53 protein-coding genes and 1 pseudogene (1 of these 54 running past the window's edge) are annotated in these 57,671 nt (G+C 38.1%); 26 read left to right on the forward strand and 28 right to left on the reverse strand.

The annotated features are described in order from the left end of the window. Window positions 1-261 precede the first annotated feature (261 nt). The 6 genes from AC07WY_RS20950 to tauA all read right to left on the reverse strand — a co-directional run bounded on the left by AC07WY_RS20950 (window position 262) and on the right by tauA (window position 8,634). Window positions 262-2,385 (reverse strand): AAA family ATPase, encoded by a 2,124-nt coding sequence (locus AC07WY_RS20950; RefSeq protein WP_494737038.1) that lies wholly within the window; start codon window positions 2,383-2,385, stop codon window positions 262-264. 534 nt (window positions 2,386-2,919) lie between these two features. Beyond that, on the reverse strand, window positions 2,920-4,821 hold the full coding sequence (locus tag AC07WY_RS20955) for a 5'-nucleotidase C-terminal domain-containing protein (RefSeq protein ID WP_494737039.1): 1,902 nt from the start codon (window positions 4,819-4,821) through the stop codon (window positions 2,920-2,922). A 178-nt stretch (window positions 4,822-4,999) separates the two neighbouring features. After that, window positions 5,000-5,863 (reverse strand): taurine dioxygenase, encoded by an 864-nt coding sequence (gene tauD, locus AC07WY_RS20960; protein ID WP_494737040.1) that lies wholly within the window; start codon window positions 5,861-5,863, stop codon window positions 5,000-5,002. A gap of 96 nt (window positions 5,864-5,959) precedes the next feature. Then, window positions 5,960-6,802, reverse strand: coding sequence for a taurine ABC transporter permease TauC (gene tauC / locus AC07WY_RS20965; protein ID WP_004818127.1), 843 nt, complete (start codon window positions 6,800-6,802; stop codon window positions 5,960-5,962). Beyond that, a complete protein-coding gene (gene tauB / locus AC07WY_RS20970) occupies window positions 6,802-7,626 on the reverse strand; it encodes a taurine ABC transporter ATP-binding subunit (RefSeq protein WP_494737041.1) in 825 nt (274 codons plus the stop codon). The genes tauC and tauB overlap by 1 nt, the downstream gene beginning before the upstream one ends. A gap of 18 nt (window positions 7,627-7,644) precedes the next feature. Next, window positions 7,645-8,634 carry a taurine ABC transporter substrate-binding protein gene (gene tauA / locus AC07WY_RS20975; RefSeq protein ID WP_494737042.1) on the reverse strand — a complete coding sequence of 330 codons (990 nt, stop codon included), beginning with the start codon at window positions 8,632-8,634 and terminating at the stop codon, window positions 7,645-7,647. Window positions 8,635-8,996: 362 nt separating this feature from the next. Between tauA and AC07WY_RS20980 the strand changes: the two genes are divergently transcribed. Continuing rightward, the gene (locus tag AC07WY_RS20980) at window positions 8,997-10,004 is read left to right on the forward strand and encodes a putative solute-binding protein (RefSeq protein ID WP_262087403.1); all 1,008 of its coding nucleotides are present in this window, start codon (window positions 8,997-8,999) and stop codon (window positions 10,002-10,004) included. Between the two features lie 76 nt (window positions 10,005-10,080). On the opposite strand, the gene AC07WY_RS20985 is transcribed toward AC07WY_RS20980, so the two are convergent. Next, the gene (locus AC07WY_RS20985; RefSeq protein WP_494737043.1) at window positions 10,081-10,347 is read right to left on the reverse strand and encodes a hypothetical protein; all 267 of its coding nucleotides are present in this window, start codon (window positions 10,345-10,347) and stop codon (window positions 10,081-10,083) included. An 826-nt stretch (window positions 10,348-11,173) separates the two neighbouring features. On the opposite strand from AC07WY_RS20985, the gene grpE reads away from it, so the two are divergent. From grpE to AC07WY_RS21015, 6 genes are all read left to right on the forward strand, one after another. Then, the gene (gene grpE, locus AC07WY_RS20990) at window positions 11,174-11,713 is read left to right on the forward strand and encodes a nucleotide exchange factor GrpE (RefSeq protein ID WP_419356334.1); all 540 of its coding nucleotides are present in this window, start codon (window positions 11,174-11,176) and stop codon (window positions 11,711-11,713) included. A 166-nt stretch (window positions 11,714-11,879) separates the two neighbouring features. Beyond that, window positions 11,880-13,823, forward strand: coding sequence for a molecular chaperone DnaK (dnaK, locus tag AC07WY_RS20995; RefSeq protein WP_004719012.1), 1,944 nt, complete (start codon window positions 11,880-11,882; stop codon window positions 13,821-13,823). Window positions 13,824-13,912: 89 nt separating this feature from the next. After that, entirely contained in the window at window positions 13,913-14,275 is a 363-nt protein-coding gene (locus tag AC07WY_RS21000) for a MerR family transcriptional regulator (protein WP_262087407.1), read from the forward strand. 49 nt (window positions 14,276-14,324) lie between these two features. Then, window positions 14,325-14,621, forward strand: coding sequence for a putative quinol monooxygenase (locus tag AC07WY_RS21005; RefSeq protein ID WP_494737044.1), 297 nt, complete (start codon window positions 14,325-14,327; stop codon window positions 14,619-14,621). Window positions 14,622-14,729: 108 nt separating this feature from the next. Then, window positions 14,730-15,146, forward strand: a complete 417-nt coding sequence (locus tag AC07WY_RS21010) for a hypothetical protein (protein ID WP_494737045.1) — start codon at window positions 14,730-14,732, stop codon at window positions 15,144-15,146. A gap of 2 nt (window positions 15,147-15,148) precedes the next feature. Then, window positions 15,149-15,664, forward strand: coding sequence for a hypothetical protein (locus AC07WY_RS21015; RefSeq protein ID WP_262087412.1), 516 nt, complete (start codon window positions 15,149-15,151; stop codon window positions 15,662-15,664). Window positions 15,665-15,673: 9 nt separating this feature from the next. Here AC07WY_RS21015 and AC07WY_RS21020 read toward each other — a convergent pair whose 3' ends face one another. After that, the gene (locus AC07WY_RS21020; RefSeq protein WP_262087413.1) at window positions 15,674-16,273 is read right to left on the reverse strand and encodes a hypothetical protein; all 600 of its coding nucleotides are present in this window, start codon (window positions 16,271-16,273) and stop codon (window positions 15,674-15,676) included. A 153-nt stretch (window positions 16,274-16,426) separates the two neighbouring features. On the opposite strand from AC07WY_RS21020, the gene AC07WY_RS21025 reads away from it, so the two are divergent. Continuing rightward, the gene (locus tag AC07WY_RS21025) at window positions 16,427-17,347 is read left to right on the forward strand and encodes a matrixin family metalloprotease (RefSeq protein WP_494737046.1); all 921 of its coding nucleotides are present in this window, start codon (window positions 16,427-16,429) and stop codon (window positions 17,345-17,347) included. 111 nt (window positions 17,348-17,458) lie between these two features. Continuing rightward, window positions 17,459-17,842 carry a hypothetical protein gene (locus tag AC07WY_RS21030; RefSeq protein ID WP_154130490.1) on the forward strand — a complete coding sequence of 128 codons (384 nt, stop codon included), beginning with the start codon at window positions 17,459-17,461 and terminating at the stop codon, window positions 17,840-17,842. A 107-nt stretch (window positions 17,843-17,949) separates the two neighbouring features. On the opposite strand, the gene AC07WY_RS21035 is transcribed toward AC07WY_RS21030, so the two are convergent. From AC07WY_RS21035 to AC07WY_RS21055, 5 genes are all read right to left on the reverse strand, one after another. Beyond that, the gene (locus AC07WY_RS21035; protein ID WP_494737047.1) at window positions 17,950-20,028 is read right to left on the reverse strand and encodes a TerD family protein; all 2,079 of its coding nucleotides are present in this window, start codon (window positions 20,026-20,028) and stop codon (window positions 17,950-17,952) included. Window positions 20,029-20,121: 93 nt separating this feature from the next. Continuing rightward, window positions 20,122-21,411 (reverse strand): lytic murein transglycosylase, encoded by a 1,290-nt coding sequence (locus AC07WY_RS21040; protein ID WP_262087417.1) that lies wholly within the window; start codon window positions 21,409-21,411, stop codon window positions 20,122-20,124. Between the two features lie 696 nt (window positions 21,412-22,107). After that, window positions 22,108-23,229, reverse strand: coding sequence for a 5-(carboxyamino)imidazole ribonucleotide synthase (locus AC07WY_RS21045; RefSeq protein ID WP_262087418.1), 1,122 nt, complete (start codon window positions 23,227-23,229; stop codon window positions 22,108-22,110). Between the two features lie 16 nt (window positions 23,230-23,245). Beyond that, window positions 23,246-23,758: a 5-(carboxyamino)imidazole ribonucleotide mutase gene (gene purE / locus AC07WY_RS21050; protein ID WP_004718991.1), complete on the reverse strand. Its 513-nt coding sequence runs from the start codon at window positions 23,756-23,758 to the stop codon at window positions 23,246-23,248. Between the two features lie 282 nt (window positions 23,759-24,040). Then, the gene (locus AC07WY_RS21055; protein ID WP_004818150.1) at window positions 24,041-24,379 is read right to left on the reverse strand and encodes a DMT family protein; all 339 of its coding nucleotides are present in this window, start codon (window positions 24,377-24,379) and stop codon (window positions 24,041-24,043) included. 100 nt (window positions 24,380-24,479) lie between these two features. Here AC07WY_RS21055 and AC07WY_RS21060 point away from each other — a divergent pair, with 100 nt between their 5' ends. Further along, window positions 24,480-25,046, forward strand: coding sequence for a hypothetical protein (locus AC07WY_RS21060; protein ID WP_262087419.1), 567 nt, complete (start codon window positions 24,480-24,482; stop codon window positions 25,044-25,046). A 136-nt stretch (window positions 25,047-25,182) separates the two neighbouring features. Beyond that, window positions 25,183-26,550, forward strand: coding sequence for a UDP-N-acetylmuramate:L-alanyl-gamma-D-glutamyl-meso-diaminopimelate ligase (gene mpl / locus AC07WY_RS21065; RefSeq protein WP_262087421.1), 1,368 nt, complete (start codon window positions 25,183-25,185; stop codon window positions 26,548-26,550). A gap of 44 nt (window positions 26,551-26,594) precedes the next feature. Here mpl and AC07WY_RS21070 read toward each other — a convergent pair whose 3' ends face one another. The 3 genes from AC07WY_RS21070 to AC07WY_RS21080 all read right to left on the reverse strand — a co-directional run bounded on the left by AC07WY_RS21070 (window position 26,595) and on the right by AC07WY_RS21080 (window position 27,661). Next, window positions 26,595-26,972, reverse strand: a complete 378-nt coding sequence (locus tag AC07WY_RS21070) for a hypothetical protein (RefSeq protein WP_004818156.1) — start codon at window positions 26,970-26,972, stop codon at window positions 26,595-26,597. Between the two features lie 63 nt (window positions 26,973-27,035). Continuing rightward, window positions 27,036-27,320, reverse strand: coding sequence for a GNAT family N-acetyltransferase (locus AC07WY_RS21075; RefSeq protein ID WP_262087422.1), 285 nt, complete (start codon window positions 27,318-27,320; stop codon window positions 27,036-27,038). Between the two features lie 53 nt (window positions 27,321-27,373). Further along, entirely contained in the window at window positions 27,374-27,661 is a 288-nt protein-coding gene (locus tag AC07WY_RS21080) for a GNAT family N-acetyltransferase (protein WP_004818159.1), read from the reverse strand. Window positions 27,662-27,833: 172 nt separating this feature from the next. Between AC07WY_RS21080 and AC07WY_RS21085 the strand changes: the two genes are divergently transcribed. The 4 genes from AC07WY_RS21085 (at window position 27,834) to AC07WY_RS21100 (ending at window position 31,644) form a co-directional block, all read left to right on the forward strand. After that, a complete protein-coding gene (locus tag AC07WY_RS21085; RefSeq protein ID WP_494737048.1) occupies window positions 27,834-29,051 on the forward strand; it encodes a sugar transporter in 1,218 nt (405 codons plus the stop codon). A 448-nt stretch (window positions 29,052-29,499) separates the two neighbouring features. Next, a complete protein-coding gene (locus tag AC07WY_RS21090) occupies window positions 29,500-29,655 on the forward strand; it encodes a hypothetical protein (protein WP_262084729.1) in 156 nt (51 codons plus the stop codon). 191 nt (window positions 29,656-29,846) lie between these two features. Next, window positions 29,847-30,386 (forward strand): cysteine hydrolase family protein, encoded by a 540-nt coding sequence (locus AC07WY_RS21095; protein ID WP_262084731.1) that lies wholly within the window; start codon window positions 29,847-29,849, stop codon window positions 30,384-30,386. 292 nt (window positions 30,387-30,678) lie between these two features. Beyond that, the gene (locus tag AC07WY_RS21100; protein ID WP_004718969.1) at window positions 30,679-31,644 is read left to right on the forward strand and encodes a TerC family protein; all 966 of its coding nucleotides are present in this window, start codon (window positions 30,679-30,681) and stop codon (window positions 31,642-31,644) included. A 186-nt stretch (window positions 31,645-31,830) separates the two neighbouring features. Here the strand turns inward: AC07WY_RS21100 and AC07WY_RS21105 are convergent. Then, window positions 31,831-32,397: pseudogene (locus AC07WY_RS21105) on the reverse strand (nucleotidyltransferase family protein). A gap of 243 nt (window positions 32,398-32,640) precedes the next feature. On the opposite strand from AC07WY_RS21105, the gene guaD reads away from it, so the two are divergent. The 3 genes from guaD to AC07WY_RS21120 all read left to right on the forward strand — a co-directional run bounded on the left by guaD (window position 32,641) and on the right by AC07WY_RS21120 (window position 35,181). Beyond that, complete coding sequence (gene guaD, locus AC07WY_RS21110) at window positions 32,641-33,972, forward strand: guanine deaminase (RefSeq protein ID WP_262084733.1); 1,332 nt, start codon at window positions 32,641-32,643, stop codon at window positions 33,970-33,972. Window positions 33,973-34,204: 232 nt separating this feature from the next. Beyond that, window positions 34,205-34,732, forward strand: coding sequence for a hypoxanthine phosphoribosyltransferase (hpt, locus tag AC07WY_RS21115; protein WP_004718958.1), 528 nt, complete (start codon window positions 34,205-34,207; stop codon window positions 34,730-34,732). A 197-nt stretch (window positions 34,733-34,929) separates the two neighbouring features. Next, a complete protein-coding gene (locus AC07WY_RS21120; RefSeq protein WP_004718955.1) occupies window positions 34,930-35,181 on the forward strand; it encodes a GlsB/YeaQ/YmgE family stress response membrane protein in 252 nt (83 codons plus the stop codon). A 69-nt stretch (window positions 35,182-35,250) separates the two neighbouring features. On the opposite strand, the gene AC07WY_RS21125 is transcribed toward AC07WY_RS21120, so the two are convergent. Both AC07WY_RS21125 and dmeF read right to left on the reverse strand, forming a co-directional pair. Further along, a complete protein-coding gene (locus tag AC07WY_RS21125; protein WP_494737049.1) occupies window positions 35,251-35,952 on the reverse strand; it encodes a DsbC family protein in 702 nt (233 codons plus the stop codon). Window positions 35,953-36,108: 156 nt separating this feature from the next. Next, window positions 36,109-37,101, reverse strand: a complete 993-nt coding sequence (gene dmeF / locus AC07WY_RS21130; RefSeq protein WP_494737050.1) for a CDF family Co(II)/Ni(II) efflux transporter DmeF — start codon at window positions 37,099-37,101, stop codon at window positions 36,109-36,111. A gap of 87 nt (window positions 37,102-37,188) precedes the next feature. On the opposite strand from dmeF, the gene AC07WY_RS21135 reads away from it, so the two are divergent. After that, window positions 37,189-37,455, forward strand: coding sequence for a metal/formaldehyde-sensitive transcriptional repressor (locus AC07WY_RS21135; protein ID WP_004818177.1), 267 nt, complete (start codon window positions 37,189-37,191; stop codon window positions 37,453-37,455). A 161-nt stretch (window positions 37,456-37,616) separates the two neighbouring features. Further along, complete coding sequence (locus tag AC07WY_RS21140; protein ID WP_419336940.1) at window positions 37,617-38,798, forward strand: MFS transporter; 1,182 nt, start codon at window positions 37,617-37,619, stop codon at window positions 38,796-38,798. 32 nt (window positions 38,799-38,830) lie between these two features. Here the strand turns inward: AC07WY_RS21140 and AC07WY_RS21145 are convergent, their stop codons facing one another. From AC07WY_RS21145 to rpmH, 6 genes are all read right to left on the reverse strand, one after another. Beyond that, window positions 38,831-39,193 (reverse strand): NirD/YgiW/YdeI family stress tolerance protein, encoded by a 363-nt coding sequence (locus AC07WY_RS21145; protein WP_494737051.1) that lies wholly within the window; start codon window positions 39,191-39,193, stop codon window positions 38,831-38,833. Between the two features lie 139 nt (window positions 39,194-39,332). After that, entirely contained in the window at window positions 39,333-40,697 is a 1,365-nt protein-coding gene (gene mnmE / locus AC07WY_RS21150) for a tRNA uridine-5-carboxymethylaminomethyl(34) synthesis GTPase MnmE (protein WP_333666568.1), read from the reverse strand. A gap of 89 nt (window positions 40,698-40,786) precedes the next feature. Beyond that, window positions 40,787-42,526, reverse strand: coding sequence for a membrane protein insertase YidC (yidC, locus tag AC07WY_RS21155; protein WP_004718941.1), 1,740 nt, complete (start codon window positions 42,524-42,526; stop codon window positions 40,787-40,789). A gap of 5 nt (window positions 42,527-42,531) precedes the next feature. Continuing rightward, window positions 42,532-42,852 carry a membrane protein insertion efficiency factor YidD gene (gene yidD, locus AC07WY_RS21160; protein WP_004718939.1) on the reverse strand — a complete coding sequence of 107 codons (321 nt, stop codon included), beginning with the start codon at window positions 42,850-42,852 and terminating at the stop codon, window positions 42,532-42,534. Window positions 42,853-42,861: 9 nt separating this feature from the next. Continuing rightward, the gene (gene rnpA, locus AC07WY_RS21165; protein ID WP_004718937.1) at window positions 42,862-43,254 is read right to left on the reverse strand and encodes a ribonuclease P protein component; all 393 of its coding nucleotides are present in this window, start codon (window positions 43,252-43,254) and stop codon (window positions 42,862-42,864) included. Window positions 43,255-43,287: 33 nt separating this feature from the next. Continuing rightward, window positions 43,288-43,422 (reverse strand): 50S ribosomal protein L34, encoded by a 135-nt coding sequence (gene rpmH / locus AC07WY_RS21170; RefSeq protein WP_000831329.1) that lies wholly within the window; start codon window positions 43,420-43,422, stop codon window positions 43,288-43,290. Window positions 43,423-44,094: 672 nt separating this feature from the next. Here rpmH and dnaA point away from each other — a divergent pair. The 4 genes from dnaA (at window position 44,095) to gyrB (ending at window position 50,373) form a co-directional block, all read left to right on the forward strand. Next, entirely contained in the window at window positions 44,095-45,486 is a 1,392-nt protein-coding gene (dnaA, locus tag AC07WY_RS21175) for a chromosomal replication initiator protein DnaA (protein WP_096732407.1), read from the forward strand. A gap of 110 nt (window positions 45,487-45,596) precedes the next feature. Then, a complete protein-coding gene (gene dnaN / locus AC07WY_RS21180; protein WP_004718933.1) occupies window positions 45,597-46,745 on the forward strand; it encodes a DNA polymerase III subunit beta in 1,149 nt (382 codons plus the stop codon). A gap of 24 nt (window positions 46,746-46,769) precedes the next feature. Then, entirely contained in the window at window positions 46,770-47,852 is a 1,083-nt protein-coding gene (recF, locus tag AC07WY_RS21185) for a DNA replication/repair protein RecF (protein WP_004718931.1), read from the forward strand. A 52-nt stretch (window positions 47,853-47,904) separates the two neighbouring features. Then, window positions 47,905-50,373, forward strand: coding sequence for a DNA topoisomerase (ATP-hydrolyzing) subunit B (gyrB, locus tag AC07WY_RS21190; protein ID WP_494737052.1), 2,469 nt, complete (start codon window positions 47,905-47,907; stop codon window positions 50,371-50,373). 170 nt (window positions 50,374-50,543) lie between these two features. Here gyrB and AC07WY_RS21195 read toward each other — a convergent pair whose 3' ends face one another. Beyond that, entirely contained in the window at window positions 50,544-51,551 is a 1,008-nt protein-coding gene (locus AC07WY_RS21195; RefSeq protein ID WP_004718925.1) for a putative solute-binding protein, read from the reverse strand. 1,022 nt (window positions 51,552-52,573) lie between these two features. Beyond that, window positions 52,574-54,508, reverse strand: coding sequence for an ATP-binding cassette domain-containing protein (locus AC07WY_RS21200; protein WP_262084738.1), 1,935 nt, complete (start codon window positions 54,506-54,508; stop codon window positions 52,574-52,576). Between the two features lie 467 nt (window positions 54,509-54,975). Here AC07WY_RS21200 and AC07WY_RS21205 point away from each other — a divergent pair, with 467 nt between their 5' ends. Next, window positions 54,976-55,980: a putative solute-binding protein gene (locus AC07WY_RS21205; protein WP_004718922.1), complete on the forward strand. Its 1,005-nt coding sequence runs from the start codon at window positions 54,976-54,978 to the stop codon at window positions 55,978-55,980. A 63-nt stretch (window positions 55,981-56,043) separates the two neighbouring features. Here AC07WY_RS21205 and tyrS read toward each other — a convergent pair whose 3' ends face one another. After that, window positions 56,044-57,258: a tyrosine--tRNA ligase gene (gene tyrS, locus AC07WY_RS21210; protein WP_166782880.1), complete on the reverse strand. Its 1,215-nt coding sequence runs from the start codon at window positions 57,256-57,258 to the stop codon at window positions 56,044-56,046. Window positions 57,259-57,340: 82 nt separating this feature from the next. On the opposite strand from tyrS, the gene AC07WY_RS21215 reads away from it, so the two are divergent. Next, on the forward strand, window positions 57,341-57,671 hold the 5' end (the start) of the coding sequence (locus tag AC07WY_RS21215; RefSeq protein ID WP_035370790.1) for an anhydro-N-acetylmuramic acid kinase. Its footprint extends 797 nt past the window's final position; only the first 331 of its 1,128 coding nucleotides appear in the window; it begins with the start codon at window positions 57,341-57,343; its stop codon lies beyond the right edge, outside the window.

Consider the following 57,671-nt stretch of genomic DNA (forward strand, 5'->3'; position numbering starts at 1 on the left):
AGAAGTTTTATTTAACATCACCGCCGATGGATGTGCATTCTACAGCATTCACAATCCAACACAACCCCTTTTTTTAAACTTTTTTATCGGATGTGCGTTTTTTCCTCAAAATCAGTGTTTTTTTATGCTTTTTATCTATTTTTTAAGCATTTTTCATTATTTTTTTCATATTAAAGTTATTTTTATGCTTTGTTTTCCACTCTCGAATCACAAAATCTAAGCATTATTCAACTGAATTAGGATTCAAAAAGAAAAACCGCATCAATTTGATGCGGTAAATCCTATACTTTGTGCACTTTTATATTTTGCAGTCATTTCATCTGTTAAATGCTGCAGAATAGAATCCACATTTTCAAAAGAATGAAAACAGGACTGTCGTACAATCACCGCAAAGTCTCCAGCACTTAAACGATCTAAAGATTGCAGTTTTACTTTTATATCAGCTTCATGAACATCAAGTTTGAGTTGTGTACAGACATTTTCCAATAAAGCCAAACGCTGTGCATAATTTAAAAAATCAAAATGCATTTTAAAATCGAAACGGCGTAACGCAGCTTGATCAAGTTCATCAAAGCGATTGGTTGTCGCCACCACGATGCCATTAAAGCTTTCCATTTGAACCAAAAACTCATTTACCTGTGAAACTTCCCAAGAGCGGGTTGCTTGGCGGCGATCTTGTAATAAACCATCTACTTCATCCAACAATAAAATTGCCTGTAAGTCTTCGGCTTCATGAAACGCTTTAGCAAGGTTCTGTTCTGTTTCACCAACCCAAGCAGAAATTAAGTCTGAACCACGCTTAATCAGTAAAGGTCGATTGATGGTTTCAGATAACCATCGTGCAAATGCAGTTTTACCTGTTCCAGATGCTCCGTATAAACATAAACGGCCAAAACCATGTTGCTGGATACCTGATGCGATCTCTGCAAGATTCGCCTTACAATTGATATAGTTCAGATCATAGAACTTGGGCAACGCATTACTATCTTGCAATTTAATGCCTTGATGACCCTGTGCTTTTAAGGTATTGGACACCAATTTGGTCATGCTTTCCTGTACCACTAAATGCGCATTGTGCATTTGAGCCGCTTTGGCAACACGATAACTACGGCGTAAAATTGCTGGAGATAATTGCTCAACATTGGCCAAGGCTTCCTGATACAAAGGATTAAGTTCTTGACCACAATGTTGTTCGATAAAGCTTCTGCGTTGCTTTTTAGGTGGCACTTTAATTTCAAGCACCATATCAAAACGGCGTATAAACGCAGGATCGAGCTGATCAGAATTAGACACCCAAATCGTTGGTGTACGATTTTGCTCTAAAATACGATTGACCCAAGCCTTACGACTTTGCGCAGTGCTTTTCATCCCCACGCCATTTTCGGTGTCATTAAACACATCCTCAACTTCATCAAACATCAATAAAGCAGATTGACTGTCGAAAATGCACTGTGCTGCACGATACGCACATAAACGCCCTGTGGCTGAAATTGCATCACCATCTTCATCTTCACAGGAGATTTCAAAAAGTTGCACCGCCATTTCATCTGCAAGGGTCTTACACAGTTGTGTCTTTCCTGTGCCTGAACTGCCATAAAGGAAGATATTTACCCCCTGTTGCTTACTCATTTTGACTTGCTTTAAGTAAGCTAGGAGTAAAGTCAATTCAGTGTGTAAATGAGGATAATCCTGTAAGGTTAATTCAGCAGGCTGACTTTTATTAATGGTTCCAACAAACAGATCCATCACATCATTGGTTTTCACCAATAACTTATCGGCCAATTGATTTGACACCAGATTCAATTTCCCACGTAAATAATTACGATAGTGTTGTTGAACACTGGTTAAGCCACTGCGATGTAAACGCCCTTGTACAGACAAAGCCTGCCGAATTGCTTCATAAGGCAAATCTAAAACCACAGCCAAAGCACGTATGGTTTTAGACGCAGTCAATTCACCGATGGTATCCGCAATATCATCTAAAAGTTGTTCACTGTTTAACATCACAATAAAGCCTAAAATCGTGCTTTCAACAGCATTTAAATCCAGTAATTGCTGTATTAACTTTAGGTTATATTGCAATTCAGCATTGAACTGAAAATTATCTAATAAATTTTGCTGTTGGCTATTTTTATGCAAATGGTTGAGTTCCAGATAAGCAGCTTGCTCATCGAACTTATCTGCAAGTAATGCTTCAGAAAAACCTAACTTTTTTGCAATCCATTGATGACTAAAGCAATGATCAGAAATAAATTCTTTTGCACCACCTAACTCGACCAAAAATCGAAAAGCCCAAAGTTTTACAATCGGAGAAATTTCAGCAAAATCCGCTACGTCAACCTGATGCATATTTTGTGCAAAAGGTTGATTAATATATTCGTTCATATATTCACTTTTTTCTTTTCATGACTAAGGCTGAACTTTTTTCAATTTGCATTTTCTGCAAGCAAAGTCATCCCTCAGAACATGTATATTCTTTAAAATAAGGTTTATTTTCGTTTAATTTAAACGATTAAAAATGTATAGGGTCTATTTAAAGCCCAAAATGAGAAATACGTTAAACAACATGATTTTTCTCCCGAATATTGAATTTAACAGCTGATTCAAATCACATTTTAAGCACCCTGCTTAAAACGATGGGTTCAATCAAGATATTATGGTTATCCTGCAACCAGTCAGTGGTTGTAAACAATCTTGTCAAAAGGCAACGTTACAAGATCAAATTGAGGCAAATGAAAAGAAAATTGGGTTTGTCATTGTGATTATTTAAGCCATCGTGGCTAAATTTTGGCTCATTTTAAAGTTAAGCATAGATTTTTGCAATTATTTATTCATCACCAATATAGGATTTTGTCAGTTTTCATCAACGACCCAACGAAAAAATCCCGCCGAAGCGGGATTTTGATTGTCTGTTTCAGTTTATTTTGCTTTATCGATAAATAGCTGGGTACTGTATTCAGCCGTTGCTAATTTATTAATTTTCTTTTGACCTGTCTGACCAGCCAAACCTTGGGCATATTTGAGGAAAGCCTCAGCATAGTCTAAGCCAACATTCACACGGCGCTCACCAGTAATGGTTTTCAAGGTGGTGTAGTAGTCACCACCATTGGCAAGAAAATCAATCGTGATCGCTTTGTAAGTCTTATTGAGATCAAGATTTTCATATTGCCCAGATGCATTACGTACTTGTATTTGGTTAAGACGCTGGCCTTTGTCTTTGGTAAAGTCAACATTCCAACGCATACCACCGGTATATGGGTAACTACCCGTATTATTCTGGGTAATCACACCATCTATTGCATCCTCTAAGGTGGCTTTAACTTCAGCACCCGTCAGATCTAAACGCAACAATGTATTCTTGAACGGTAAGACATTGTAAATTTTACCAACTGTCACATCCCCTAAAGCAACATCTTCACGGACACCACCACCATTTTGGAATGAGATATCAGCGCCAAAGAAGGTCTTTCCTTGTTGTAAAAACGCTTCAGCAATGATTTGTTGAATATCTCCACCATGTTGATCGACATGGGTATTCTTATTACAGATATCGCCAAGTGTTGAACGATTTATATCACGTTGTGTACCAGGGACTCGACGTGAACAGAGATTATCTGTGGCTTGACCTACGATTTCCTGAGCAAATTTTTTCTTTTGTTCCTGATACGGTTTTAAAACATCCAAGGTCTTTTGTAGTGGCGTTACAACAGTAAATGGAACTTGATCGGTTTTAAATTGCGTCAGTATTGCTTGTTTTTCAGTTTCGGTGACTGCTTTTGCGTCTTTGGCGGTACGGGTAAAGTTATTGCCAATAAGTACATGTGGTGTCCCACTACAGCTTTCGACATTCCCGTTTTTGTCAAACTTCACATTTAAATCACCCACGATATAACTGTACTGCCAAGCTTGTGCAACGCAGACCAATTGACCATCTTTGTTTCTCAGCTGTGTTGGATAAGCACCTTCTGGTGTCATGCCATATTTTTTAAGACTGTCAGGGCCCAATAATGTATGTGAATCACCCCCAATAATCACATCAACATCGGTAAGTGATTTTGCCAACTGTTGGTCTAAGTCATATCCCACATGGGTTTGAAGAATAATATTTTTAATGCCTTGCGCTTTATATTGATTTATTTCTTTTTGCGCTGTTTCAATTTCATCTGCAAACAATGTATCAGCATTCGGTTGCGAAGAGTTTTTGGTTTTCTTGGCAACCGTTAAACCAATGATTGCAAATTTCACCCCATCTTTTTCAAACACTTGTGACTTCAAAATGCGATTGGTTTTATACAACGGCGAAGATGCCCCAAAACTGACATTGGCCGTTAAAATTTGGGTTTTGTCTTTACAAGAACTTTGATCTAAGAAACCAATAAATTTCTTTAATCCATCATCTTTAGAATCAAACTCATGGTTACCCGGCGTAAATGTATCAAAACAAACGGTGTTCATTGCATCTGCGTCTGCTTTCCCATCCGTTAAGTTATAGTACAAATCGCCAGTGATCGCGTCACCTGCATGTATTTTTAAAGCATTTTTCTTTTCTACTGCAAGTTGGTTAATTAAGCTGGCAACACGTGCAAATCCACCGCTTGCAACACTAAACTCTTCATCCCCTGTCCCCACATTGCTTTTAAATTTAATGCTTTCTTCATCTAAATGTGAATGATGGTCATTAATATGCAAGATATTCAGTTCTAAAGCTTTTGCCTCAACTGGTTTTTCAGTATTTGAATGATCATTATCATCATTACAAGCAACCAACAGCGTAGACAGCACACTTAGCAAAATGATTTGCTTTTTATTATTAATCAACATGATATTTCCAACAAGCAATAAATATTTGTTGCCTAGTATGTTGATCATTTGTTTAATTTTGATGAATAATTAAACATTATTGCTCAGCAATAAAGTTTCAAAAAGTTGTATTCAAATTCAGTTGTTTCAAAAATAAAAAACCAATCAAATTTGATTGGTTTTTATAACAAGTTAAACCTTAATCTGCTTGATAAAAAGGTTTATCACCCATCAAAGTGGCTCGATTCATAACACGGTGCTGAGGACGGTAATCATCAACAGCATAGTGGAAGGTACAACGATTATCCCAAAATGCCACATCATTGGCCTGCCACGACCAACGCACTACAAACTCTGGTTTCTGAATATGTTCAAACAACATTTTCAAGACAGCATCGCTTTCTTTGGCTTCGAGTTCATTAATTCGTGTGGTAAAACCCTCACTCACAAATAAAGCTTTACGACCTGTGACAGGATGAGTGCGAATCACAGGGTGGCTAATCGGAGGATGTTTTTTCTTAGCCTGTTCTAGCTTTTCTAATTCGGCAGGATCACCACCAAAGCGATCTACTGGAAATGAACGTGCAATATCATGTGTTGCAGTTAAACCAGACAACATCGCTTGCATCGGTTTGGATAATGCTTCAAACGCCGCTGTTCCACTTGACCAAAGTGTATCTCCACCCCATGCAGGGACTTTTTTTGCACTTAAAATTGCGCCCATTGCTGGTGCTTCAAGAAAAGTCACATCGGTATGCCACAGTGCATTATCCCGTAAATCATTTAATTCCGTATCTAAAACCATGATTTCGGGTTGTTCTGGAATATTGGGGTAAATTGGGTGGATGTGTAACTGACCAAATTGACGTGCCAAAGCCGCATGTTGCTGCGCAGTCATCGGCTGATTTCTAAAAAAGATCACCTGATGTTTCAATAAAGCTGCTTCAATCAAAGCCTTTTGTTCAGGTGTTAAAGGCTGATTGAAACTCACACCTTCAATCAGCGCACCAATCGTTGGATTTAATGGGGTAACTTTAAAAATATTTGAAACAACAGCGTTCATTTCTTCCTCGATCATCTCACGATATATTAAAATGCATCATTAAAACGTTAAAACTAAATATAGCGTCACGCTATCGAACAGTGTAGCGAAAATAACTTACTGAGATTGCTTATCCCAAGGGACCAATTTTCTTTGCAAACGACGTAAACCAATTTCCAGAATAAAGGCAATCACAGCGATAATTAAAATCCCGACAATCACCACATCTGTAGCCAAAAGCTGTGAAGATGATTGCACCATAAAGCCCAAACCTTCAGAAGCACCAACCAACTCTGCTGCCACCAAAGTCGACCATCCCACCCCAAGACCAATACGGATACCAGTTAAAATGCTCGGTAAAGAGCTTGGTAAAACCACATGTTTAATAATTTGCATTGGGCTTGCACCCAAAGACTGTGCAGCACGAATTTTGGCTTGGTCGACTGAGCGGACACCAGTTGCTGTTGCGATAACAATCGGTGCAAAAATTGCCAGATAAATCAGTAGCACCTTGGACAATTCACCAATACCACACCAAATTACAATCAAGGGTAAATACGCCAGTGGTGGAATCGGACGATAAAACTCAATGATGGGATCTAAAATACCCCGCACAATTTTATTGCGACCAATCGCAATCCCCACTGGAATCGCAGTGATAACCGCAGCAATCAACGCCGTGCCGATACGACCCAAACTTGCGCCAATATGACTCCACAAGCTAATACTCATATAGCCATTGCTGAACAAATCATTGAAACGCTGCAACACGGCGGTTGGTGATGGTAAGAATAAAGCATCAATCCAGCCTAAAGTAGTGACCAGCCACCAAATTGCAATCAAAGTAATGATCGTGATACTACTGATCAAAGTAATATTGACTTCACGTGGAACCTTCACCGCCACAGTCTGAGATTCAACTGTACGAGGGATCAATTTAGGGTCTAATTGTGCTGTCATTACTCCACCTTTTCCAGTTGAGCTTGGTCGCTCTGAGCAACATGGTATTGATCCTGATTATTTTGAATGAATACACAACTCAACACATGCTCTCGCATTTCAATAAACTTGGGATCTGATTTAATACTTCGTGCTGGCTCGCCATTGGCATAGCGTTTAGCAAAATCCAACTCCAGCTTTTCCACAATTCGCCCAGGATTTGGTGCAAGAATAATCAGATCTGTTGCCAGAAAAACAGCTTCTTCAATGTCATGGGTAATTAAGAAAGTAGGTTTGGACGTGCTCTTCCAAACATCTAATAATAAGCACTGCATTTGTTCACGAATAAACGCATCTAAAGCACCAAAAGGCTCATCCATCAATAATATTTTAGGGTCAGAAGCCAAAGCACGCGCTAAACCAACCCGTTGACGTTGCCCGCCTGAAAGTTCCCAGATATGGCGTTGGCCAAAGCCTTCTAAATTCACCAATTTAAGCAATGCTTGTGCACGGTTTTGACGTGTTTTTTTATCAACCCCTGCAAGCTCTAAACCAAAAGCAATATTGTCTTCTACATTTTGCCAAGGCAATAAAACATCATCTTGGAACACTACACCACGGTCTCGGCTAGGTGCAATGATTGCTTCACCATCCAGTTTTAAAGTGCCTGCTTGTGGCTGAGTAAATCCAGCAATCAGATTTAATAAGGTTGTTTTACCACTGCCTGAAGCACCTAATGCAACCATCAGTTGCTCAGAGCCCAGCTGAAATGACACATCTTTCAGTACCGGTTGTTCAGCACCCGGATACTGTGCTTGTACATGTTTTACAGTCAATACAGCCATGATGAATACTTCCGATCTCTATTTCGATTTTTGAATAAAATGCGTGTTAATAAACTGTTGATAATTTGGAGAAACCTTTCTCACCAGACCTTGTGCTTTTAAAAAGTTCACTGAGTTGACAATATTTTGTGTGGTCCGCCCACCAAGGTATTGAGTGCTTAATTGCGCCTGACGATCTGGATAGGCGGCACCAGCAAGAAGCGCTGGCACATCTTGAGCATCTACGCCGGTAATTTTGGCAATTTTTTGCACTTCAGCTGAGTTGGCCGTCCAACGACTTTTATTCTGGTTATAAGATTGGTAATAGTTCAGTGTCACGGTAGAAAACTTTGTTAAGACCTCAGGATGCTTCTGCGCAAAATCTTTACGTGCCACCCAAACTTCAAATGTAGGTGAACCCCACTGCCCAACCTGCCCTGCATCCGTCATAACCTTGCCAGTTTTCTTAATATTGGCAAGTGCGGGTGACCAGACAAAAGCTGCATCTATATCCCCTCTGCGCCATGCTGCATTAATTTCAGCTGGTTTTAGGTTCAACAACCGTATTTGATTGGTTTTAATATTCCAATGCTGCAAAGCCCCCAATAAACTGTAATGGGAAGTCGAAGCAAATGGGGTTGCCACTTTTTTCCCAATCAAGTCCTGAGGACTATTAATTCCTGAGCCATTTCTCACCACCAAGGCTTCCGCACTTTTCAGATCAGTAGAAATTAAAAACACCTCTATGGGTAAATTATTGGCAACAGCTGCCCCTAACGGACTTGAACCAATCAGTGCAATATCTACAGAACCAGAAGCCAATGCAGTTAAAACCTCTGCACCACTATTAAATAAGCGCCAATCCAGTTTTTCCCCAATCACTTTGTCATACACACCATCAGCCTGTGCAACTTTGGCAGGTTCTATGTTGGTTTGATAACCAATGACGATAGGGCGAGCATTTGCCAAACCACTATAGCTATATAAGCTTATAGCTGAGCAAAGCAAAATCAGTTGCTGAAATTTCATGATCAATGTATGGACTAGAATAAATAAAAAGAGATGGGAATCAGGTTCATGGTACGGTTTTTTTGTATATTATTAAAAATACGTTTTTTAGATTTACTTATACGTTTTATTGATTAACAAAACTTGAAATCTATTTTATTTTTCTAGATCGATCAAAATTAATAAGATTTTAATGGAGCCACTAAACCCACAGCAATAAACAAAACAACATCACAATAATATTTTATTAAGATAAATAAATCACATTAACTAAGTTATTCAATGGTTTATTCATCGGAAATAGAGTAAAAACTCTATTTTTATTCAAATAAAATTACTATATTTAGTATAAATAAAACGCGTTTTAAGTATAAGGATATAACATGAAAAAGGAATTTCTTGCCCTTACTACAATCGTATTATTAGGAATATCAAGCACCTCTCAAGCTAAACAAGAAATCTGTGTTTTTGATTTATTAGGGAAAGCTGGTGAATCCTATAAAATGATGGAAGAGTGGGCACTCGCTGCAAAAACATGGAATACCGATGTCCAGCTGATTGCTTACCAAAATGAAGAGCTTGCTGATAAAGATTTTAAAAATGGTAAATGTGATGCTGCCTATATCACCACAATGCGTGCACGCCAATACAATAAATTCGCAGGATCGATTGATGCGTTGGGTGGTGTTCCCACCAATGCCATTGCGCTCAAAGCGATTACCTTTGTCTTGGATAAGCGTAATGTAAAACGCTTAAAAACCACGATAGACAATGAAGAAATAGAAATTGGTGGGATCGGTCAAATCGGCCCTGCCTATATCTTTGTAAATGATCGAGCCATCAATACCATTGAAAAAGGTAAAGGCAAGAAATTCGCAGTATTGGCGTATGACAAAGCGCAAATTGCAATGGTTGAACGTGTCGGGGCAATTCCTGTTCCGTCCGATATTTCCAATTTTATTAAGAAGTTTAATACCGGTGAAGTACCGATGGTGGGTGCACCAGCCTATGCCTTTAAACCCTTAGAAATGGAAAAAGGGCTTGGCTCTAAAGGTGCATTAATCAATTTCCCAGTGCTCAATGTCACTGCTGATCTGGTGTTTAGATCTCAGAAATTCCCAGCTACTTTTGGCAATGACTCTAGAACCTGGTTTATTAAGCAGCTTCCGCGTCAATTCAGTATGGTCAAACGTTTAGAAGAAGGCATCCCAGCCAAATATCGTTTGAATTTAAGTAAAGCAGATACTGAAAAATATCAAAAACTGTTAAGAGATGGGCGTATGGATTTAACCCGTCAAGGTATTTACGATCCAACCATGATGTCAGTGCTTAAACGAGCGCGTTGTACTGTAGATCGAACCAACTTTGAATGTTCATTGGCAGGTGAATAAGGTCTCATCAAAAGTTATTGATAAAAAATCAGGCAATGGAGGCATCCATAAATTGCCTGATTTTTTATTTTAAAATTTACTGAGCTGAAGGTTGTTCAACTAAACTTGGGTCATTGGTTGCTTGAGCAGGTTGTGATTGCTGAATCGTCGCATCGCCCTCAACAGCAGTACCTTGTTGAGTCGGATCTACCGTCGAAGTTTGTGCTGATTGCTGTTGATCTGCAGAACCCATTGGTGCTGATTGGGTTGTTTCAGGTGCTTGGGTTGTTTCACTTGATGTACATGCCGTACTCATGACCGCAACACCAGCCAATAGCATAAAAATAAGACCTGATTTTTTCATCATAAATTCCTTTATCACTCTATCAAAAAACGGCAACACAGGACTGCGTTGTCGTGCTGACTATGATTGCTATTTTTTCTGCAAACTTCGTTGAAGCTTGGTTAGACTTTTAAGGTGTTGCCGTATAAGTTATGCAAAGTTTATTAAATCAATGATTTATATTGACCGATTTTATTTTTGATTATACTTGTTTCATTTCGCTGGGTTTTTTGATGGGATTCAATGTGGTTAGGCAAAAGTCAGCCTGATAAAAGATATACTTTTACCATAAAAGTTTCGCATTACTTACATTGTTAATGACTTTTTACAAGACAAAAAAAAGCTTACCCAAGAAGATTGGATAAGCGATGAAAACGTTGTTCAAACTAAAAAAAGAAACTACAGCCATAGAATCTATGAAGCATGATAATTAAATTATTGCTTTTTCGCAAAGCCTTATTTTCAATAAGTTTAATCGGTTTTACATGTGAGTTAAGCATTTTAATCTGTTCATTCAATTTTAATTTTTGAATTTACTCATCATTTTTGGGCAATAACCGCATCAATTCGCCATAAATTTAAATTTTTAATCTAAAAAAATAATCATTGATTTGATGATTATTCCAACAAAAATATCTTTATATTTTTGGATTTCTCTCTTAGATCAGCTTTTTTCACTGAATTTCATTAAATAATGTCTAAAACTGCTTGAATTTTAGCGGCTCGCCCACATTTCTTATTCATTAATGAATTAAACGATCATGGCAGTTCAAAAATGAACACAGTGCAAAACTGCTGCCGATAAGGACTGTACATGTTTAAGAACCCATTTAAACGGAGTAAATCAATGGCAACTGAGCAGAATCAAGAAGCCCAAGATATTCAAAACGAGCAAGCCAAACAGCAAACTCAGGCTGAAAATGAACAGGTTGAAGTTACCGTTGAAGCTTTACAGGCTCAAATCAGTCATCTTGAAGAGAGCTTAAAACTCGAAAAAGCACGTACTGCAAATGCAGTTTATGAAGCACAAAAAAGTGTAGAACGTATTCAACGTGATGCTGAAAAGCATAAAGACATCGTGTTAGAAAAGTTTGCGAAAGAATTATTAAATTCTGTCGACAACCTTGAGCGTGCGATTCTCGCAGGTGGTGATGAAGAAACACCTGTACTCGAAGGCGTAAAACTCACCTTGAAATCACTTCTCACCACTTTAGAAAAATTTGGTGTTGTTGAAGCAGATACAACCAATGGTTTTAACGCGGACTTACATCAAGCTGTCGGGATCGACCCAAATGCACAAGCCAACCAAATTGGCACAGTTTTGCAAAAAGGCTACACCTTAAATGGTCGACTACTTCGCCCTGCAATGGTGATGGTTGGTCAATAAGCGTAATAAATAGGAGCTTTTTAAAAATATTTTCATGAATTTTCACAAATCATGACTTGAAAATTTTTGAATGGCTCTCATATCGGATAACAAGAAAATCCCTTTTAACTCCCCTTTGCAAAAAGAGGAAACCAGGGATTCAAAAGAATTTAGAGGAATTTGATTTATGGCTAAAATTATTGGTATTGACTTAGGTACGACGAATTCATGTGTTGCTGTACTTGAAGGCGATAAAGTTAAAGTAATTGAAAATGCTGAAGGTACACGTACAACACCTTCTATCGTTGCATATAAAGATGGCGAAATTCTTGTGGGTCAATCTGCTAAACGTCAAGCAGTGACTAACCCTAAGAATACATTATTCGCAATCAAGCGTTTAATTGGTCGTAAGTATCAAGACCAAGCAGTACAAAAAGATATCGGTATTGCACCATTCAAAATCATCAAAGCTGATAATGGTGATGCTTGGGTTGAAGTAAACGACAAAAAACTTGCACCGCAACAGATCTCTGCAGAAATTTTGAAAAAAATGAAAAAAACTGCGGAAGATTATTTAGGTGAAACAGTAACAGAAGCTGTTATTACAGTTCCTGCTTACTTCAATGATGCGCAACGTCAAGCAACAAAAGATGCTGGTCGTATTGCTGGTCTAGAAGTTAAACGTATCATTAACGAACCAACTGCTGCTGCACTTGCGTTCGGTATGGACAAAAAAGAAGGCGACCGTAAAGTTGCTGTATATGACTTAGGTGGTGGTACATTTGACGTATCAATCATTGAAATCGCTGACTTAGATGGCGACCAACAAATCGAAGTATTGTCAACCAATGGTGATACATTCCTTGGTGGTGAAGACTTTGATAATGCATTGATCGACTATTTGGTTGAAGAGTTCAAGAAAGAGCAAAACTTCAACTTGAAACAAGATCCACTTGCATTACAACGTTTAAAAGAAGCAGCTGAAAAAGCTAAAATTGAGCTTTCTTCATCTAATTCGACTGAAATTAACTTGCCATACATCACTGCGGATGCAACTGGTCCTAAACACTTAGTGATGAATGTAACACGTGCCAAACTAGAAGGTTTAGTTGCTGATTTAGTTGCGCGTACAATTGAGCCTTGCCGTATCGCACTTAAAGATGCAGGTCTTTCGACTTCTGACATCTCTGACGTGATCTTGGTTGGTGGTCAATCACGTATGCCAATGGTTCAACAGAAAGTACAAGAGTTCTTCGGTAAAGAACCTCGTAAAGATGTGAACCCGGATGAAGCTGTTGCGATTGGTGCGGCAATTCAAGGTGCGGTATTGTCTGGTGACAAAACTGACGTACTTTTACTTGACGTAACACCATTAACACTTGGTATCGAAACCATGGGTGGCGTATTAACTGCAATTATTGAGAAAAACACCACGATTCCTGCGAAGAAATCTCAAGTGTTCTCTACAGCAGCAGATAACCAACCAGCGGTAGATATTTCAGTTTACCAAGGTGAACGTAAAATGGCTCAACAAAACAAATTGTTGGGTAACTTCCAATTAGGCGACATTCCACCTGCGCCACGTGGTGTGCCACAAATTGAAGTATCGTTCGACATCAATGCTGATGGTATCTTAAAAGTATCAGCAAAAGACAAGAGCACTGGTAAAGAACAATCGATCCAGATCAAAGCAAACTCTGGTTTGTCTGATGCTGAAATCGAAGCAATGATCAAAGATGCTGAAGCAAATGCTGAAGAAGATCGTAAGTTTGAAGAGCTTGCAAAAGCACGTAACGAAGCTGATGCTTTAGTTGCTTCTGCAAACAAAGCTGTGAAAGATCTTGGCGAACAAGTCACTGCTGATGAAAAAACTGCAATTGAAGCTGCAGTTTCTGAGTTAGAAGTGACTGCAAAAGAAAATGATGTTGATGCGATTAAAGCAAAAACTGAAGCTTTACAAAACATCATTATGCCGATCACTCAACGTGCTTATGAAGCAGCTCAAGGTCAAGGCGGCGCTGAAGGCTTCGATCCTAACCAATTCGGTGGTGATGCAGGTCAACAACAGCAAAAAGCTGATGATGGCGTTGTAGATGCTGAATTCACTGAAGTTAAAGATGACAAAAAATAATTTGTCACTTTAATCTTAGAAAACCGCTCAAGAGATTGAGCGGTTTTTTTATATGATCTATTTTTATCCGTAAAGCTATGGAGTCACTTTTGTTTATCTCTGATATCTCTAAAAAAACTGGACTCTCTATCCATACCCTTCGTTATTATGAACAAATAGGCTTACTGAAAAATATCCATCGAAATCAATCCGGACGACGTGTATATACCAAACTTGATCTGGAATGGCTTGAATGGGTAAAACGCTTAAAATCAACAGGCATGCCTTTAGAAAAAATGCAAGATTTTGCCCAATTTCGACTACAAGGAGAGCAAACCTTAAAACAAAGACAAGATCTTCTTATTGCGCATTCCGTTCAATTAAAACAAGAAATTCAAAGACTCAAGCAAGAACAAAGTATTGTTGACTATAAAATTGAAATATATGCACAAAAAATGCTTGAGCTAGAGTGAACTCGAGCAGTTAATATTTTTGACTCACGATTTGAATTAGGAGTAGACAATGTTAAGTTCAGGTTTTTACATCACCGCAGAATTAAAAATTAAAGATAAAAACAAAATCTTAGAAACCCGTGAAGCCTTACAAGCATTATGTAAGCTCACTCTTCAACAAGAACCGGGATGTAGCTTATTTCAACTGCATCAATGCCAACAACAGCCAACCCGTTTACTACTTTGGGAGCGCTTCGACTCGGAACAGGCTTATCATGCCCATTTTAAACAGTCCTATACACAGCACTATCTTTCCAAAGATTTAACCGAAGTGGTGCAACATTTCGTCAGTGATATTGTGCTATAAAAAATCTCGAAAAATCACTCCAGTCATCGAGTGGTTTTTCTTATTGATCAATTGCCAATCTTCACTAAATCTTTTATCTTAATTATCACAATAATAATGAGTCAAATGATGAAAAACTCTCCTGCTGTATCCAATACAGTGTATTACAGCTTGATCATAGCGCAATTTATATTGCCTATCATTGCAGCAGTCATCGATATATACAGTACTGAACCTGAGTTAGAACTTTTGGATAAAACACTCTACCAAGACCCGCAAGCTTGGGAATTGGGAGTGATGTCGATTGTAGGCTTAATCATCCTCATCATCACATTTGGTTTATGTTTAAAAAAAGAATGGGCAAGAAAAGCTTATCTCTATACATTTTTCCCAATATTTCTGATTTATTTTATGCCCTTTATGCACTGGATTTACATGACCAGTTATGCAGCGATATTTAACGATCTGGCCTTTGTTTGTTCTGGAATTTTATTGATGATTTTAGTGACTCCATCACTATATCGACCTATTTTTGAACACGATTAATCATGTATAAAACGCTTGCCATCAGCATTGGCTTATATCTCTTTTTAGAGATTCTATGTCATGGTTTTGCATTTTTTGCAGGGAAAATAGTGAGTAAAGCGGATAAACAAAAGCTCAATCATCCTTTGCACCTTGAATTTACACGGCAAACTTTTTATCGCACCATGTTACTGGTCAGCATTGTATTGATGAGCCATTTTTATACTGAAATTGCCTATTTTGAGCAGAATGCTTGGATTCGTTTGACATTGAGTATCAGCATTATTTTACTCATTCTATTTATACTCTGGTGGCTAAATGCTTTTATTCTGCGCCAAGTAGTTTTAAAGCAACAACAACAATCTGTCACTCCGGTATTTAAACAGAAAATTAGCTATATCATGCTGCATCCTTTACAATTCAAAGCTTTATATATCAGCCCTGACTATTTAAAAAGATCTGTTTGGATGAATCGATTACTCAGCGTTTTTGCTTTTATTCTCTTATTTATTGATATCCAAGTCCTGTTTAACGCTTAAATAAACTGATTATGTGAATGAACCTTCCATCGCGATGCCCAAACTCAGCGCGATGATGGTAAATAATCCTTTCATCAACAAAAGTAATCCTGCTAATATGCAAATGATCATGATGATTCTTTGCTTTTTGCTCAGGCTTTCACGTATCTGTAAATTGTATAGACTGTCAGCTTGTTTTTGAATGGATAAATGATCGGTGATCGCCTGAGAAATTTTATCTTCGATAGGATTTAATGACGAACCGTCGAGTACCTCTAAACAATAGTGTCCAACATCCAACTCACAATAAAACATTAGCATTGAAGCACGAGAAAAACCATTTTTACTTGCTCTTGCAATACTTGGTGATAGCTTCACAATCTGCTGAAGATCTGTATTGGTGATTTGAGGATGAATCAATAGCATAGGTGAAAGTTTAAATAATGGACCCTCTTGCCAAATTGCATAGCCGCCCTTTTTGCTGATTTTAAAATTTTTAATTTTTTGATTTAAGGCTAAGTCCAGCACTAAACGTGATCGAAATATAAGAAATAGGCTGTAGAAAGCCCTTATCAAACAAGCGATACCAAGGATTAGAGAAATCCAGCCTAAAATCAGCGTTCCATTCATATTACTGCTTTCCACCTATAAGCTGACTGCTAAAAACATCATCAATTGAAATCAATATTTGTATTGATCACGCAAGCTTTACTTGCTTAAGCATTTGCGATTCTTATATTTTCAGATAAATTATCCACTACAACAATTATTTTTAAATCAATCATGCGTTTTTGGATTCTACTCTGTGTAATTGCCTTTACTGCTTATTTTGCGATACAGCGCATGATGTATCCGCAATTGAATCATAATTCTGCCATTGATCGTATCACGCATCCTTTAGATACCCGTTTACGTTATCGTATTGGCGAGGTAGATCCACGTTTTCATGTCAGTAAACAGCAAGTACAAAATTTGGCACAACAAGCCACCGATATTTGGCATCAAGGGACCATGAAAAGTCTCTTTGTTTATGATGATCATGCCAAACTAACGATTAACTTAATTTATGACGAACGCCAAGCGGAATCTATCGCCAGAAGCCAAGAGTTGCGTATTTTGCAAAATACCCAACAATATACACAAGGTGAAAAGCAAAAAATTCAGCAACTTCACGCTGAATTAGATCGCACCAATGATGAGCTTGATCTGCAAAAAACCAATTATCAACATAAAGTTGACCAGTATAATCAGCTGATCAATACCCTTAATCAATCCCATCAAAATTTAGATGCCACAGCAAGATTGCAGTTAGATCAGCAGAAAAATCAACTGATCATCGAGCAGAATCAACTCAAACAACAGTTAGATATTTATAATCAAAAAGTCTATGAATTAAACCGTCAAGTTGGACAGCTCAACGCTGTCAATCAACAATACAATCAATCTGTGGATCACTTTAATAGCCGTTTCCAACCACGCCAATTTGATAAAGGCGTATTCGATGGTAAAACCATTAATATCTATGAATTTGCTTCGGATGCAGACTTGCGTGTCACGATTGCACATGAACTTGGGCATGCTTTGGGCTTAGCACACAATAATGATCCTAAAGCACTCATGTACCCAATGATGAAAGAACAAGATTTGAAAAATTTTAGATTAACCACAGCGGATTTAGCCATGCTAAACTCAAGACAACGATAAGCAAAATTTAGCGATGATTATCAATTTTAAATCCATAATTTATTTATGTATTTAAATCAGTTTTATGCGAAATCATGTTATTGTGAATCCCTGAAGCAATAAATTGAGGAGATGACTGTGAGCTATTATCATATTATTTTAGAAGTAAATGATCATATCAGCACGATTGAGCAAACTCGTGATATTGAAATCTTTGATATTACTGAACTTCAACCTTATCTCCATTCAATTCTGCTGCCTTATTTCAACGAACAAATCATTGAGCTAGAAGACGACAATGTCGAGTTTAAAGATGTTTTACACCTTGAAATTAAACAGACCTTATTGCCGATTCAGCATTTAATTGAAGAAGAACAAAAACAGTTACCTAGCGATACCGATGTAACCATTACAGCCTATGAAATCTTTAATGATCGTGATCATACGCAGGATGTTACCGCCGTCATTTTAGATGTCCTAGAAGCGGTCAAAATTGATCCTTTCGCAATTGAATAATCCACATAAAAAAGGTCTGCTTATGCAGACCTTTTAACATTTGGTGAGGGAAAGCTTTGTCACTAATTTCAGAGTAGAAGGAAGCAACGAAATAGCCCTCAGCAACACTATAAATAATTGGCTAAAATATTGTCAATATCTACAGGACGAATTCCTTCATCTACACTAAAAATATGTTCTGCTCGAACTCGTTCAGTGACACGTTGCCCTCTAGCTCGAATATGTAAATCAAATAGATCATAGAGGTTCGGGAAAGTTTTTTCTGTCATGGCATACTGCATCAGTGACATACTGGATAAATGACCAAAAACGGTGTTATCGATACTTGGCGTAGCTGTCATCGCCAAATCTGTCCAAATCACTTCACGCTTTTCTAGGTCAATGATCAGTGGAATGGTAAAACTGCTTTTTGAAGTCACATCGAATTTATGCTGAACCGTGGTTGGTTCATAAATCTGACCTTGTTGTGCGTCCTCTCGCATCATAAAACCAGCAAAACAAATAGGTAAATCACAATAATTTTGCTGAGTATAACTATTGATACTCATCATCACATAGCGAATTCCCAGAGATAATGCCTTTGAAATATCAATGTCAATAAATTCAGACGCACCTTTTGGTGCTGAAGTAATATCACCGCTATGCACTGCAAAACTTTCTTTTAAATTATAAAAAGCAATTGTTGCTTTAACTGTATGTTCTGCATCAAAGACCAATGCGGATAAGTCTATATCCACCCTTTCTGAGTCAGAATCTTTCCAATAAATAAAAAATCGGACAGTATTGCCAATATCCAAAGCTAAACGGCTCCCTGCTGCAATGGTTTTCAATGCTTTACTTGCTGCTCGTTGCGCAAAAGGTACACTATAATTTTTCAACTGATCATCCAGATAGCAAGCACCTAATGGTGAGAGTTTACTGAAACGCTGAATAATACTTTGCTCACACAGGGTTGTTATTTGTGTCGTAATGACTGCAGACAAAGGCGCTAAATTATTTTTGATTGCAAATACTTTGGCAGACTGACCTTTTGGGAAAAAGGTTCGATATTTTAAAGTTCGATTTTGCAGAAAATAGTGCTTGATCTGAAACAGTAAAGCGATCGGTACTGCATCTATAACTGTTTTAAATGCATCAAGCAATTGTTGCTGTTGCACAGGAAATTGCTTTAAACAGTGCTGTAACCTACGCGCAAACTCTCCTGGTCTTTGTTTTAAAAGTTTCACCACATCTTCAAATTGATGGTTTTGTAATGCAATTTCTATCTTTTGGCTGAACCGTTTAGGCTTTTTATTTTCAAGAATATGCTGAAATGCTATACAGGTTTTAGGAAAATGCTTTTGATAACTAAACGGATGTATCCGCTCAATCACACGTTTCCACGGTTCTGGATAACGAAATAAATCTTCCTGAATATTTAGGCAGTTTTCCAACAATGTTAGTAATATTCGACGTTGAGACTTTTTCAAAGAAATCAATTTACAAGGTTCTGCCAAACTGACATCACCATCTGACAATGCAACATAAATCCGTAAGACATCAGTTGCCGTCTGTACATGAAGTTGTAACTGTTGCACAGTCCATAATTGCAAACTCAAATATTGAGCGCTGACGATCGCCTGTACTTCTTTATGCTGAAATTTTTCAGGCAAATATTGCAACCCTTTAGATCCAAAATCTCTTATTAAGTAGATAAGATCTGCATGATCCTGCTGATTTAACGATTTTTTTGTATTTAACAGGTTTGAAAATAATGTGGTTAATTCAGTGCCATCCGCAAGATCCAATACATTGAGAATCCTTTTGTTTAATGCTTTTCTAGGCTCAATTTGATATTCAGGTAAGAGACGTATTCCCAAAAAATCACCAAGATAATAGGCAAATGCATTTTGATATAATTCTGACTCCGACATTTCATATACTTGTTGCGGAAAATTTGGATACATGGGTTTATATTTCACATGTGCCCCATACATCTTTTTAATACAACCCAAAGTATTTTTATAAAATTCATCGAATTGCGTATCAGACAATTTTAATATTTCAGTGCAGAGCTGTTCAGAGCAACTAAAACCAATTCTTTCAAAGTTTGCCAATAAATTGATTAATTTATGAATGGATTGACTCGACTGTCCCTGTGAAAGCTTGATTTTGTTAAATCTTCTGATTAAAAGTTCATTATTCATTGTTATGACTTTCTAAAATTTATAAATTACATCATAAAAGAAAAACCTGATTATTCATCAGGTTTTTCGCAAAAATCATGCAAAACTGTTTGATTAACGCATCATATTCTTTGCAGCTTCATTTCTAAAAGCTTTTAAAATCTGTTGCCCTGCTCGACCTGTTGGACTCAATCCTAACTTCACTTGCTCTTGCTGAATAGCCTGACGCGTTTTATCGCCAATCAAGCCATCTGCATCGCCAATCGCATAGCCTTTTTTCAATAAGTAATTTTGAATTTCTCGGCGCTCTGTACGAGATGTTCCTGCATCGTCAGTTGGCCATGCGGTTTGAAAACCGCCCTTGCCTTGTAAACGATCAGACAAATGCGCAATTGCCAGTGCATAACTTTCCGCAGCATTGTACGAATAAATTGCATCAAAGTTTTTAAACACCAAGAATGCTGGACCATTTGCACCCGCAGGCATCATTAGACCAGCCTGAGCGCCTTCCGATAAATTGCCTTGAATGATTGGAGTACCATCAACACGAGTAAAACCACGATTTACCCAAGTGCTCAACGATTTTTTATTACGACGACTTTCGCCACCTACAGAGGCACCAGCTGGGATTTTTACTTCAAAGCCCCACGGCATTCCGGTTTGCCAGCCACGTTTTTTCAAAAAATTTGCTGTTGATGCCAAAGCATCCGAAGTACTTGAAACCAAGTCGCGTCGACCATCACCATCAAAATCTACGGCCAACTCTTCATACGTTGAAGGCATAAATTGAGTATGACCAAATGCCCCTGCCCATGAACCTTTTAACTGTTCTTCGCGTAAATCACCTCGTTGTAAAATACGCATTGTGGCAAAAAATTCACCTCGGAAATAACCTTGTCGACGCCCTTCACAACTTAAAGTTCCCAACGCTTGTAATAAAGGATATTTTCCTGAAATGTCACCAAAATTACTTTCCACGCCCCAAACAGCAACAACCGTTTCTGCTGGAACGCCGTAAGCTGCTGAGACACGGTTTAAAACTTCACGATGCTGAGCCAGCATTTGACGGCCTTTCTCTACCCGCTCGTCATCGACCAAACCTGAAAGATAATCCCAAATCGGTGTTGAGAACTCAGGTTGATAATCCAGTTTGCTAATGACCGAATAATCAGGCGTTAGATTTTGCGTATAACGATCAAAGGTTGTCCCACTAACACCTGAACTGATTGCTTGCGAACGTAAATTTGCAATACAGCTTTGAAAATTAGAATTGGGTGTATAGCTTGTATTCGGTGTTGTTGTAATTGGTGAGCTAGACACAGCCTGACCGTTAATGATTAATTCAGCATTGGCATGCGATGCTGCCAACAAAACAGATCCACAAATCAAAGTTAAATGACGCATAATATCCACAAAATGGTTTTAAATTTAAATTATGTGAATACCATAGCAGTCTGTGAATAAAATGACAGATGTAAAAACGTAAATTTTGAATTCATTTTTCGATTTTAAATTCATAACCCACAGTTCACTGTTTTGAATTTAAATATAGTTATCCACACCCCAGCAAACTTATCATTTTTTAAATTCAAAACTTTCACACAAATTTAAATTCAAAAAACATCATTATTTTAGCAACCTTAGCTTTAAATTTAAAATTCCACTCAATCCCATAAAAACTCGCTTAAGTGTTTATTTTTACCCACAATTTGGATTTTAGATTGGTGAATAAAAACTTATCCACAGTCGTTATTTTCACTTCGAGCAAGCAAAAGTTTAAATTTAAAGTTTTAAATTCAAAAAACACCTTCAAGTTAATTTAAATTCAAAGTGGATAACTTTTTGGGTTTTGCTGTTAATACTTTTAAATTCAAATGTTCTAAACCCTTTAAATTTGAACTTTGAATTTAAAAATAGATGCTTGCTTTTCTGTTTATTGAAGCTGTTTTTATCATCATTCTTATTTTTATAGCCCCAGAAAATGATCCATTTTTGGATCATTGCTTAGCGATAAAATAGGGGGAGCGTCATGATACAGAACAGCAGAATAGAAAAAAGCGGGCAAGAGTTTGACCGCTTTTTTTACATACAAAATCAAGCTTAAATGTTCATATCTTCGCTTAATGACAATGGATTCGGTAAAATCTTCGCCAATTGACGACATAAAGTCGTTAATTCAGCAGCATCATTTGGCATCAGGGTGATATGACCAATTTTACGACCTTCACGTTCTGTTTTATTGTAAAGGTGTAAATGTGCACCTTTTAACGCTAAAACATCTTCGGATTTCGGGTGTTGCCCAATGATATTTACCATCACTGTTGGTCGAACCACTTCGGTTGAACCGAGTGGTAAACCTGTCACTGCGCGAATGTGATTTTCAAATTGCGAACATACTGCGCCTTCAATTGACCAATGCCCAGAGTTATGCACACGTGGAGCCATCTCATTGGCATATAAGCCTTTTTCAGTCACAAACAATTCAAGTGTTAACACACCGACATAGTTCAAATGGTTTAACAAACGGGTGATGTATTCCTGCGCAACGGGCTGTAAATCAGCACTGTTTGGAGCAGGAACTATTGAATGCGAGAGAATACCATTATGATGATGATTTTCAGCCAAAGGCCAAGTTTTTACATCACCATCAATACCACGCACCGCAATAATTGAAACTTCACGAGAAAAAATCACAAAACTTTCAGCGATTAATGATCCTGCTGGCCCCAACTCAGCCCATGCCTGATCAATTTGATCGACTGAACGCAGTACAAATTGACCTTTACCATCATAACCACCTGTCGCAGTTTTAAGTACGATTGGTAAGCCTAATTCACTCACTGCAAGCTTAAGCGTCTCCAATGAATCGACTGCTTTGTACGGCGCAACAGGAATTTCCAGCTCATCAAATAAAGCTTTTTCAGAAAGACGATGTTGTGCGATTGCTAAAGCTTGGCGTGGCGGATACAGATCTTTTTGCTTGGTTAATACATCAACATCAATCAATGGCGTATTTTCAAATTCCAAACTAAAAACATCTGCACTGGCAATAAAATCTTGTAACCCATTTTCAGCTTTAGTGCTAAAAACTTGTCCCAATATTGCAGATGGACAATCCGCATCAGCTTCAAAAAATGTGCATTGGATATTTAATGGGAGCGCAGCTTGCGCCATCATACGGCCGAGTTGACCACCACCAAAGATACCGATGGTTTTATTCATAACCTGTGTCCCGTTTTTAAGCTTGACCCGGAATATTTTTACTTGCCACTTTATCGGTTTGAGCGGCACGGAAATCTGCAACATTTTTTGCAATTTCAGGGCGAGTTAAACCTAAAATTTGAGCAGCCATGATTGCGGCATTGGTTGCACCCGCAGGGCCAATTGCCAATGTGCCAACTGCAATACCTGCAGGCATTTGTACAATAGACAACAAAGAATCAACGCCATTTAAAATTGAAGATTTCACAGGAACACCCAATACAGGCAAATCTGTTTTTGCTGCGCACATTCCTGGTAAATGTGCTGCACCACCAGCACCAGCAATAATCACCTGAATACCACGTTCACGTGCTGTTTCAGCATATTCAAATAAGCGGTCTGGCGTACGATGCGCAGAAACAACTTCGGCTTCAAAAGGAACACCAAGCTGTTTCAGCATATTGGCAGTGTTTTCGAGAGTTGCCCAGTCTGATTGAGAACCCATAATAATTCCAACGAGAGGAGCGTCTTGTACAGCGGCCGCATTCATTGCATATATTCCATAAACGAATGTAAGGAAGTTTAAATACTGGTGATCAGTGTTTAAATGAATATCAAGAAGCTCGCTATTATAGACTGATTTTTCATCTCACGAAAATTTAACAGACGTAGGAAGTCAATTTTTTTTAAAGCAGCAGCCTAAAAGCCGTTTGATTTGAGAATAATTATGATCTCGAACTCTTAAGCAGCAGGAAAATTGCTAAAGAATGGGACATGAGATGAATATGCTGTCTGAGTGAAATCCGTTTTAATTCACATCATCACAGCTCATCTACTGGCTTCTAAACACAAAAAACACGCAGCCCATCAAACATAAACCCGCCCATAAATAATCTAATTTAAATGGTTGTTTAAACAAGAAAATCATAAACGGAACAAACACCAACAGTGTGACCACTTCTTGGGTGATTTTCATTTGCCCCAACGACCAACCATGTTGCGCCAATAGACGTGTTGCGGGAATCATAAAGCTGTATTCAAGTAAGGCAATGATCCAACCAAACAAGATCGCTTGCCACAGAGGTGCATCATGTAAGAATTTTAAATGCCCATACCAAGCCAAGGTCATAAAACAGTTGGAGATAATTAGTAATAAAAGGGGGAGGGACATGCTATACAACCTAAATTTTGGTGATATTTTAACAAATGCGGTGTAAAATTATTCGTATCCTGACTATTACAATCCAAAACGACTATTTTTAAAAAACCATATGAAAAATTTATTAAATACCATATTCAATTTATTAAAAAAGTTTTTTTCAAAATCAAATTCTGAAAATCCAAGTTCTATTGCTGAATTACCAGAAATTAACCTCGCATTTGCAGATTTAGCCAATATGTTAACGATGGAGAAACAAAATCCTATCCCAAATATTGAATTCTTTGATCATTTAAATATGGATTATTCAATAGAAAGTATTAAACATATTGATGAATATTTACTTTCAATTGGTAATTATAATCTTGAATTAGATAATAAAATTATCCCTGTTGTGGTTAGAACAGCTGCTTATGTTGGAGAATCTATTCGTAAAAATGATCATATGAAAAAATGGTATTGGATTGATTTTGAAACGGCGAAACAAAAAGAACCCCATTTTTTTAATGATATTGAAAACTCACTTGAATTCGCAGCTATTTTAACAGATGGAAATAGCCAAGCTTTTCCTTTGAATAAAGTTATTAAATTTTTGCAAAATGGCAAAGAAGATAGCCTATATTTCTTTGCCATGACAATGTTGAGTTTTGATGAGCCTAATGCTAACGATCATGTTTAATTCTAATTGATTTTATCCTTACAAGAAAAACTATCTTTTCGCCTTAACCCTTGCTATCGTTGCTTTCAAATCAAATGAAACGGCTACACCACAACAACAAAGTGATGTGTCTATAAAAGCACTGGAGTTAACACGAATGCATCTGCATATTTTGGGTATTTGCGGCACCTTTATGGGTTCATTGGCGCTATTGGCGCGTGATTTAGGACATAAGGTCACCGGTTCAGATGCGAACGTTTATCCACCGATGTCGACCCAACTCGAAAATGCTGGCATTACCTTAATGCAAGGCTATGACCGTAGTCATTTACAACCACATCCAGATCTTGTCATTGTAGGCAATGCAATGAAGCGTGGTATAGATGCGGTGGAATATATGCTCAATGAAGGTTTAGCATATATTTCAGGTCCACAATTCCTTGCTGACCATGTTTTACAAGGCAAACATGTGCTTGGTGTTGCCGGTACCCATGGTAAAACTACCACAACAACAATGCTGGCTTGGGTACTGGATCAAGCAGGTTTAAATCCTGGCTTTTTAATTGGTGGTGTACCTTTAGGCTTTAGTGAAAGCGCACGTTTAGGTGGTGGAAAATATTTCTGCGTAGAAGCAGATGAATATGACTCTGCTTTTTTTGATAAACGCTCTAAGTTCGTACATTACCATCCAAAAACTGCGATTTTAAATAATCTTGAATTTGACCATGCCGATATTTTTGATGATCTAGCAGCAATTCAAAAACAATTCCATCATTTGGTCCGCACCATTCCAAGTGAAGGTCGTATCATTGCCCCGATCACTGAAACCAATATCGATGAAGTGTTGCAAATGGGTTGTTGGACACCTGTTGTAAGGACTTCACTTGACGCCAATAACAGTGCTGAAGTTTATGCTGAACAGCTTTCTACAGATGGTTCACATTTTAAAGTGCTTCAACACGGCGTAGTAAAAGGTGAAGTGAAGTGGAATATGACAGGACAACACAGTGTTGCCAATGCTTTGGCAACCATTGTAGCAGCTGAACATGTCGGCGTTTCAATTGAAACAGCATGTGAAGCCTTATCGAATTTTGGTGGGGTGAAACGCCGAATGGAATTACTTGATACGGTGAATGGTATTGAGATATATGATGACTTTGCCCATCACCCAACTGCGATTGATACAACGCTTGAAGGTGCACGTAAACGTTTAGGCGAACGTAAGCTTTGGGCGATTATTGAACCACGTTCAAACACCATGCGTATGGGCAGTCATAAAGATGGCTTGGCACATTCTGCACGTCTTGCAGATGAAGTGATGTGGTATCAACCTGAAGGTCTGGACTGGGATTTACAGCCTGTCATTGACGCTGCAACCAATAAAGCCGTTGTGGCTCGTACACTGGATGACATTATCAGTACCGTTGTTACACAAGCAGGTGAGGGCGATGCTGTGGTGATTATGTCCAATGGTGGTTTTGGTGGATTACATCAAAAATTGATTGCAGCATTAAAAGCAAAATAAGTCGAAATAAAGTGTAGAAAACCCACAAAATTTTGTGGGTTTTTTTATTGATTTACGGAGGGGGTACTTTCAATAAGTTTAAAATCCTTAAGCTTGACCCAACCTTCAACCAGATCATCTTCTATATTTTGATTTGGATCATTAAATATCACATAAACCCAGTGTTGTTTTTTTCTGTCTTTATAGATTGAATAAGCCGTGACATTATCATTTTGAAGCACAAAAGTATCATTCATCTTACAGATGTTTTTGGGCGCTGAATAAAAATAAATACGATGTTTAGATTTGCCTAACAACTCCCAACGTGGCTGTATTTCTTGCTCTTTTTTATAGGTTTGTAAATTTAATTCAAAACAACTCATTGCTAAACTGAACGATGAACTGCTCAATAACAATACAGTGATTATCATTTTTTTAAACATGTTTTAATCTTCTAACCGAATCTGAATCTGAACGGCCCAATGAGTATTGGGCACACAATAAAGCTAAGCTTTCACATCAACAAAACTTTTATCACGTCTAAACATGACTTCGACATAGGAACAAGTGGGTACAATTTTAAGCTGCTTTTCACGTGCAAACTCAACCAAAGTATCCAACAACTGGCGCGCAATTCCTTGACCACGCAAGGAGTCATCTACCCAAGTATGGTTCGCAATGATCTGATGTGCACCATGCCATAAATAACTGATCTCAGCAATTCGCTTACCTTGCTCATTATCAAAGTAAAATTCACCTTTTTGTTGATTATCTACATGTTGGAATTGCATATATTCTTTCTCATGGATGTTCTATAACACAATCCCACTGTAGCAAAGCAAACTTAAGATTTCAAAACATCATGAATCGATTGATCTTTATCAAATACTGATTTTGAAAAAGGGCAGAGTGGAATAATTTTCACATTCTTTGAGCGAGCCATCTCTACAACTTGATCTAATAATTTTCGACCTACACTTTGACCACGCAATTCATCTTCTACAAGTGTATGGTCAATAATCAACATATTTTCACCTGCCCATGTGTATGCCATTTCAGCCAAATGGTGACCTTCTTCACCAATATAAAATTCACCTTTTTTACCATCATCTTTATGTCTGATTTCTAACATTTTATTTACTCTTATATACGTTTAAATTTATAGGCCTATTCAAAATGCCATAACTATATTTGAATTATTGTTAAATTTTGTCTGACAGTTTTATTTTTGATACAACAAACTTAGCTTAACTTTATTCACAATTCAGCCTAAAATTTAGCACTAACCTCTTTTAATATTGACCATGTCTGCCTTATCTCCCCAAACTCCAGCACCACAATCTGCCCCCAGTGAATCCCAGCAATGGATCAGTGTGATTAGCCTTGCTTTCGCAGCATTTATTTTCAATACCACAGAATTCGTTCCTGTGGCTTTGCTGAGCGACATTGGAAAAAGCTTTGCGATGCCTGCAACTGATGTTGGCATCATGATTACTCTATATGCATGGGTTGTTGCACCCATTTCATTGCCGATCATGTTATTGACCAAAAATATTGAACGGCGCTTTTTACTGATCATCTTATTTATGGTTTTTGTGGCCAGTCATGCATTATCTTATTGTGCATGGAGTTTCGATGTACTCTTGATCAGTCGAATTGGTATCGCATTTTCTCATGCTTTATTTTGGTCAATCACTGCATCACTGGCAGTACGAGTCGCACCCAAAGGTAAGGAGTTTCAAGCTTTGGGGCTATTGGCCACAGGTACGGCATTGGCGATGGTTTTAGGTATTCCATTTGGACGAATGATTGGTGAATCTTATGGTTGGCGTAATACTTTTGCTTTGATTGCAATTGGTGCGGCTATAGTTTGCGTCATCTTAGCCAAAACATTACCACGCTTACCAAGCGTCAATTCAGGTTCTCTGAGTAGTTTAAAGGTATTTTTAAAACGCCCAAGCCTGATGATTGTTTTTGCTCTGACCATTATTGTGATTACCGCACAATTTACCGCATACAGTTATATCGAACCTTTTGCTTTGAATGTTGCGCATTTTAGCTCGACACAGACTACAACCTTATTATTAATCTATGGCGCAGCGGGTTTCTTTGGCTCTTATTTATTCGGTAAATTTGCCAAAAAATATCCCAAACTTCCGATACCGTTAAGTAGTGCGATATTGGCTGTTTCGATGTTATTGTTGACTTCACTGAGTACTGATTTTACCAGTTTTAGTCTACTGAGTTTATTTTGGGGCATGGCGATTATTTGCTTTAGCTTAGCTCAACAAGCCAAAACCTTAGCTTTAGCTTCTGATGCCACTGATGTCGCAATGGCGATTTATTCAGGACTTTACAATGTGGGTATTGGTGGCGGCGCTTTGCTTGGTGGCATAGTGACTACCAATTATGGGCTCAACCATATTGGCATCGTTGGCGGTATAATCGCTGTTCTTGGGACCCTGTTAGCTTTAATGCTTGTACAACGTAAAGATTTTATTCAAAAAAATAGGGTCTGTTGACAATTCGTCTACGTTTGCGACTACGTGTGTTTTTTAGGCGATACTAGGCGCGAAATACGAAATTTAGTCATTCTAAATAATGAGAAACATCGTTTCGCAAGGTAACACGTAGCGGCAAAAAACACACTAGTCCCCCGCTGCGCCTTGCGCTGCAAACAAAGCAATGCTTTGTTCTTGCTCAGGGTTGTCGTTAAAATTATCTCAGCCTTCGTTATGAAACTCGAAAATAGACTCACTATTCTCTTCGTTTAATGCCTTGCCTGCTTAATTTTAACCTACAACGCAAGCCATTTATGAAATGCCAACAGACCCTAAATATCTTTTTACAAGTTTTAAAGTGACATGCTGAGTTAAAAACTTTAATTTGATAAAAGTTAACTTGGCTTTAAGGTCAAAAAAGACATCGTGCGAACAGTCAAGGTGTATGCAGGTATTAAGGAGCAATTCGATGGCATTGACCACCTCACCCAATGGAAAACCGAATACTTCAGAAAAGCCTCGAGTCTTGACCCAATCTGAGATCACAGCACTACGACAAGACATGAAGCAGTCAATTGCGTGGGCACAAGCTGAACTGCGCCGTCGACACAAGTATCCTAATTAACCCAGTGCGGACGTAAAGTCCGATATAGGCAATAACTGCAATGCAACCAATCATTTTATTTAAATTATTAACCACCACACTGCATCGGCAGTGTGGACGTATACATTTAAAATAAAATGTAGAAACCAACCCTGCCAATGAGCGGGGTTATTTTTTGCTCCGTGATTTGGTCAATATTTACGGAGAAACTCATGTCTGAGTATCACAATAAACAAGCCTTACTGGTTATTGATCTACAAAATGGTCTATTTCATGCGCAACATCCTCCATTTCAAGCTGAGCAATTGTTGAAAAACGTTAATCAGCTCATTGAATATGCGCGTGTTAAACACATTCCGATTTTTGCGATACGTCATGTTGGTTTAGCAGACACAGGACTCGCCCCAAATAGTCCAATGACTCAACTGATCGCTGAATTAAATATTGATCCTAATACAGATTACATCTTAGAAAAAACACGGCCAAATTGTTTTTTCCAAACAGATTTAGCACAACAATTAGAGTCTTTAAATGTTGAAGAAGTGATCATCTGTGGTTTAAAAACTGAATTTTGTATCGATAGCACAAGTCGTGCGGCAAAAGACTTAAATTATAAAGTGACATTAATTTCAGATGCGCACAGCACAGTAGATTCAAAGGTTCTCAATGCTGACCGTATTATTCAGCATCATAATTCAACGCTCAATCAAGCTTTTGTTGTGCTAAAAACCAGCGCTGAATTTTGTACATAAAATAAACTACATAAAAATACATTCAAAATTTGCACATTTTTAGTAAATATGCGATTCTCACTAGGTATTAAGAAATGAAAGATTTCTTACACAGTATATTGAACAAGGGGAGTAGCCTCCTTTAATCAGAATATCGTCATTACGCTTTGAAAAAAGCCGGTATCTGAGCATTTGAGATTGATGTACATAACTCAAATGTAGGCAAGACCTTGATCATGTTGACACAGATGTTTAATCATCTGGCAACAGGTCAAGGTTTTTTTATGCCTGATTGCCAGATTTGGAGAGTTTTATGGAAACTATTGGCAATCCATGGCTGTATCTAGCGTTCTTCGCTATTGTTATTGTCATGCTACTGATCGACTTTTTAGGCTTTAAACAAAAAGAAGGGCAAGAAGTCAAAATTAAAACTGCTGCCTACTGGAGCATTGCATGGGTCAGTGTTGCAGCATTATTTGGTGGTGGTTTATGGCTGTATTTACAACAAACCGCGGGTGTTTCTATTGCCAATAGCAAAGTCATGGAATACTTTGCAGGTTATCTACTTGAAAAATCGTTAGCGATCGACAATGTCTTTGTCTGGTTAATGATCTTTGCTGCATTTGCGATTCCACAAGGCTTACAACGTAAAATTCTGCTCTATGGTGTATTAGGTGCAATTATTTTACGTACCATCTTTATTTTTATTGGCGCCTGGTTCGTTCAAGAATTCTCTTGGGTGCTTTATCTCTTTGGTGCTTTCTTGGTTTATACAGGCTATAAATTCCTTAAAGGGCAGGATGAAGAAGAAACCAATATCGAAGATATGGCTATTCTAAAGTGGTTACGTAAACACATGCGAATCACCCCAAAATTAGAAGGTGCTCAATTCTTTGTTCGTCAAAATGGTGTGTTGTGGGCAACCCCGTTATTTCTTGTCTTAATTTTAGTTGAAGCTTCCGATGTGATCTTCGCGGTCGATTCTATTCCAGCGATTTTTGCGGTGACCAGTGATCCATTTATTGTATTAACTGCGAATTTAATGGCGATCTTAGGTCTACGTGCAATGTTCTTCTTATTGTCGGGTGCCGCTTCTAAAATGCATTACTTGCCTTATGGCTTAGGCATCATCTTAGTCTTCATTGGCTTTAAAATGTTAATGCTGGATGTCTTCCATATGCCGATTTGGATTTCGTTAGGTTTCATTGTGATTGTCTTGGCAATTACCGCTTGGCTCTCTATTCGCCATAGCAAAAAACATCATGAAACAACCTTATAAACACTAGATTAAGCCTTCCAATTGGAAGGCTTTTTTATGATCAACAATAATACTCAACGATTTAAATTGTATGGTCAGTATTGAAGTGAAATCTTTATCCATCAGCATAGTCATCTGTTGTAATAGCCATCTGTTGTCTTGGAGTATGATCTTCACTATGGTTTGATTGATTTAAATCCTGATCCTCTAATCATCCACAACAAGCAGCTTTTCCCATCTGGTCAAAAACTGTTTAGCCTGAATCCGTGCTAAAAAAACTGGATAACTGACCAAACGTTTATTCCATCTCAATTTTAATTCAAACAAATCATTTAGCCCAAACGGCGCAATAATTTCGATATCATCATTTTCAAGTAAACGTACTGCAATTGCGGTTGCCGTTTCAACCCATACGGATAAAGCATCGAATAAAGATTGGTATTGAGAGATAGAACATCCATCATCTGTTTTATACCACAAATGCACATAGGCTTGATTGACCACATCCCATTCATTATTGGGAAATTTTTGCTTTAACAATTCAGTCAAATGTTGCTATTTAAGGCCTTGTTGATCATTTAAATCATAGAAAATTACATCGATTTCAATCTGATCAAATCCATAACTCTGATGATGTAAAATAGACCATACCAAGTTGCGAATTACACCTGCGCTCAAATATGCATGTGTATGAATATCTCGCAAATACTGTAATCGGAGCATCAATTCAGGACATGAATAGATAAGCTGTTTTAACTGTCGGGTATGATCCATTGTTGTCTTATTTCACCATTTTCCAAGACTGTAGTGATTGTTGCTATCAAGATAAACTTACAATATAGAATATGCCTTTAGCCGCTAATTTTAGTTATATTTCGATAAAAACGTCACTGTGCTAAAACAATAAAAAATAACGTTATTCAATTTTTTAGAATGCTTTCGCGCAAAACTGCATACAGCACCTGATACAAATTTCAGGTACAATCAATCGAAAAAAGGATAAATTGCAGGTTCTACATGTCTTGTATTGTACAGAAAACAGCGGTTCGTGGGCGTTTTCTTGATATTAAAAATACCGTTTCTCAAGCAGCTCAAATATTAGATCAAGTTCGTTATATCGAAGATGGTTTACTGATCACAGAGCAAGGCAAAATCAAATGGTTTGGCCCTTGGGAAGATGCACAGTCTCACCTGACAGATGATATTCAAATTGATCACTACCCAGAACAACTGATTGTGCCTGGTTTTATTGACACCCATATTCATTTTCCGCAAACAGAAATGGTGGGTGCATATGGTGAACAACTTTTAGAATGGTTAAATACCTATACTTTTCCAACTGAAATTCAGTTTGCAGATAAAACCTATGCCGACAAAATCGCACAGTTTTTTGTCCAAGAATTACTTAAAAATGGCACCACGACAGCACTGGTTTTTTGTACGGTACATCCCCAATCAGTCGATGCCTTATTTGAAGCGGCAGAACAGCATCAGATGCGTTTAATCGCAGGTAAAGTCATGATGGACCGTCATGCACCTGAAGCACTCACAGATACTGCTGAAAGTGCATATATTGACTCTAAAGCACTGATTGAAAAATGGCATGGTAATGGTCGTAACCTATATGCCATTACTCCGCGTTTTGCTCCAACCTCTACACCTGAGCAATTGGCAAAAGCAGGGCAGTTAAAAGCAGAGTATCCAACAGTATATGTGCATACCCATCTCAGTGAAAATAAAAATGAAATTGCATGGGTCAAAGACTTATTCCCAGAGCAGAAAGGTTATCTGGATGTCTATCACCACTATGGTTTAACAGGAGAACGTTCTGTTTTCGCACATTGTGTTCATTTAGAAGAGCATGAGTGGGATTGCATGCATGCAACTGATTCAGCGATTGCATTTTGCCCGACATCAAACTTATTTTTGGGAAGTGGTTTATTCCCATTAAAAAAATCCTGGGAAAAACAGGTCAAAGTCGGCTTAGGAACAGATATTGGTGCAGGAACAGCCTTTTGCCAATTACAAACCCTCAATGAAGCCTACAAAGTGCAACAACTCCAAGGTGATAAACTTTCGGCGATGGAATCACTTTATCATGCAACGCTTGGTGGAGCGAAAGCGTTACATTTGGATGCGCAATTGGGCAATTTCAATATCGGTAAAGAAGCCGATTTTGTTGTGCTAGATTTAAAAGCAACGGCGCTACAACAACTGCGTCAGGAACGTGCTAAAAACATAGACGATGCATTATTTGCCTTATTTACCATGGGGGATGATCGCAATATTCAAGCCACCTATATTTATGGACAAAAAGCCTATGAGCAAAACCAAACAAAAACCGCGTAAATCAAAGAAAAAACTGATTTTGATTGGTACAGTTTTTGTGATCTGTGCATTCGTTTTAAAACGTGATGCACATTGATCATTTCGGCTTAAATTAGGGCATTTACATTTTCAAATGTCAAAAAAGATGCATCTTGATCTGATATGTTTTAAAATTATGTCATCTTTTAGGGTGTTGCTAGTCAACACCTTTTTTAATTTTAGAATTTGATGTTTAGTTTTTTAGGTATTTCCCATGACTATTGAAATGAAAGTGATGATTTCTGCTGAAGAAATTCATGCAAAAGTTCAGGAACTTGGTAAAAAAATTGATGCGCATTATGCCAATAGCGATAAAGAACTTGTCTTAATTGGTTTATTGCGTGGTTCAGTGATTTTTATGGCTGATTTATGTCGTGCAATCAGCAAGACTCACGAACTCGATTTTATGACCGTTTCAAGCTATGGTGGCAGTACAACATCTTCTCGTGATGTCAGAATCCTCAAAGATTTAGACGGCGAAATTCGCGGTAAGGATATCTTAGTCGTGGAAGATATTATTGACTCTGGCAATACCTTAAGCAAAGTATTGGAAATTTTAAGTACACGTCATCCCAACTCGATCGAGCTGTGTACTTTAGTCAGCAAACCGTCTCGCCGTGAAATCGACTTAGATGTGAAATTTCTGGGCTTTGAAGTTGAAGATAAATTCATTGTGGGCTATGGCTTAGACTACGATCAAAAATACCGTCATATTCCATTTATCGGGGAAATTGGTCTTTAATTGAGACCTCACCGCATCATTTTAACTAAAATGAGTTAAGCGACTTCGGTCGCTTTTTTTATTTTTTAGCTTTCATAGTGAACAAAAATGCAACAACTTGTAGCAAATAAGCGCTTTTACTTCATTTGAGAATATTTGATTATTAAACTAATTCGATGCAGTAACTCACGACAAAATAAAGAAAAAGGAGAAAGATTATGATGTCACTGATTAGTGCAATTGTGATTGGTTTTATTGCAGGTTTGATTGCACGTGCAATTCACCCTGGTGATGACAAAGCTGGCTTCATTGTAACAACAGCACTTGGTATTGTAGGTTCATTGGTTGCAACCTATGGTGGTCAATTACTCGGCCTATATCCAAAAGGTGCATCAGCTGGATTTATTGCCTCAGTCATTGGTGCAATAGTGGTACTTTTTATCTATAACATGATTGCCAAACGTACTTAAATTTTCTCCTCAATATAAAAAGCACCCTCGATGGGTGCTTTTTTACGCTGTCAGCATTCTAAGCGCTGTTTATAATCCAAAATTTTTCCATATTTTCTCAATTTCTTCGGCAGGGTAGGCACCCATCACCTTATAACCATTTGAGAAAATAATTGCAGGTGTTCCATGCAAACCTAATTTTTTACCCAATTCCAAATTACGCTCGATTGGCGTTGCACAATTTGCTGGTGCAGTTGGTTTGATCCCATTTTGAATCAAATTTTTCCATGCATATTCTTTATTTGCAGAACACCATACTTGCTTAGATGGCAAAATCGATTGTGCTTTGATGGAATAGATAAATGTATAAATTGTCACATCATTGAGCTTGGCTAAATTCCCTTCAAGCGTCTTGCAATATGGGCAATTTGGGTCAGAAAAGATTGCAAGCTGACGCTTTCCATTCCCCCTGACTGTTTTTACTGCATCATTCAAAGGTAATGCTTTAAAATCTATCGTATTTTCTTTAACTGCTAAATCTTTGGTTAAATTATGCTGATCTTTCAAACGAATCATTGAACCAATAAATAAATGCTGAGCATCCTCATTGACATAAACAATTTGATTATCCAAGGTCCCACTATATAAACCCTGCATTTCTGTTGTTTGCAGATTATTAATTTTTACATTGGGATACTGCTGTGCTAATTTTGCTTTCACAGTCTCAACACTGGAAAAACCAACTGTACAAAAAGCCAGACTTAAGCTCAATGCGATAAATTGCTTTAACATAAATCGATAAAATCAAAATAAATATTGAGATGCATTAAAGCATAATTCCTCAGCTGACTTGTTTAAAAACTGTGATTGATCCTTATCTCTGTTTGCAATGGTTCTCTACCAATCACAGTACCTTGAACTGTTAAAAAAGTTGTACTTTATTCTTACTCAGGTTTCACGTGAAACCCAACTAAACATCGCGGTTTTGTTGATTTCAACAGAAATATGCACCAATTGTTGATGAATAGATAAAGCATGGCGTACCTGATCAGCATTTAAATTTTTATCATTGGATTCAAGCGCCAAAATCACTGAAAATTTGCCTTTAGCCACTTTCCACACATGAATATCGGTTATTTTTGCTTCAACATTTAGACGCTCAATCACTTGACGTACTTCATCGACTACAGGATGATCCATTTCCGCATCTAATAATGTTTGGGCCGTTTCTTTGATTAAACCATATGACCAACGTCCGACTAAAATTGCCCCAACAATACCCAATACAGCATCTAAAAAATCCCAACCCAAATACTTTGCAGCAAAAAGAGCAATAATCGCCAAGACAGAGGTCAGTGCATCTGCAACCACATGTAAAAACGCAGCTTTTTGATTTAAATCATGTCCATGATGGTCATTATGCGTATGTGAATGATGGTGATGGTGATGGTGATGGTGATGGTGATGGTGATGGTGATGGTGATGGTCAGCATGATCGTGTAATAACCATGCACAAACCAAATTGACCAGTAAACCTAAAATAGCAATCAAAATCGCTTCATTATAATGAATCTGTACAGGATGGAATAAACGCACTAGCGACTGGAAGGCCATAAATAAGGCCACCACCATCAATAGAATTGCACTGCTATAGCCAGCAAGAATTTCAATTTTCCATGTGCCAAAACTAAAACGAGAATCCTGCGCATAATAACGAGCAGCTCGATAAGCAGCATAAGCCAAACCTAATGCCAGCATATGCGAACTCATATGCCAACCATCTGCGAGTAAGGCCATGGAATTAAAAATCCAGCCTCCCGCAATCTCAAAAATCATCATCAATCCAGTCAAAATGGTCGCCCATAAGATTTTCTTTTGTGCTAAAGGATTACCTTGATCAAATTGATGGCTATGCTTTCGCTGAATGGTTTTGAATTGCATGAGACATGATCCTATATACTCTCCCTGAGTATATAATTTCAATTTAAAATATACTATAAGGGAGTATATAAAATAGCGGATTAATTTATGAGTCATTTACATCAAGATAAAAAAGTCCTCAATCGTGTGAAACGACTAAAAGGACAAATTCATGCGATTGAAGAAGCTTTGAATGATCAAAGCAGCTCATGTATCAGCGTTTTACAGCAAGTTGCGGCAATTAAAGGTGCCGTGAATGGCTTAATGAATGAATTGATTGAGCAGCATTTAACTGAGCATGTGATTAAAGACACTCAAGCCGTAGATGAAGCTGAATTACAAGAATTTTTAAAGCTGCTAAAACGCTATTCATAACTCAATTCACAGTCATCTATGCTTGAATGTTCAAGTTTCCATTGACCCTTTACTGATTAAGTTTTAATCTTTCCATACTCAATTCCTTCCATGCCGAACTTTGTATTGAACAGGTTTGGCATTTTTATCTGCAAAACATTTGCATTTGAAGTCCTATATTTATGAATCAACAATCATGGCGTTCATTTTTAATGATCAGCCTAGCCTTATGTATTGGTACGATTGGTACGGCGCTTGCTAGCCCCTTATATCCAATTTATCAACAACTTTGGCAATTACTCCCAAGCCAGATCACCTATATTTTCGTGGCCTATATGTTTGGTTGCTTAACCACATTATTATTTTTAGGACGTAGCAGTAATAGTTTTGGTTTTATTCGTACCTTACAAATCGGGCTATTGTTTGCTGTGGTTGGCTTAACACTGTCGGTGTTTGCATCAACCACCTATTTGCTTGGATTTGGCCGCTTTATCATTGGTATTGCCTCTGGGTTGATCAGCACCTCCGCAATGTTAGGTTTGATTTATACCATTCCTGACTCACATAAGCAGAATGCAGCACAGTTAAGTTCAATTATTACCGTGATTGGCTTTGGACTGGGCCCGTTTATTGGTGGTGCAATCGCACAATTTTCTGATCGCCCACTTGTCACACCTTATTTACCCGTAATTGTTGCAGCAATCATCAGTTTGCTGAGTTTATTTACGATTAAAACCATGAGGTTTGAAAGGCAGCCATTTTCTATTGCACCCCACTTACAACTGCCAGAAGCTCAATTTAAAAAACTGTTTTATATCGCCAGTTTTACCGCATTCTGTGCTTTTGGCTCATTTAGTTTATTTGCTTCATTAGCACCTTCCTTTATTCGAGATGTGATTCCTTGGCATGGACCATTGGTCAGTGGTGCAACCATTGCCAGTATCTTAATGGTTTCTGCGATCGTCCAATTTATAGCAAAGTCTTTTGATATGCATAAAGCATTGAATACTGGCTTAGTCTTATTGATTTCCAGCTATATTATTTTATCGATCTGTATGACCATGCATTGGAGTTTCTTATTCTTTTTGAGTGTGGTTTTGGTCGGAATGGGGCATGGTTTAACGTTACTGAGTGCTTTTGCATTGATTCACCACATGACCAATGTTGAAAATCGGGCAGCTGTGGTTTCCACTTATTTGTTTATTGCCTATTTTGGTACCATTGTGCCGATCATTAGCGCAGGCTTTTTATCTGATCATTTCGGTTTAATGGTTGGTGTTTTAGGCTTTTGTGCAGGAATTGGTATCTTATGTATTTATTTATTGATCAGTCATTTAAAAATTAAAGTTGGATCAAACATCTAGGCGCTGTGCGCCTAGATGTTGGTTAAAAGCAATTATTGAATAATCTCAATTTTAACCACTTCTATATCAGTGGGTTTATAGCGGTGAGTATCGACTTCCCCCACAACTTTAACTTTGGTACCCGGTTTTAACTTTTTTAAATCGATAAGATCGTCATCCACTTCGATCCCGATAGTTCCTGTGCTGTCTTTTAGCTCATAATGTTCATATTTTATTTGACGAACAATTGTCCCCGTCAAGGTGACAGCTGTTTCATCATTGGCACGTATTGCTTGTCCAATGGTGATCTTGTTTTTGGCAGCTTCTTGAATAATCACATGATCATCTTTACCCGCCCAAACATTTGACGTCATCACTAAAACAGCAATCGCAAGCAATAAAGGAGTTTTTTTCATGAAAAGAAGCCTTTGTTGAATATGTAATTGATCTTACAGTAAACAATTCTAAGATTGATGTAAATTCAGCTTACAAAAGCACAACTTTTCATCAAAAAAAGCGGACTTATGTCCGCTTTTAAGCTGTTAGAGTAAAGGATTACTTTCCAATACAGAACGAGCCAAAAATTACCCCTAACAGATCATCTGCACTAAAATCGCCTGTGATCTCAGCTAAGGCATTCTGTGCTAAACGTAACGATTCAGCGACCAGTTCACCCGCATGATAGACCTCAAGTTGCTCATGTGCTTCTGCAAGATAGTGCTGAGTGCGCTTCATTGCGTCTAAATGGCGTGTCCGTGCAATAAAGGTATCTTCTTCAGGATGGAAGCCAGCATGCGCTGTAATCGCATCTATAAGCGCTTGTACGCCCATTTCCTGTTTGGCCGACACGCTAATATGGCGAAAACCTTGAAAATCACTTAATTCAGGTGATTGCGCAGTTAAATCACATTTGTTACCAATCAACATCAAGCGTTTAGTTTCTAAATGATCTTCAAAATAGCGCTGAGCAAGTGCTAAAGGATTTTCACCTTGGCTCAGGTCATAAACCAAAAGTAATAAATCCGCTTGCTCAATTTCTTTGATTGCTCGGCGGATGCCTTCTTTTTCGACCACATCACCTGTCTCACGTAAGCCCGCAGTATCGGTCAGTGTGATGGGTAAGCCATTTAAAGTAATTTTCTCATGCAGTACATCACGCGTCGTTCCTGCAATATCCGTAACAATGGCACGGTCATTTCCCGCCAAGGCATTCAATAACGAAGATTTACCCGCATTTGGCTTACCTGCGATCACCACTTGCAGACCTTCACGTAATAATTGCCCCTGACGCGCAGAGTGTTGTACAGCAGAGACTGAAGCCTGCACATCTTCAAGCAGATGAAGAATTTTTCCATCTGCCAAAAAGTCGATTTCCTCTTCAGGAAAATCAATAGCCGCTTCAACATGCAAACGTAAATGAATCAGTTTTTCCAATACAGTATTCACTTTATTGGAAAATGCACCTTGCAATGAACGTACTGCTGAACGCGCAGCGGCTTGTGAGGTGGCATCAATTAAATCTGCAATCGCTTCAGCTTGAACCAAGTCCATTTTGCCATTTTCAAAGGCTCGCATGGAAAACTCGCCTGCTTTGGCGGCAATAGCACCCAGCTCAAACAATCGTGCAAGAAGTGCATTTTGAATTACAGGGCCACCATGTCCCTGCAATTCCACCACATCTTCCCCCGTAAACGAGTTTGGATTTGGAAAGCAAATTGCTAGCCCCTCATCCATCACTTCACCTTTTTCATCAAAAAACTGACGAAAACCAGCAAAGCGCGCTTGGGGAAGCGCTTTATGAGTTAAAGCTTGTGCAATCGCATAAGCCTTAGGACCAGATAGACGAATCACACCTACACCACCACGTCCAGGTGGAGTCGCAATTGCTGCAATTGTGGTTTGGCTTACAGGGTTGCTCATCTAAATTACTCAAACTTTGACAATAAAAAAATCCGCCTAAGATTACCATCTTAAGCGGATTTTTTCAGCTATTGCTTAATCTATGAAGATTAAACCACTTCGCTTGCGACTTTGGCTTTAGCAACATTTTTGTTGATAAACCATTGTTGCAGAATCGTGATCGAGTTGTTCACAATCCAGTATAAAACCAAGCCAGAAGGGAAGAACAGCATAAATACTGTAAACATGATCGGCATGATTTTGAAGACTTTAGCTTGCATTGGATCAGTAGGTTGTGGGTTCAACATTTGTTGAACAAACATCGTTACACCCATGATCAACGGCAAAATAAACCAAGGATCCATCGCAGATAAATCTTGAATCCAAAGCATCCATGGTGCATGACGAAGCTCTACAGATTCCATCAATACCCAATACAATGCTAAGAAGATTGGCATTTGCAACAGCAATGGTAAACAACCTGCAAGTGGATTGACTTGCTCACGTTTGTAAAGCGCCATCATTTCTTGTGAGAAACGCATGCGGTCTTCACCAAACTCTTCTTTCATGCGTTGCATTTCAGGGGCAATCACACGCATTTTCGCCATAGAACGATAGCTCTTAGACGACAATGGCCAAAGAATAAGCTTAACCAATACAGTCAATAAGATAATTGACCAGCCCCAGTTACCTACAAGATTATGGAAGAACTGTAAGCCAGCAAATAATAATTTTGCAATTGGCCATAACCAACCATAGTCTACAGTTTGGTTTAAACCAACAGCCAAGTCTTTTAATTCAGATTGAATTTTTGGACCAGAGTAGAACGTTGCATCAATGCTCATTGCTTTTCCAGCTGGAACATTGATGGTTGGAGAAGTAAATCCGATGATATTCATACCATCTGCAGATTTACGAGATTCCAATTTTGCTGTGTATTCTTGACCGCCAAAATGACCAGGCATCCAAGCACTTACAAAATAATGCTGAACAATCGCAACCCATCCGCCTTTTGCTTCAGTGTTGAGTTTTTCATCGGTAAAATTTGCAAATTTTAGCTTGTTATAATGCTCATCAGGTGTACCCCAAGCGCCACCCAAATATGTTCCAAGTGTAAAAATCCCTTGAGAGGTTTTTCCTGGATCATCTGAGTTATCACGCTTAATTTGACCAAACATTTGTCCTTGCCAATTTTGCGCACTACGGTTGACAACCTGATAGCTCACATCGATTGGATATTGACCTTGTTTAAAGGTAAATGTTTTGATGATTTCAACGCCATCTGCTGTTTTAAATACCATTGGTACAGCTAAAACTTGCGATGTCTTGCCATCTTTGTCTTTGGCTGCTTTGGCATCTGCAATAGTATAAGCAGTTTTTTCAAACGCATAGTTTGGACGATCTGGCTTACTGTCCGGACCATTCAATCCAATTAACCCAGATTGCGCAACATAGGTACGTTTTGCATCACTTTCAAGCATAACAAAAGGCTGATCACTGTCTTTGCTCTTGTCATGATTCAGTAATTCAATACGAACAATATCACCACCTTTAGGACTAATCCAAAGATGATAAAGGTCAGTTTGTACTGAAATCAATTGTTGATTTGCTGTGGCTGGTGCAGCTGTATTCTGTTGTGCAGCAGCTATATTTGCTTGTGGAACATCGCTAGTGGCCGCAGTTGCTTGACCTTTTGGCAGATCGGCAGACACATCATGCGCTACAACAGCCTGCGGTGTCGCAGCCTTCGATGTATTGTCATGACCGTAGTCTTTTTGCCAAGCCAAAATGAGCAAATATGCGGTGACTAACATGGCCCCAAGGATTGCAAACCTGGCCCATTGTTGCATATCTATTACCCCAAGTGGTTAGAGTGATTTTGGTTCAATAAACGTTCACGCAAGGGTACAGGAACATGAAGCGTTTGAGAATCTATTTGCTGAAATGAAATAAAACGAATTGTTTTTTTTGGCACAGGATCATAACCATACCCACCCCAAGGATGACAACGACACACGCGTTTGGTCGCTAACCAGCTACCTTTTAATGCGCCGTGCGTATGGATCGCTTCTAACGAATATTGAGAACAAGTCGGAATATAACGACAACGAGGTCCAATGAGAGGACTAATCGCAATTTGATAGAAACGAATCAACCAATGCAATAAACGAATCATTGGTATCCTCTATTTTTGAGGGGAAGATTGAGCTATTTTATGGTGCTTTTTAACAATGCGCTGCAATTTCAACCAAGCAAATTGTAATTGCTGAAAAAGCTCAGCATTTGGAACTGCTTCTATACCAACTTTAGGCATCACCACAATATCCAATAAATCTATATTTTGCTGGTTTAAGCGAAAACTTTCACGCGTTAAACGTTTTATTCGATTTCTTTCATGCGCACGGCGCACTTTCTTCTTTGCAACAACAATACCCAAACGGCTTTTAGGCTGTTCGGTGACTTTTGCTAAGAATATAAAATGGGGTTGATGCACTTTAAAAAGCGCACCATCAAATACATCTTTGTAATCAGCAGCGCAGTGGATTCTCACCTCTGGACTGAAACTATAAAGAGACATAACACCCAAGTCGTCTATCAACTGTCTAAAAAATTAAACAGTTAAACTATGACGGCCTTTTGCACGACGGCGAGCTAATACTTGACGACCAGCCTTAGTAGCCATACGAGCACGGAAACCATGAACACGCTTGCGCTTTAATTCAGATGGTTGGAATGTACGTTTCATATCGAAACTCCAAAATTGATCTTTTCTAAAGGTTCGCGATTGTATTGTGCATTCTTTATTCTGTCAATAAATATACACATTTCTTTTATATAGGCGCTTTATTTTTACCCAGACAACAACTTTATATAGATTAAATTGAATAAATTATTAAAAATATATATTCACAGTATAACTTATTCTTTTATAATGCAAATAAGAGTTACACACAGATATATCCTCAAAGTTATCCATAGGCTGATTCACAATTTAAATTTAAAAATCGTGTTGTTTTGAATTTAAATTCATAACTTAAGCTTTATCCACAGAAATCCTGATCCTTATAAATAAATTCAAATTTAAAATTTATATTTATTATTATTAGGGAGCATTTTTTCTGTGGAAAACCGCTTTTTTAAGATAAATAATAATAACTTACCTTGTGAGTATCCATGTTTCTATTAATTTGATGGATTGTGGATAACTTTCTGTGATAATTTATCCACAGCTTGTGGAAAACCTTATCCACAACTGCTTTGAATTTGAATTTATTTACAGAAGGTTGCTTTTTTGAGCGAATTAGATTGAATTAACCATGACAGATGTGGATAACTTGGTTAGAATGGCGACCCCTTCACCTACAGGGTAGGGGTAAATAGTCTTTTTTGAATTTAAAATTGAATGAAGGGGTTTCACATGCTTTGGACGGACTGCTTAACTCGCTTGCGACAAGAGCTCTCTGATAATGTCTTTGCCATGTGGATTCGTCCTTTGGTTGCAGAAGAAGTCGAAGATACTTTAAAACTGTATGCACCCAATCCATATTGGACTCGCTACATTCAAGAACATCATTTAGAACTGATTTCTATTTTGGCAGAACAATTATCTGAAGGTCGTATTCGCAAAGTCGAAATTTTAGTCGACTCGCGTCCTGGTGCAATTCTTTCTGCTGCTGAACAGCCTGCTACCACAACGGCAGCGCTTGAAAGTTCTCCGATGCCTACACAGCATATCAAAGCCAAAAAAGACAAAGAATATGAAGTTGTTTCTGCAAAAAATGTGAAGAAACGACAACTTAACCCATTATTTAACTTTGCTTTATTTGTTGAAGGTCGTTCAAACCAAATGGCGGCTGAAACTTGCCGTAAAGTTTTAACACAACTCGGTGAATCTCAACATAATCCACTCTTTTTATACGGCCCTACAGGCTTAGGTAAAACGCATTTAATGCAAGCGGTTGGGAATGCATTATTACAGGCAAAGCCAAATGCGCGTGTGATGTATATGACTGCGGAAAGCTTTGTCCAAGACTTTGTCAGCTCTTTGCAAAAAGGCAAGGTTGAAGAATTTAAAAAGAATTGCCGTTCTTTAGATTTATTGTTGGTTGATGATATTCATTTGTTGGCAGGTAAAGAAGCCAGTCTTGTTGAATTTTTCTATACATTCAATGCTTTATTGGATGAATCTAAACAAATTATTTTGACCTCTGACCGTTATCCAAAAGAATTAACTGAATTGGATCCGCGTTTAGTCTCGCGTTTTTCATGGGGACTATCGGTTGGGGTTGAACCACCAGATATTGAAACACGTATCGAAATTTTGCTGAAAAAAGCCGAAAGCAGTGGCATCGATCTGCCTCGAAATTGCGCTTTATTTATTGCACAACAGGTTGTTGCCAATGTGCGAGAGCTTGAAGGCGCTTTAAACAAAGTTGTGGCAATCTCACGCTTTAAGGGGTCTGCAATTGATCTAGAAGTGGTGCGTGAATCATTGAAAGATGTTTTGGCGATTCGTGCCCGTACCATCAGTACTGAAAACATTCAACGCGTAGTGAGTGAATACTTCCGTATTCCATTGAAAGAATTGGTGGGACCAAAACGCACACGTATTTACGCACGACCACGTCAGTTGGCGATGGGGCTTGCGCGTGAGCTTACTGGAGACAGTTTCCCTGAAATTGGGATGGCATTCGGTGGTCGTGACCACAGTACGGTCATGCATGCCTGTGAAAAAGTGCAAAGTTTACGCGATGAAGATCCAATTTTTAATGAGGATTATAAAAACCTCATGCGCCTGTTACAAAGTTAAAATTTGTACAAATTATGCGCTTGCAATGCGGCATAAACTGCCGCATAGTACGTCATTAAAAAAAATTTATTACCCACATTTTTGTCATATTTAGTTAGAGGAATTCCACCGTGCGTTTGAAAATCGCGAAAGAGAGCTTACTTAATGTTTTGTCCCATGTGGTTGGAGCAGTTGAACGTCGCCATACTTTAAACATTCTTTCAAACGTGAAAATTCAAGCTACAAATCAAGCCCTTACGATTACAGGATCGGATTTGGAAGTGGAGCTTGTGGCAAGTACAACTCTAGCTGAAGGTGCATGTTTACAAGCAGGGGAAACCACAGTTCCTGCACGTAAGTTGGTCGATATTTGTAAATCTTTACCAGCAGCAGCTTTGATTGATTTGCAGATCACTGAAGATCAACGCTGTATTTTAAAATCTGGAAACAGCCGCTTTGTTTTAGGAACCTTGCCTGCTGAAGATTATCCATTGTTAACCAATGAAAATAGCCAAGGCACTCAAGTTCAAGTCACTGAGCGTGAATTAAAACGTTTATTTGAAAAAACTTCATTTGCCATGGCTGTGCAAGATGTACGTTTTTACCTGACAGGTACATTATTAGAAATTGATGAAAATCAATTACGCGCAGTCACTACCGATGGGCACCGTTTAGCATTGTGTGAAACATTGGCGTCTTCAACCGCTGCACAATTGGTTCAAGCCATTGTTCCACGTAAAGCAGTCGGTGAGTTACAACGTCTTTTAAGTATCGAAGATGAGCAACTGACCTTGTTAATTGGTCGTGAATTGTTAAATGTTACCATTCAAACCTCTAGCCGCGACAAAGAACAAGGCGATATTACGGTACGTTTCACAACAAAATTAATTGATGGGAAATTCCCTGATTATCGTCGTGTGATTCCACGTGGCGGTGACAAAGTTGTAAATATTCCACATGATGTATTTAAGCAATCCTTACAACGTGTTGCGATTTTAAGTAATGAAAAATTACGTGGTGTATTCTTAAACTTTAATGCTGATTCTTTGCAATTACGTGCCAATAACCCTGAGCAAGATGAAGCGATTGAAGATTTAGCTATTCAATATGCCAATGCGCCGATGGAAATGTCGTTTAATGCGCAATATATTTTAGATGTATTAAGCGTTTTAGATGGTGATGATGTCGCAATGACCATGTCTGAAGCGAATCAGTCGGTATTGGTACAAGATCCAACCCAATCTAATCAAACTTATGTTGTGATGCCGATGCGTGTTTAATTGATTTATTTTTAAATCATAGCCATGCATATTACGCGTTTAAATATACAACGTGTTCGAAACCTCAAGACGGTTGCTCTGCATGAGTTGCAACCGTTTAATGTTTTTTATGGACAAAATGGTTCAGGCAAAACTTCGATTTTAGAGGCCATTCATTTATTGGCAACAGGTCGATCTTTTCGAACACATATCCCTAAAAATTACATTCAAAATAATCAATCAGACGCCATTGTTTTTGCCCAATCTTTGACTGAAAAGATTGGTATGCAAAAGCTGCAAAGTGGTGAGCAGTTAATTAAAGTCAATGGTGATACTGTTGCAACCCAAGGGCAGCTTGCCAAAATCTTACCTTTGCAACTGATTGACCCATTAAGTACCGATATTATTGATCATGGGGCAAAACCACGTCGCCAATTGTTGGATTGGCTCATGTTTCACGTGGAACCAGATTTCTATCATGCGTGGCAATATTATTCACGCGCTTTAAAGCAAAGAAATAGCTTACTTAAAACCAAACGTAATCTAACTTTGCTCGATTTAGAGCCGTGGAACAAAATGCTCAGTGATTATGGTGAAATGTTGCATTCTCAACGGGTCGAGATTGTTGAGCAATGGAAGCTATATTTACAAGAAGATTTGGCGCAGTTGCTACCCGATTTAAAGATTGAAATGGAATATAGTGCAGGGTTCCATGTGGAACATGGTTTGGCCAATGACCTGATTCAATATCACCAAAAAGATGTTGATCGACGTTATACCGAGTATGGACCGCATCGTGCAGATATCCGATTAAAAACCCCATTAGGCGAAGCGGATGTGGTACTGTCTAGAGGGCAGAAAAAGTTATTGATAATGGCTTTAAAACTATCACAAATTGCCATGTTACATGCCTGTAATAAAGAAACTGTGGTATTATTAGATGATGTGACAGCAGAATTAGATTTAAGCGCACAACAACGTTTAATTGAGCGATTGAGCCAACTTGGTAGTCAAGTTTTTATTACCACACTAGACCATGAATCAGTAAAAAAACATTTACATGATTTGTCTATTTCCTACCAGTTATTCAATGTTGACCAAGGTCAGGTAAGTGTTGTTGCAACATGATTTTAGATTTTAGCCAATTTTGGAAAGACCTATTTTTCACTAGGGAGAAACCATGAGTTCAGAAGATCAAATAGCTTCTCAAACAGAACCAACCATTGAAAAGGCTTATGATTCCTCTAGTATCAAAGTATTACGTGGTCTAGATGCAGTTCGTAAACGCCCAGGTATGTATATTGGTGATACTGATGATGGTTCAGGCTTACACCATATGGTATTTGAGGTCGTCGATAACGCGATTGATGAAGCTTTAGCTGGTCATTGTGATGAAATTTTAGTGACTATTCATGAAGATGAGTCAGTCAGCGTTGCAGATAATGGGCGTGGTATTCCAACCGATATTCACCCGGAAGAAGGTGTCTCTGCTGCAGAAGTAATTCTTACTATTCTGCACGCAGGTGGTAAGTTTGATGATAATAGCTATAAAGTTTCAGGCGGTTTGCACGGCGTAGGTGTATCTGTAGTTAATGCACTTTCAAGCAAACTTGAACTTACGATTCATCGTGCTGGTCATATTCATCAACAAGAATATAAACATGGTGATCCGGTTTATCCGTTAAAAATTGTGGGTGATGTCGAAACCACAGGGACCATTGTTCGTTTCTGGCCAAGTACTGAAACGTTTAGCCAAACGATTTTTAATGTCGATATTTTGGCACGTCGCTTACGTGAACTTTCATTCTTGAATGCGGGTGTTCGTATTGTCCTACGTGATGAACGTGTTGCCTTAGAACATGTATTCGATTACGAAGGTGGTTTATCTGAGTTTGTAAAATATATTAACCAAGGTAAAACCCATCTCAATGAAATCTTCCATTTCACCACTCAAGCTGAAAATGGCATAGGTGTTGAAGTTGCTTTGCAATGGAATGATACCTATCAAGAGAATGTTCGTTGCTTTACCAACAATATTCCACAAAAAGATGGTGGAACGCATTTAGCTGGTTTCCGTGCAGCGTTGACACGTGGCTTAAACAGCTACATGGAAAATGAAAACTTACTCAAAAAAGAGAAAGTTGCAGTTACTGGTGATGATGCGCGTGAAGGCTTAACAGCAATTGTTTCAGTTAAAGTACCTGATCCTAAATTCTCATCTCAAACCAAAGAAAAATTGGTGTCGAGTGAAGTTAAACCTGCTGTCGAGCAGGCAATGAACAAAGCCTTTTCTGAGTATTTATTAGAAAATCCTCAGGCTGCAAAGTCTATTGCAGGCAAGATTATTGATGCTGCACGTGCGCGTGATGCTGCGCGTAAAGCACGTGAAATGACACGTCGTAAGAGTGCGCTTGATATTGCTGGTCTTCCAGGTAAATTGGCAGACTGTCAGGAAAAAGATCCAGCACTTTCAGAATTATACTTGGTCGAGGGTGACTCTGCGGGCGGTTCTGCAAAACAAGGCCGTAACCGTAAAATGCAAGCCATTCTTCCGCTCAAAGGTAAAATCCTGAATGTGGAGCGTGCACGTTTCGATAAGATGATTTCATCACAGGAAGTGGGTACGCTAATTACTGCATTAGGATGTGGTATTGGCCGTGAAGAATATAACCCAGACAAGTTGCGTTATCATAAAATCATTATCATGACCGATGCTGACGTGGATGGTTCACACATTCGTACCCTGCTTTTGACTTTCTTCTTCCGTCAAATGCCAGAACTTGTGGAACGTGGTTATATTTATATTGCGCAACCACCACTGTATAAACTGAAAAAAGGTAAGCAAGAGCAGTACATTAAAGACAATGATGCTTTAGAGACTTATTTGATTTCAAATGCGATTGATGAACTTGAATTACGTGTCAATGCTGAAGCGCCTGCAATTCGTGGCGTAGCATTAGAGAAAGTAATTGCTGATTATCAAACCTCTCAAAAGAGTTTGCAGCGTTTAACTGTACGTTATCCTGCGACTTTGCTGGATGGTTTATTGAGTCTTGAGCATTTTAAACTTGATCAAAATCATGACCAAGATTATGTACAACAATGGGGTGAGAAACTTCGTGCTGCGATTGAAACAACGCAACCAAGTTTACGTCCAGTGTTGGGCTTGGAACCCTTTGATAAAGAAACTGCTGACGGGCTTAAAACGACGATCTATTTCCCGCGTATAACGATTTATGTGCACAATTTACCGCATAGCTATTTATTAGATGCGGGTTTATTGGCATCGGGCGAATATAAGCGTTTATTGCAGAACTCGAAGAGCTGGTTCACCTTGTTAGAAGAAGGTGCTTATCTGCAAAAAGGCGAACGTAAAATCAACGTTTCGACTTTCCATCAAGTTTGGCAACACATTCTGACAGATTCACGTCGTGGCATGATGATCCAACGCTATAAAGGTTTGGGTGAGATGAATGCTGAACAGCTTTGGGAAACTACAATGGATCCTGAAAACCGTAATATGCTGCAAGTGACCATTGATGATGCGATTGAAGCCGATCGTATGTTTGCATGTTTAATGGGCGATGATGTAGAACCGCGTCGTGCGTTCATTGAAGAAAATGCATTAAATGCAGATATTGATGCTTAATTAAACTCATTTTAATCAAAAAAAGGGAATAAACCGAGGTTTATTCCCTTTTTTATATCCGCTATTTTAATTTTGATAGTGCGACTGCTTCTATTTAAAAATTTAAAGCAAAAAAACCAGCTTATCAAAGCTGGTTTTTTTGTAGACTTTAGCTTATTTCAGCTAAAGTATTATTCACCACCTAGCGTACATTCAAAGTTGGCTTTATCTACTGAACAACGTGCTTTTTTCAACACAGACATCATACCTGCATCATAAATACCTTGTTTAGTCAGTTCTAAACGGCCATCACGCATTAATTTTTGATATTTCAGCTTATCTTCAGCGGTTAAATTCATTTTGTATTTTGCTGGAATAGTCGCTTCTAAGCGATTAATCATAGCAAAGCTTTTTGGCAAGTTTTTCACAAAATAATCACGAGATTTTTGACCAAAACCTGCAGGGAACTTTTCAGGACGGATGACAAAGTCAGCAGTTACTTGTAATACAGGGAAGTTAAACATTGCCCCATTTGCGCCTAAACCTTTTTGAATTTCAAGCGGTTTGTAGGCATAAGCTGGTGCACCGACCATATCAACTTGACCATTGTTGAATTTTGCAACAAAGTTGGTGATATCTGAAGGAACTGCTTGTGCACCAACACGTTGTACTAGAATTTTTTGAGCGCTGTCATAGCTTAACACAGCAAACTTTTTCCCAGCGGCTTTTTCAATCGAGTTGATATTTTTATCACGTACAAAAATAAATGCTGAACCAAGTGGTGCAATACCAGCAACTTCGTATTTTTTACCACCCAAGGTTGTGGTCATTTTTGCAGCATTACGCGCATCTAAGGCAAAAGTAATGGCTTTTTGTGCAATCGCATTACTTGGCACACCACCAATAGAGTCGATTGAACCCACAAATTTATTGTATTGACGCGCACGCATTGCAGTCATAAATACGCCATCGCATTTGCCTGCTTTAAAGTCGTTATCTGCAACAGCCTCATCTTGTTTTGGAATGAGATTGATATCAGCGCCCCAGCTTTTTGCTGATAATGCCCATTCTTGTGCCATTTGAAATGATTCACCTGACTTACCTAATAAGTCAAATACGCAGACATCTGTCGCAGCTTGAGATGCTGAACTAAATCCAACGATTGAAGTTGCAGCAATAGCGAATGCAATTTTTTTCATATTTTCGTCCTTATCTATTTATCCATCTTTAGGAACTTTTCCATAAGCGCAATATTAATCAGCTTTGTTTGAAAAAAATAGAGCATTTACTCCATTTATTATTTTTTTTTTGACAATTATTGTGAATTAGCGACTTAACTCTCATTTCATCGACAATCTTTTTATAAGTAAATCAGTTTTTTAAGTCTGAGTTATGCTTTTTCATTACAAATTGTTCGAAATTCATGATCTATGTAATTTTAAATAATTTTGCTGAAATCAAAAAAAATTAGATGAATGTTCATTATAAAAAGCGACGAACGGTTAAATTTTGCACTTGAATTTTGTTCTATTATTAACCAAAATAATGTTGATAAGTATGTGGGTAACTTTGCAATTAAGCCTAAATTCGATCAACACTGACTGATTTAATCACGTATAAAACTTCAAAATTATTAAAAAATGCTCTCAAAGAATGAGTCAGAAGAACTGTTTTAAAATTTTAACTTATCCACAAGCAATTGATAAAAAATATTTTTAAGTTCAAATGAATTGTCTTTTTTAAAGCCTTTTTTGCTATTATTTAGGTGTGCTAATATGTTCCACGGTGGAAATTGTCTATTATAAATAAAAGTTATGATTTTATTTTGTCGATTCAAAGATGCTTTTAGGCTTGGACGCGGCTGTTGGATGTGGTTTGGAGGTTGAATAAAATAAGCTTATGATTTTTATTGGATTATTGTGATAAAAAGCCTTCTTTTTGATCTGGGGAAATCTAAAGTAATGAGAAACAACACCTGAGTGTGTTTGCATAGCGTGGCTATGTATTGAATTACTGATGATTTATGAGAAGAGGTATAGAGCTTTAAATTTTGTTAAGGTGATGAAGTTGCGGTTAAAATTTTAAACAAAATTATTTTTATAATTTAACTTATTGAATTTTAATTATATTTTATTAAAAAGCTAGAAGAGGCATTTGCCTATTTCTAGCTAATTTGAGGGGCTTACTGTCTTTAAAAGCACTTTTTAATTAAAAGCGCCTTTTAATCGAAAGAGCTTTCTAATGTTTCTAGTTCCATCATCAGTTCAAGCATTTTTTCTTCAGTTTGTTCTAATTTTACTTTTAACTCTGTCTGTTCATTCATGAGTTTGAGTAAATCATCTTTACGGTTTGCCTCATAAAGGGTTGAGTCTGCAAGTAATGCTTCAATTTCTGCAAGTCTAGGTTGAATTTTTCCAATTTGGCTTTCAATTTTCTCGATATTTTTACGAATAGGACGGCTCAGTTCACGCTGACGAGCAGCTTCTTTACGTTGTGCTTCTTTATCGAGTTTTGAAATACTTGGCTTTTCAACCACCTGAGATTGAACAGGTGCACTAGGCTGTTGTCCATTCTTGATCATATCGATACGTGCTTGACGTAACCACGTTGCATAATCTTGTAAATCCCCGTCAAATTCCTTGCTTTGACCTGCATGAACCAAAATAAGTTCATCACAGACTGAAGCGATCAGCTGACGTTCATGGGAAACTAAAACCACAGCACCTTCAAAATCCTGTAAAGCCATCGTAAGTGCATGGCGCATATCTAAATCTAAATGGTTAGTCGGTTCGTCGAGAATTAAAACATTTGGACGCAGCCAGACGATTAAAGCCAAAGCCAAACGCGCACGTTCACCGCCAGAGAAGCTTTCGCTTGGGGTGTCCATACGTTCACCACTAAAACCAAAACTTCCTAAAAAGGAGCGTAATGCTGCTTCACTGATCTTTGGGTCAGCAATGCGAGAAAGTTGTAACATCGGGCTGGCATTGCCATCTAAAGCATCCATTTGGTGCTGGGCAAAATAACCAATGTTGAGTAACTCAGAATCTTTACGTAAACCTTGAATCAGCGGTAAATCACCGACTAAAGATTTAATTAGGGTCGATTTACCTGCACCATTCATTCCCAGTAAACCGATACGACTGCTTGGTGTAATCTGTAAATTTACATTGGTGACAATTAATTTATCGCCATAGCCAATATCTGCATGTTCGAGTGTGAGCAGCGGTGAACTCATTTTGCTTGGTTCACGGAAACTAAAGGTAAATGGATTATCGACATGTGCAGGGGCAAGTTCTTGCATACGTTCAAGTTGTTTAATACGGCTTTGCGCTTGTCGTGCTTTAGTCGCTTTGGCTTTAAAACGGTCAATAAATTTTTGTAAGTGTGCTTTAGCTTCTTGTTGCTTTTCAAACGCTTGTTGTTGTTGTGCTAATCGCTCAGCACGTGTGGTTTCAAAAGTAGAGTAGTTGCCGGTATATAAAGTCAGTACTTGATTTTCGATATGTAAAATATGATCTGTGATTGCATCTAAGAAATCGCGGTCATGTGAAATTAAAATGAGCGTGCCTTCATATGCCTTGAGCCAATCTTCTAACCATAAAATTGCATCTAAGTCTAAATGGTTGGTCGGTTCATCGAGTAATAGTAAGTCTGAGCGACTCATCAGGGTCCGAGCAAGATTTAAACGCATCCGCCACCCACCAGAGAAACTTGAAACCAAGAGTTCTGATTGATGCTCAAAAAAACCTAAACCAGCCATCAGTTGAGATGCTTTAGATGCAGCTGTATAGCCATGGATTTCTTCAAAACGGCTATATAAATGCGCTAACTCATCATTACTCAAATCTTCAGAATGATTTAGTTTGTCTTGGATGAGCCAATATTCTTCATCACCAGATAACACAAAATCAATAGCTTTCATATCTAAAGCTTTGATTTCCTGAGCCATATGGGCAACGGTCCATATATTTGGACGGGTTAAGCTACCGCTGTCTGACTCCATTCCACCCAAAAGTGCTGAGAACAATGTGGATTTACCCGCACCATTTACACCTGTTAAACCAATTTTCCAACCAGGATGAAGTTGCATAGACGCTTTTTGGAATAAAATGCGTCCACCACGGCGAATTGAAAGTTGGTCTAACTGAATCATAGGAAACTGACTATTGAATATCGGATGCGGTATAGTAAAGGATAAATGGTAGAGTTCAAAAAATGTATTTGATAAAAGAAGTGACAAAATGTCTTTTCTTGAGTGAAAAGCACAATAAATTGGGTAAATAAGATCAATTCAAAAAAACAAGCAATGCTTTATTGTGAGTGCTTCAATAAAAAATGCGTATATCTCCAAAACCAGCAGCAATCATTAGAATATTTTAATTTTAAAACCACTCAATAAAAAACCGCTCAATGAAATCAGCTCAGCCGCTTATTTTTATCAGAATTTTGTCCTAAATTTTTTATCTCATCTAAAAGTTGGTTAAAAAACTAACACAAAATATCCAGTTTATGTAGAATTAATCACGGTATCACCTAAAAATGTGTAGTTAAAGTAAAAGACTCGGATTGCTTTTACATCTACAAGGATAAATCTATTTATAAAAATATGGACGTTAGATGATGAATAAAATAGGATATTTACCGATTGTTTTTTCAGTTTTTTTTTCACCTCTGCTACAGGCAAAACAAAATGTGTGTGTGTTTGATTTACTGGGTAAAGCAGGTGAATCTTATAAACTCATGGAAGAATGGGCTTTAGCTGCCAAAGCATGGGGCGCTGATATTAATTTAACCGTGTATCAGTCAGAAGAAGCTGTGGATAAAAATTTTAAAACCAATAAATGTGATGCCGCGGCAATGACCACGATGCGTTCACGTGAATACAATAAATTTGGTGGATCTATTGATGCTTTGGGAGGAATTCCCAACAATGAAATTGCCAGAAGAGCGATCAACTATGCCTTGGATAAACGCAATGCAAAAAGATTGGTTTCTGAAAAAAATGGGGTCAAATATGAATTGGCAATGATTACCCCGATTGGTATTGCTTATATCTTTGTTAAAGATCGCGCAATGAATACTTTAGAAAAGGGCAAAGGTAAAAAGTTTGCCTATCTGCATTATGATCTTGCACAAAAGGTTGCTGTTGAACGTGTAGGTGCAATCGGGGTTCCTTCTGATATTTTTAATTTTGTGAAAAAATTTAATGATGGTGAGGTGGATGCGATTGCTTCACCAGCCTATGCCTATAAACCATTGGAAATTTATAAAGGTTTAGGTAGCAATGGTGCAATGTTTACTTATCCCGTAGTGAATGTGACTGCCGATTTAATTATTAAACCTGAGCAGTTTCCAGAAGGTTTTGGTATTAAGTCACGTGAGTGGGCTGTGAAGCAGTTACCAAGTTCATTTAAGAAAATAGAAAAAATGGAAGCTGAAATTCCAGCAAAATATAAATTAAATGTATCTAAGGATGATGCACTCCGTTATCAGAAATTATTGCGAGAAGGGCGGATTGAGTTAACAAAAAGAGGGGTGTACGATCCTGTGATGATGTCGGTACTGAAAAAAGCACGCTGTACGGTAGATCGCACCAACTTTGAATGTTCACTTGCAGGTGAATAAACTTATTCAATAAAAAAGCCATCAATGTTGATGGCTTTTCTGGTTTTATTGGCTTAGACGGGATTAATCGGTAAAGGTCACTTTTGCAATGGCTTTTTTACTTGCCTGAATAACCAAAGTAACATTTTCTTTCACAGTGAAGTTTGCATCCACAACTTCCCAATCTACTTTTACGGCTCCACGTGAAACAGCATCTTTAGATTGTGCTGAATTCTTGGTTAAGCCTGCGGCACGTAAAATAGACACAATTGAGATTTCTCCATTGTATTCACCACGAGAAATAGTCACTTCAGGCGTACCTTCAGGTAGCTCGCCTTCTGTGATTAAGTTACCCGCACCTTTATGTGCATGTTCAGCAGCTTCAGCGCCATGGAAGCGTTCAACCAACTCAAGTGCAAGAATTTTCTTAATGTCTTGCGGATTACGACCTTCAGCCATTTCTTTGAGAAGAATGTCAATTTCGTCCATAGATTTAAAGCTGAGTAATTCAAAATAGCGCTCAATCAAGCTGTCAGGCATAGACAATACTTTTTGGTACATTGCGCCAGGGGCATCAAATACACCAATATAGTTGCCTAAAGACTTCGACATTTTATTAACGCCATCCAATCCTTCTAGGATCGGTACGGTAATACATACTTGAGCTTCTTGATCATAACGACCTTGAAGAGTACGCCCCATGAGTAAGTTAAAGGTCTGGTCTGTACCACCAAGCTCAACATCGGCTTCAAGCGCGATAGAGTCGTAACCTTGAACCAAAGGATATAAAAACTCATGAATAGCAATCGGTTGATGGCTATTATAGCGTTTAGTAAAGTCATCACGTTCTAGCATACGCGCAACAGTTTGCTGCGAAGCCAATTGAATCAAATCAGCAGCGGTTTTTGTTGCAAACCACTCAGAGTTAAAACGAACTTTGGTTTTATTTGGATCAAGAATTTTAAACACTTGTTCTTGATATGTTTTGGCATTTTCTAAAACTTGTTCACGCGATAGCGGTGGACGAGTCGCACTCTTACCTGTTGGGTCACCAATCATGGCGGTATAATCACCAATCAAGAATGTGACATCATGACCAAGATCTTGAAACGCTTTTAATTTGTTAATTAAAACAGTATGACCCAAATGTAAATCTGGGGCAGTTGGATCAAATCCTGCTTTAATTTTTAAAGGACGATTTTCTTTTAGTTTCTTCAGAAGATCTTCTTCAGAAATAATTTCGTGAGTGCCTCGGCGAATGAGGGCAAGTTGTTCTTCAGCCGGCAGGAAATTTGACATTACAAAAACCCAAATACTTCAGTTAGACTATTTGTGCGATATACTAACATTTTTTCAGCATAATGCAGGCGAAGAATATCTCATGACAACAATCTATATTGGCGTAATGACTGGAACCAGCATGGATGGCGTCGATTTTGTTGCTGCTTCATTTGATCCTTTACATATCCATGCCACGCTTACAGTCGCTTTTGATCCTCATTTACGTGATGAATTGATGGCATTGACCTTACCTGATGATAATGAAATCGATCGAATGGGTAAGGCGGATGTCGCTCTTGCAACCATGATTGGCAATGGTATTAACCAACTTATACAAGAAAATAATTTAGATAAAAGCCAAATTAAAGCGATTGGTTGTCATGGACAAACTATTCGGCATCGCCCAGAACATGGGTTTACTTTACAAATTG

It is taken from the genome of Acinetobacter sp. GW821-FHT01C12, from assembly GCF_059422625.1.

Bases quoted from the DNA above. Each gene is read 5' to 3' on its own strand.
- AC07WY_RS20950 (WP_494737038.1), bottom strand. From the start codon at position 2,385: ATGAACGAATATATTAATCAACCTTTTGCACAAAATATGCATCAGGTT.
- rnpA (WP_004718937.1), bottom strand. From the start codon at position 43,254: ATGTCTCTTTATAGTTTCAGTCCAGAGGTGAGAATCCACTGCGCTGCT.
- AC07WY_RS21025 (WP_494737046.1), top strand. From the start codon at position 16,427: ATGCGTTTTTGGATTCTACTCTGTGTAATTGCCTTTACTGCTTATTTT.
- AC07WY_RS21135 (WP_004818177.1), top strand. From the start codon at position 37,189: ATGAGTCATTTACATCAAGATAAAAAAGTCCTCAATCGTGTGAAACGA.
- AC07WY_RS21075 (WP_262087422.1), bottom strand. From the start codon at position 27,320: ATGCAATTCCAACATGTAGATAATCAACAAAAAGGTGAATTTTACTTT.
- AC07WY_RS20980 (WP_262087403.1), top strand. From the start codon at position 8,997: ATGAAAAAGGAATTTCTTGCCCTTACTACAATCGTATTATTAGGAATA.
- recF (WP_004718931.1), top strand. From the start codon at position 46,770: ATGCATATTACGCGTTTAAATATACAACGTGTTCGAAACCTCAAGACG.
- AC07WY_RS21030 (WP_154130490.1), top strand. From the start codon at position 17,459: ATGACTGTGAGCTATTATCATATTATTTTAGAAGTAAATGATCATATC.
- AC07WY_RS21100 (WP_004718969.1), top strand. From the start codon at position 30,679: ATGGAAACTATTGGCAATCCATGGCTGTATCTAGCGTTCTTCGCTATT.
- mnmE (WP_333666568.1), bottom strand. From the start codon at position 40,697: ATGAGCAACCCTGTAAGCCAAACCACAATTGCAGCAATTGCGACTCCA.
- AC07WY_RS21140 (WP_419336940.1), top strand. From the start codon at position 37,617: ATGAATCAACAATCATGGCGTTCATTTTTAATGATCAGCCTAGCCTTA.
- AC07WY_RS21095 (WP_262084731.1), top strand. From the start codon at position 29,847: ATGTCTGAGTATCACAATAAACAAGCCTTACTGGTTATTGATCTACAA.
- dnaK (WP_004719012.1), top strand. From the start codon at position 11,880: ATGGCTAAAATTATTGGTATTGACTTAGGTACGACGAATTCATGTGTT.
- AC07WY_RS21020 (WP_262087413.1), bottom strand. From the start codon at position 16,273: ATGAATGGAACGCTGATTTTAGGCTGGATTTCTCTAATCCTTGGTATC.
- AC07WY_RS21145 (WP_494737051.1), bottom strand. From the start codon at position 39,193: ATGAAAAAAACTCCTTTATTGCTTGCGATTGCTGTTTTAGTGATGACG.
- AC07WY_RS21120 (WP_004718955.1), top strand. From the start codon at position 34,930: ATGATGTCACTGATTAGTGCAATTGTGATTGGTTTTATTGCAGGTTTG.
- gyrB (WP_494737052.1), top strand. From the start codon at position 47,905: ATGAGTTCAGAAGATCAAATAGCTTCTCAAACAGAACCAACCATTGAA.
- AC07WY_RS21070 (WP_004818156.1), bottom strand. From the start codon at position 26,972: ATGTTTAAAAAAATGATAATCACTGTATTGTTATTGAGCAGTTCATCG.
- AC07WY_RS21195 (WP_004718925.1), bottom strand. From the start codon at position 51,551: ATGAAAAAAATTGCATTCGCTATTGCTGCAACTTCAATCGTTGGATTT.
- guaD (WP_262084733.1), top strand. From the start codon at position 32,641: ATGTCTTGTATTGTACAGAAAACAGCGGTTCGTGGGCGTTTTCTTGAT.
- dmeF (WP_494737050.1), bottom strand. From the start codon at position 37,101: ATGCAATTCAAAACCATTCAGCGAAAGCATAGCCATCAATTTGATCAA.
- hpt (WP_004718958.1), top strand. From the start codon at position 34,205: ATGACTATTGAAATGAAAGTGATGATTTCTGCTGAAGAAATTCATGCA.
- AC07WY_RS21085 (WP_494737048.1), top strand. From the start codon at position 27,834: ATGTCTGCCTTATCTCCCCAAACTCCAGCACCACAATCTGCCCCCAGT.
- dnaA (WP_096732407.1), top strand. From the start codon at position 44,095: ATGCTTTGGACGGACTGCTTAACTCGCTTGCGACAAGAGCTCTCTGAT.
- AC07WY_RS21010 (WP_494737045.1), top strand. From the start codon at position 14,730: ATGAAAAACTCTCCTGCTGTATCCAATACAGTGTATTACAGCTTGATC.
- AC07WY_RS21045 (WP_262087418.1), bottom strand. From the start codon at position 23,229: ATGAATAAAACCATCGGTATCTTTGGTGGTGGTCAACTCGGCCGTATG.
- tauA (WP_494737042.1), bottom strand. From the start codon at position 8,634: ATGAAATTTCAGCAACTGATTTTGCTTTGCTCAGCTATAAGCTTATAT.
- tyrS (WP_166782880.1), bottom strand. From the start codon at position 57,258: ATGTCAAATTTCCTGCCGGCTGAAGAACAACTTGCCCTCATTCGCCGA.
- AC07WY_RS21035 (WP_494737047.1), bottom strand. From the start codon at position 20,028: ATGAATAATGAACTTTTAATCAGAAGATTTAACAAAATCAAGCTTTCA.
- AC07WY_RS20955 (WP_494737039.1), bottom strand. From the start codon at position 4,821: ATGTTGATTAATAATAAAAAGCAAATCATTTTGCTAAGTGTGCTGTCT.
- AC07WY_RS21060 (WP_262087419.1), top strand. From the start codon at position 24,480: ATGAAAAATTTATTAAATACCATATTCAATTTATTAAAAAAGTTTTTT.
- AC07WY_RS20985 (WP_494737043.1), bottom strand. From the start codon at position 10,347: ATGAAAAAATCAGGTCTTATTTTTATGCTATTGGCTGGTGTTGCGGTC.
- AC07WY_RS21040 (WP_262087417.1), bottom strand. From the start codon at position 21,411: ATGCGTCATTTAACTTTGATTTGTGGATCTGTTTTGTTGGCAGCATCG.
- AC07WY_RS21090 (WP_262084729.1), top strand. From the start codon at position 29,500: ATGGCATTGACCACCTCACCCAATGGAAAACCGAATACTTCAGAAAAG.
- rpmH (WP_000831329.1), bottom strand. From the start codon at position 43,422: ATGAAACGTACATTCCAACCATCTGAATTAAAGCGCAAGCGTGTTCAT.
- AC07WY_RS21125 (WP_494737049.1), bottom strand. From the start codon at position 35,952: ATGTTAAAGCAATTTATCGCATTGAGCTTAAGTCTGGCTTTTTGTACA.
- AC07WY_RS21055 (WP_004818150.1), bottom strand. From the start codon at position 24,379: ATGTCCCTCCCCCTTTTATTACTAATTATCTCCAACTGTTTTATGACC.
- purE (WP_004718991.1), bottom strand. From the start codon at position 23,758: ATGAATGCGGCCGCTGTACAAGACGCTCCTCTCGTTGGAATTATTATG.
- tauD (WP_494737040.1), bottom strand. From the start codon at position 5,863: ATGAACGCTGTTGTTTCAAATATTTTTAAAGTTACCCCATTAAATCCA.
- grpE (WP_419356334.1), top strand. From the start codon at position 11,174: ATGGCAACTGAGCAGAATCAAGAAGCCCAAGATATTCAAAACGAGCAA.
- AC07WY_RS21200 (WP_262084738.1), bottom strand. From the start codon at position 54,508: ATGATTCAGTTAGACCAACTTTCAATTCGCCGTGGTGGACGCATTTTA.
- AC07WY_RS21205 (WP_004718922.1), top strand. From the start codon at position 54,976: ATGAATAAAATAGGATATTTACCGATTGTTTTTTCAGTTTTTTTTTCA.
- AC07WY_RS21005 (WP_494737044.1), top strand. From the start codon at position 14,325: ATGTTAAGTTCAGGTTTTTACATCACCGCAGAATTAAAAATTAAAGAT.
- mpl (WP_262087421.1), top strand. From the start codon at position 25,183: ATGCATCTGCATATTTTGGGTATTTGCGGCACCTTTATGGGTTCATTG.
- AC07WY_RS21015 (WP_262087412.1), top strand. From the start codon at position 15,149: ATGTATAAAACGCTTGCCATCAGCATTGGCTTATATCTCTTTTTAGAG.
- tauC (WP_004818127.1), bottom strand. From the start codon at position 6,802: ATGACAGCACAATTAGACCCTAAATTGATCCCTCGTACAGTTGAATCT.
- yidD (WP_004718939.1), bottom strand. From the start codon at position 42,852: ATGATTCGTTTATTGCATTGGTTGATTCGTTTCTATCAAATTGCGATT.
- AC07WY_RS21080 (WP_004818159.1), bottom strand. From the start codon at position 27,661: ATGTTAGAAATCAGACATAAAGATGATGGTAAAAAAGGTGAATTTTAT.
- tauB (WP_494737041.1), bottom strand. From the start codon at position 7,626: ATGGCTGTATTGACTGTAAAACATGTACAAGCACAGTATCCGGGTGCT.
- yidC (WP_004718941.1), bottom strand. From the start codon at position 42,526: ATGCAACAATGGGCCAGGTTTGCAATCCTTGGGGCCATGTTAGTCACC.